The sequence below is a fragment of the Rhodococcus sp. NPDC058639 genome (assembly GCF_042717545.1).
In the GTDB taxonomy this organism is placed as follows: domain Bacteria; phylum Actinomycetota; class Actinomycetes; order Mycobacteriales; family Mycobacteriaceae; genus Rhodococcus.
The window spans coordinates 114,322-171,992 of record NZ_JBHXRF010000003.1; the positions used below are offsets into that span (position 1 = coordinate 114,322).

Below are 57,671 nucleotides of genomic sequence, written 5' to 3' on the forward strand. Positions count from 1 at the left end.
ATGCGCCGGCCGGGTCGTCGAGGGAGGGCCGATCACCGAAGTCGAGGTCGCGGCCGGTGAAGAATTCGCGCTGGGTTTCGATGATGTGACTCAGGACGTCGCGCGCGGTCCACCCCTCGCACGGTGACGGGCGGTCCCAGTCCTCGGCCTTCAACGCGCCCACGACCGCGCCGAGTCGCTGTTCTGCTTCACTGTGTCGGATCGCTGTTGTATTCATGGGTGCGACGCTATCGATCGCCCAGTGCGAGGTATTGATGAAATCCGACACCGGGAAATCCGACTCCGGAAACCCAGACGACGGTGAGCCGATCGAGCGTGCGCACCTGAAACACCCGAACGACACAACGCACACCATCTTCCGATACCCGGCAGCCCCCGATCTGGGCGACGTGGTCCGGCGCTACTGGATTCCCGTGTGGCGGGTGCCTCCGGGGCGGGACGCCCCCCAGCAAGTGCTTCGGTATCCCGTATGCCTGGTCGTGATCACCGAGGACTACGCCCGCTTCTACGGTGTCGAGTCCGGTTTGTCGACGACCGTCCTGACGGGTGAGGGCTGGGCCGCCGGTGTCATGCTCACCCCCGCGGCGGGTGCCCTGGTGGCCGGTGGGCCACTCCCCTCCTTCACCGACCGGATCGTGGAGGTGCCGGAGGTCCTCGGTGACGCGGGTGTCCACGTCGTCGAGCAGGTACGCGAGGTGATGCGCCGCGATCCGCGGTCCCCCGACGCACACCGCGCGGCGATGGGCATCTACGACGAGGCCTTCCGGCGCTACCTCCCGGTCGACGACGAGGGCCGGCTCGTCAACCGCGTCGTAGCGTTCGTGGAGGACAATCCGGACGTGCTGCGCGTGGAACAGGTACGCAACGAGTTCGGACTCTCCGAACGCGCGCTGCAGCGACTCGTCCACCGGCGCATCGGACTTACCCCGAAATGGCTGATCCAGCGGCGGCGACTACAGGAGGCCGCGGGCCGCCTGCGCGAGAAGTCCGGTTCGCTGTCCGAGGTCGCCGCAGTCCTCGGGTACGCCGACCAACCGCATTTCGTACGCGACTTCAAGAACGCCGTGGGCGTGACGCCCGGCGCGTTCGCCGATCGTTACGCTCCGGACCGTCCTCCGCAGGGATGACGGACATACCGAAGTCCCATTGCGTGCATCACCTACAGGGGCGCGGGTACGGTCGGCGAGATTTCCAGGCGTGCAATATGGCCGGCGCCGTCGAGCGATTTCCGCCGTACCGACGTAGTCGTGTCCGTCATCGGTGACGTGGGCGTCGCGGGCGAACAGTGGTGTCGCAGCGGTGCGGTCCTCACCGGCGGCAAGAGTGAGGTAGGCGCGCACGACATCCGGGCACTCGAGCATCACGGCATCGGTCATGGCGGTTCCTTCCGGATCGAGTCGCGACGACACTCGATTCCGTTCCCGCCGAGCCACATCTGGCTTCTCGCGGGGTAGTCGCGTAGAGAAGTCCTCATGGATCCGCACCGCACCGACGAGTTCGCGCTGCTTCCCGAGAACGCCACGGAACTGGGCCTCGAACTCCCCGTACCGCCGACCGTGCGGCGAGTGCGCACCGAACACGACGGCGGGCACACCAGTGCACTGCTGTGGGGCGACGCCTCTCCCCGCATCGTGTTCCTGCACGGCGGAGCCCAGAACGCACACACATGGGACTCGGTGATCCTCGCGCTCGGGGTGCCCGCGCTCGCCGTCGATCTCCCCGGTCACGGCCACTCCTCCTGGCGCGACGACGGCGACTACTCGCCGTGGCCGAACGCCGAAGCGGTGGCGCACGCGGTCCGCCGCTGGGTGCCTCGCCCGGAGGCCGTGGTCGGCATGTCGCTCGGGGGGTTGACCGCCCTCCGGCTCGGCTCCCTCGCACCCGAACTCGTGCGCCGCACGGTCCTCGTCGACGTCACCCCGGCATCGTTCCGGCGGCACCAGGGCATGACCGAGAATCAACGCGGGGCCGTCGCGCTCGCCGCGGGACCGGCAGTCTTCGACACGTTCGACGAGATCGTCGCCCTCACGGCGGCAGCGGCGCCACACCGGTCGCCGTCGTCGGTCCGGCGCGGCGTCGTCCACAACACGCGGCAGCGTGCCGACGGACGATGGGAGTGGCGCTACGACCGAATGCGCACCATGCGCGACTTCACCCCGTTGTGGGACGACCTCGCGGCACTAAACGGACCCGTCTCGCTGGTGCGCGGTGGCGCCTCGGCCTACGTCACCGAAGAGGACGTCGACGAGGCACGTCGACGCGTACCAGGACTGGATGTGCACGTCGTGCCGGGCTCCGGACATTCCGTACAGAGCGACGCGCCCCGGGAACTCGCGCGCATCCTGCGGGACATTCTCTGACCGTTCAGCCGAACGCGACCACATCGAGCCACGAATCCAGCAGCGCGGCATCGCCGAACACCTCGACCTCGGCGTCGGCGACTGCTCGTCGGCGATAAAGCACGAGCATCAGCTCGACCAACGGTCCCCGCACCGCCACCGCACTCTTCTCGTGCGCACGGCGCCAGATGAACTCGTCGCCAGTGAGGTCGACTACCCACTCCGCAAGCGAATCGGTCGCATGGAAATGGAGAGTGCTGTCGGGTCCGTGCAGCGCGCGACGCCGGTCGCTCATCCTCCGCGGCCACGTCACCACAGCAAGATCGAGCCACTCGTCGACGGCGTCGAGCGCGACATCGTGGCTGAGATCGAACCTCTCCCCCAGAGCCAGCGCGACATCAGCACGGTGCACCGCCGTCTCGTGGGTGAAGCGTCGTGCATAGAACTGCGGGGTCTGCGGGCCGACCGGCATCGGAGTCCAGACCGTCCGCTCGGGACCGGCCTCGCGCAGAGACGATTCCAGGTCGAGTGCGCCGGCAAGCAACCACGGCACCAACCGATCGGGATCTTCGTCGACGTACGAGGACAGCTCACGCATCGACGAGTCGTCCGGTGGCATCATCGCTCCGGTGCGCACCGCCTCGGCAGCCCAGCGGTGGCCGTATCCCACATGCCGAACCAGCTGTCCCACATTCCAGCCCGGACACGTCGGCACCGGGGTATTCATGTCCCGTCCCGGCAGCACCGAGCACAGCAACTCGGTCTGTGCGGTGATCTCCCCGCAGTACCTCGAATAGTCCAGCATCCCGACCCTCGTCCGTGTGCCCTTGCACGTACCGGTCCGAGAATCTCACGGTCCGCATCGATCGGGTCGCGACCCAGCCGAACGTCGACGAGTGCCGCAGACGCCAGCACAGTGCATTCATGACACCGTCTGGCATCGTCGAGGATGAAATGGAGCGGCAGACACCAGGCATCCCGCATGATTACGTTGTCAGATAACGATTTCCGTCCCGCGCGCGCGAAAGTCTCCCGCGCGGCAAGATGTGTTCACAGGAACCTGCCCGATCAGGAAGGACACTCATGAGCCGAGAGTCAGAGGTGCCGCTCGAGGCACTCTTCGGATCCAGCGGTATCGCGGCGCTCGCCACCCTGAAACACGACGGGCGGCCACAGCTCTCGAACATCGTCTACTCCTACGACCCCCGCGAGCGGACGTTCTCGGTCTCGATCACCGACACCCGCGCGAAGACCCGGAACATGCGGCGGGACCCGCGCGTGAGCGTGTTCGTCGACTCTCGGGACGGCTGGTCGTACGCCGTAGCCGAAGGACACGCCGAATTGTCCGATGTGGCAGCCGATCCCCACGACACCACCGTCGATGAGCTCGTCGCGCTGTACCGAGCGGTGCAGGGCGATCACCCCGACTGGGATGAGTTCCGGGATGCCATGGTCGACGAGGGACGTCTGCTGTTGCGGGTGCGGGTCGAACGGTTCTACGGCATCGCCCGCTGACGACGCTCCTCAGTGCCGTGCCGGGCCACGGGCTTTCGCGGCGCGGGCCGCATCGGCGAATGCCTGCATCGTCGGGAATTCGAGATCGTAGGCGTACTCGCCGGCGGGTGCCGGTGTCGCACCCCACCCCGGGCGGTCGTGGCGCCGGTTGATCCACACCGAGCGCAGGCCCCGCCGGGTGGCGGGGACATGATCGTGAAACAGCGACTGCGCCACGTGCAGGAGGCGCTCACGCGGAATCCCGAGTTCGGTGAGGGCGTCGTCGAGCGCCTCGAAGTGGTCGAGAGCAGGTTTGTACGCCTGCACGTCCTCGGCGGTGATGATCTTGTCGAACTCGACGCCGAGGCGCCCGTTGCTACCGGCGAAGCCGTCACGATGGACATTGGACAGGATGATCAGCGTGTAGTCCTCGGCCAGTGCCGCAAGGGCCTCGGCGGAATCCGGGAACGCCGGCCAGTCCGGAACGGATGCACCGAGCCGCGTCGCCCACTCGTCGGAGACTTCCGTGCCGAGTGCCGCGCCGGTACGGCGAAATGCCTCGGCGAGGATCGCGGAGTACAACGCCTCAGGAGTGTCGCGCTCGGCCTGCGCCTCGTTCTCGGCGTACGCGAGGAGCAATCCCTCGTCGGACAGTTCCAGTCCAGCTTCCTGCGCCCACGGGGCGAGGACGGCGGCGATGCCCGTCTCCCAGTCGATCAACGTGCCGTAGCAATCGAAACTCAACGCGTCGACCTCGGACAGATCCACGGCAGCTCTCCCATCATGCATGTCGCCGAAGTGTAGGAGCAGATGCCGTCCGCTTCACTCCGAAGCAGCCGCGACCGGTTGCCTGAGGATGGTGCGCAGCTTCTCCGGCGCGGTCCTGCGGAAGTCGCTGAGGTAGATCTCGTGGTGCTTACCGACCATGCGCAGCCCGTTGCCCGGGACGAACTCGTCGTGCAGTTCCGCGAGGACGTCGGCTTCGTCGTCGAACGACCCGACGTGGAGCGTCTGCACGCAGCGCCCCTCCTCGACGGATTCGAGGCGGATGTCGCCGAGTCGCACCGGCGTGCTCGTCGCGGCAACCTGGTCGACGGCGGCGGCGACCAGGTTGCGTTCGATCCATTCCGGAACCATGACCATCAACGTCCAGTTCCAGCGGGATTCATCCCGTGCAGAGGTGAACGACGCCATGTCCTCCGACCACCACAGCCCCTCCAGCGGCGGGACGACATAGTCGCGGCCCAGCTCACGCTTGCTCGCGAATTTCAGCTTGAACGCCACGGGGTAGAGCGTCTCGATCGCGTCGGCGAAGGCAGATGAGGTATTCGGGTCGCCGGCGCCGTCGACCATGAGGTACTGCATGTCCGGCACGTCCACGATGCGGAATTCACCGCGCGTCGCGCGGTAGGAGTCGAGTGTCTTCTTGAAGTCGATCTTGTCGGCCATCGGGTACCCGGACTCACACTGCGAGCCACTACCTTTCACCGGTCGCGCGGAGGAATCACTCCGGGAAGCCTACCCAGGACGACATCGTGCCGAGTCGATTCCGCGTGACCGGTCGCAGCCGCAGGCCCCTCATCCCGACGCCGCGAGAGAGATAGCCACCGTGGGCAGGACGAGCCACCCGGTCCCGGCGTCGGGCACGACGCGTTGTTCTCCCGATTCCCCCTCGTGGTTCTGTGCGGGTGGCACGGACGTCCGGCGTGCCCTCGCGCCGAACGGGCTTCGCCGTGACTTCTTGCGGGCCATGGGAGCTCCTCGTGACGGTGAGTCGGGAACCCGGCTGTTCTCCGCCGAGCGGTGCTGGGTGTCGAAGTGACGAGAGGTGTCAGGAAGCGATCAGCCGGCGGAACGAACTGCGGTGGAACACGATCGGTTCCACCTGCGCGTCGGTGAGCAGGTCGTTGATTCGAAGCACGACGATGGCGTGATCACCGGCCGGTACCTGCTGCTCGACCGTCAGATCCATGCGCACGCTCGTGCCCGACACGAACACGGCACCTCCCTCGCGGGTCTCGGTGTCGATCCCCACGAATCGGTCACCGTTCTTCGCGGCAAGTGCCCTCGCCGCGCCGTCGTGCTCTTCACTCAGCACGCTGACGCCCAGGTGCGGGAGCGACGACAGTTGTGGCCATGTTCTCGAGGTGTGCTGCACGCAGAAAGCGACGAGCGGCGGGTCGAGCGAGACCGGCACGAACGTGCTCGCGGCGAGCCCGACACGCTCGCCGTGCACCTCGGCACAAATCGCGACCACGCCCGACGGAATCTGCGCGAAGGCCCGACGGAGCGCGGTGCCGTCGAATGTGCTCGACGCCTCGGGTCGTTCGGCTTCGGGTCGTTCGGCTTCGGATCGTTCGGCCTCGGAGGGTTCGGCCCCGCCTGCCACGACGGCGATCGTCATACGGCCACCTTTCGGTTGTTCGGTCTGCTCCCGCGAGGACGACACGAGGCGTACGTCATCCTTCGCTGCGCAGACCGGCGGGAACACCGTTTCGCTCTGCTCGAGCAAAAGGCGGACCGACGTCGGCGGGGTCGTCTCACGGCCGGTCGGTAACCTTGACCGGATGAGTGTTGCGGATTCTCCCTCAGCGCCCACCGACGGACTCGCCGGATGGGCGCTCGACCTGATGGATCGACTGGGCGGTGTCGGAGCCGGCCTTGCGATCGCTCTCGAGAACTTTTTTCCTCCGCTTCCCAGCGAGGTCATCCTTCCGCTCGCCGGGTTCGCTGCGAGCCTCGGCAGCTTCACATTGTTCGGGGCGCTGTTCTGGACGACCCTCGGTTCGGTGCTGGGGGCGCTGGGGTTGTATTCGCTGGGACGGTGGGTCGGTGAGGACCGTCTGCGGAAAGTGATGCACAGACTTCCCCTGGTCGACGTGGAGGACCTCGACCGCACGACGGAGTGGTTCCGCAAGCACGGTCGCAAGGCCGTGTTCTTCGGCCGCATGGTGCCCATCTTCCGGAGCCTCATCTCGATTCCCGCAGGTGTGACGCGAATGCCGCTGTGGCAGTTCACTGCATTCACCACCGCGGGCAGCCTGGTGTGGAACACGATCTTCGTGTTCGCGGGTTATCAGCTCGGGGAGAACTGGCAGAAGGTCGAGCCGTACGCCGAGATCCTCCAGTACGTTGTCCTCGCGGTGGTCGTCGTGGTCGTCGGCTACGGGGTGCAGCGCCGGGTCCGCTCCCGTCGCGCCCAGAAGACCAGCGCCTGACCCACGGGAGGTCCCGATGTTCGGACGCGACGCCCACACGTGGTCTCTCATCCACGCCGAACGTGCCGCACTCGCCGCCGACCTGAGCAAGATCGACGACACGCAGTGGGCAACGCAGTCGCTGTGCGATCGCTGGACCGTCGAAGAAGCTCTCGCGCATCTCACCGCAGTCGCGAGCATCGGGCCGATGCGCTGGTACCGCAGCGTGCTGGGTGCACGGTTCGACTTCGACCTCCACAACGCCCGCCGGATGGACGAGCACCGAGGCGCCACGCCCGCGGAGACGCTCCACCGCTTCGACGACGTCGTGCCTGCGACGGCCGCGCCACCCGGACCGGCGGCCGCGTGGCTCGGCGAGGTGATCGTCCACTCCCAGGACATTCGGCTTCCGCTGGGACTGCCCTACACACCCTCACCCGAGCTGGTCCGTCCAGTGGCCGAGTTCTACGCGCGACGCAACTTCGCGGTCGACAGCCGGAGCACCGTGGACGGTCTGCGGGTCGAGGCCTCGGACAGCACGTTCGCTGCCGGTTCCGGTCCAGCGGTCACCGGCACGACTCTCGCATTGACGATGGTCATGGCCGGTCGCCCCGCCTACTGCGACCACCTCGACGGCCCGGGCGTCCCCACCCTCCGGGCTCGCCTGTCCGCGCCGGTGGCGGACTGACGTCGCTCAGCCCCAGATCACGATCGACGCGCACGCCGCGCCCACGATCAGGACGGTCACCGCGTCCCCGGCGCCGAGGCGTGGCCGGGTCCGGACGACGGGACGCGGACCCCGCACCGACAAGGCATCGCCGAGGTCGCGTACCTGCCGCATGGACACCGACGCCACCGCGCCCACCGTGTCGATCAGTTCGGGCCACCACCCCTTGGGATTGCGGATGCCGGGCCGCCCGCGCAACCGGCGGGCAGCGAACAACATCCGGAGCTCGCCACGGATCGTGGGGAGCATCCGCAGCGCGAGCGCGCACACCGTCACCCACTCGTCGACGGGGAGCCGCACCCACCGCAGCGGCGCCAGGAGCACGGGCAGCGCGTCAACCAGATCAGACAGGCTCGTCGTCCATCCCACCAGCGACGCCAATACCAGCAGGCACACCCCCAGCAGCAGTGCCCGCACGTAGCTCGTCAGTCCGCCACCAGCAACGTTGAGCGCGGCACCGAAGGCCAGGAAAGCGAACACCCACCACGGGATCGTGGGGACCACTCCTCGCGGAATACGGGCCACCAGCAGACCGGTCAGGAGGACCGCCGCAATAATCCCGAGCGCCGTCCACGAGGGAATGAAGCTCACGACGACCGACAGCGCGACGGCCGCCAGGATCTTCGTGCCCGCCCACACCCGGTGGAGTGCGGTGACGCGCGGTACGGGCCGCAACAGGATCAGCGGCCGGCGTTGATCTTTCGTTCCACGATCTTTCATTTCGTCACCGCGCCGATCTGCTCCACGATCCGTCCCGCCTCGAGCACTACGGTGCGTGAGCACACCTCTTCCATTCCGTGCAGGTCGTGGGAGATCACCACGATCGTGACGTGGTCGACCGCCCGCAGGTGAGCGAGGATCGACACCAGTTCGCGGCGCCCGGGCACGTCCAGGCCCGCAAGGGGTTCGTCGAGCACCAGGACGCGGGGAGTGCGGGCGAGCTGGGCTGCGAGCGCGACCCGCCGCATCTCACCACCGCTGAGCCGGTCGATCGGGCGGTCCACGAGATCGGGTCCGAGCCCTACCCTGTGCAGCACCGCCGCAACGTAGCGCCGGTCGGTGTGGGGCAGGCCCGCCACGTCCGAGATCTCCTCCGCGACCGTCGGACGCTGAAGTTGCAGCCTGGCCTGCTGGAAGACGAACCCGACGTCACCGTGCAGGTCCGCCGTCGGAGTGGCCTGCAGGAGACAGGTTCCGTGCGTGGGCCGGTACAGCCCCGCCATGATCCACGCGAGGGTGGATTTGCCCGAGCCGTTCGCACCCACCACCAGAACGCCCTCCCCGCGGCACACAGTGAGAGTCACGTCGCGCAGCGCGGTGTGGGCCCACGGTGTGCGGTCCGCGTAGGTGTAGGTGACGTCGCGAAGTTCGAGGACCGGTTGCGGAAACGTCGGCGCAGCGGCGATCACCGGCGCGAGACGAGGTTCCGCGACCGGGGCAGCCACGATCCGCCCTCCCGCGAGATGCACGACGCGATCGGCCGCAGCCGCCTCGTCGTCGAGATGCGTGACGAGCACAACGGTGGTGCCCTCCCTGGCCACCTCGGCGAGCAGGTCGATCAGCGCCGATCGGCTGGCCGCGTCGACCATCGCGGTGATCTCGTCGGCGATGAGCAGCGAGGGGCGGCGGCCGAGCGCACCGGCCAGTGCGAGCCGCTGGAGCTGGCCCCCCGAGAGATCTTCGGTGGGCCGGTCTCCCATACCGGCGAGCCCCACCCGCGCGAGCACCGCATCGGCGTCGACGTCGTCGACTCCCCAGCGCAGGTCTTCCTCGACCGTGCGGCCGAGCACTTGGCTTTCGGGATGCTGAAACACCGTCACGGTGCCACCGGGTTGCCCGAGGCCGACGGGGCCGGGCCGGTCGACGAGTCCGGCGGTGGGGTCGAGGCCCGCGAGGATGCGCGCGAGCGTCGATTTCCCGGACCCGTTCCTGCCGACCACCGCCACGAACTCACCCGGACCGATCGTGAGGTCGACGTCGGACAACGCGTCGACGCTCGCACCGGGATAGCGGTAGGTGACGAGGCGCAGGGCCACCGGGAGCGGGTTCGGCTCGCCGGAGCGGGCGCCGGCCGGCCACTCGGCCGACTGTGTACTCCACGTGCTGCGCACCGACACGAGCCGGAAGATCCCGAAACACAGCAGAGCGGTGCCGACGATGCCGGCCACCACGGCGCTGCCGATCCACACCCACCACAAACGCACCATCAGGTCGATGGTCTGCTCGAAGGTGCGGACGAAGTCGTCGCCGGCGCCTGCGGCTTCGACCGCTCGGGCCGTGCCCCGCATCGACGACGCGAGCGCATCGAGCAGCAGTACCCGGGTCTGCTCGAACAGAAGCAGCAAACCGATCACCCCAGCGGCAAGCAGCAGACCGATCGGCACGGCGCCCGCGAAGATGACGAACACCGCCGACTTGCCCCACCTTCGGTCGGCGAATCCGACGAGCGCCCCCACGGCTGCGAGAACGAACACGGTCGCCACCGCGAACGGTCCCGCCGCGATGAGGGCCACGACACCCGATGCGACGGTGGCCGCAACCACGGATCGCACCCGGCCGGCGGCTGCGAGAAATGCGATCGGCAATGCCACGAGCACCTGCGCCACCCCCACCGGAATAAATCCGGTGATCACGGTGAGCACGGCGGTCAGTGATCCGAACACCGCCGCAGCAGCTGCTTCGGGCGGTCGAAGAGGTCCCCTGGTCCGGGGAGCGATTACCGAGTGCACCGGTCCCAGTGTGCCAGCGCAGGCACTCCCCCGAACGATGACTTCCCGCGCCCGCACGAGTCGGTACGTGCACGGACGCAGAGAGTCCGCACGGGCCCCACCGACGGAAGGACCCCGCTCATGCCCTCCACCGCACATCCACTCGTCGAAGCCGAACGACGCGATCTCGTCTCCGTGCTCGAACAACTCACCGAGCAACAGTGGAGCGCTCCGTCCCTGTGCCGCGGATGGAGAGTGCGAGAGGTGGTCGCGCACACGACGATGCCGTATCGCTACGGCATACCGCGACTCTTGCTCGCCATGGTCAAGGCGCGCGGGAACTTCGATCGTGCCGCCGACGCGTGCGCCCGCGCCGACACGCAAGCGATGACCGACGCCGACCTGCTCGAGTGTCTGCGCAGCAACGTGGCGCATCCGTGGCAGCCGCCGCGCAGCGACTCCTCCGCCGCGCTGTGGCACGAAGTGATCCACGGACTCGACATCACCGTCGCCCTCGGAGTCGACCGGCGGGTGCCGGACGAGCGGATCGCGATGCTCCTGGGGTCGGTCTCACCGGAGAGTGTCCGCTACTTCGGAGCGGACCTCGACGGCATCCGCCTGTGCGCCGACGATCACGACTGGGAGTACGGATCGGGGGACACCGTCAGCGGCGACACACAGCATCTGCTGCTTGTGCTCACCGGACGCTCCCTTCCCCCTGGACTACTGAAAGGCGCACCCGCCGAACGGTTCACCACTTCGGTCTAATGCGGAGGAGTCATTTCGACCCGGACACCGACCAGACGCACCTCGCGTTCGTGATCGAACCGATCGAGCAGAGCGACGGCCGCGTCCCCGATCCGGTCGGCGTCGAAAGTCGGTCCGGGAAGCGGCGCGCTCGCCGTGTGCGTGGTGAAGGGCGCGTACCGGATCTTCAGGCCGACACGGACGCCCTCCCTGTTTTCGGCACGAATATCGTCCGTCGCCTGTGCGGCGAGCCGCCGGACGTGCTGCGCCAGTTCATCCCAGTCGGCGACATTGTGCTGGAACGTGGTTTCGCGACTGTGCGATCGGGCCACCCACGGCTCCCCGGTGACCGTCGCGGTGGCCGCTCCGCGACCGAGCCCGACCAGCCAGGGACCGATCTTCGGCCCGAACTTCTGCGCCATGACGTCGACCGGGGCCTCAGCGAGTTCGCGGACCGTGTGAATGCCCTGCGCGGCGAGTTTCTTGGCGGTGCGAGAACCGATACCCCACAGTGCCGCCGGGTCGCGCTCCCCCATCACCGCGAACCAGTTGTCGCGAGTGAGGCGGAAAACTCCGCGCGGCTTCCCGAAGCCGGTCGCGATCTTGGCGCGGAGGATGTTGTCGCCGATGCCGACCGAACAGTGCAGCCCCGTCGCATCCAGAACGCCGGCCTGGACGCTGCGCGCGAACGCCTCCGGGTCGTCGGTCTCGACGCCGAGGAACGCCTCGTCCCAGCCCAGCACGTCCACGACGACGTCGAAGCTGCGCAAGGTGCTCATCACCACGTCCGAGACCTCGTTGTACGCGTCCTTGTCGACCGGGAGAAAGATCGCATCCGGTAGCTTCTTCGCCGCCACGCGCAGCGGCATCCCGGATCCCACGCCGTACTCGCGCGCCTCGTACGACGCCGTGGACACCACACCCCGTTCCGTCGGGTCGCCGCGGCCACCCACCACAACCGGCTTCCCTGCCAATTCGGGACGACGCAGGACCTCGACGGCAGCGATGAACTGATCGAGGTCGACGTGGAGCACCCACGCCGTCACGGCGCCCGGCCGTCCTGGGTCATCGAACCGCACGTCACCGCATCACGGTAAGTCTCGGCGCTCCCCCGCCACGAGGGTTTCGGGACAAAGCCGGAGGCCGCTGTCGTGACCGTGGTCGCGAGCGCTCCCGTCGGAGATGTCCCTGCCACCTACGCCGGGTGTAACGAAAAACACATTCGGCGCGACATCCCTACCGAAGCTAAGCGGAACAAAGAAGGGCTCATCGTGGCACACGACCGGCTGCTGTTCATCGGCCATCCCGACGCCGGAGAAGTCGCGCAATGGAGTGCGTTGCGCGATCTCGCTCCCCAGCGGGGACTGGTCCCCACCCGCAAGTTCGAACCCGGTGAGGTCGTCTGGGCGGTAGCGCCCGGTGGTGTCCTCGACAGCACGACGTCGGGCATGCCGTCGCGGATGGTCGATGCGTTGCGTGCCGCCCACATCCCCTGCACGAATGCACTGGACGCGATCCGTCACGTGTACTGACCAAACGCTCGGCCGCGGCTCAGCCCACCTGCCCGGACGGCGTGGCCGCCGACAGCGGAGTGCCGAACTGCGTCCGCAGCCCGAACGCTTGGTCGATCACCCGCTCCCCCAGCCGCACGCGCTCGGCGAGGGTTCCGGTGAGCAGCACCCAGGACCGGCCGGTCGCCGTGAGCATGTCGACGAACCACTCCGTCATCTCCGCCCGGATGTCTTCCCCGTCGCGTATCCCGTCCTGCACGAACGGGACTCCTACGTGATCGGTGACGAGGTAGAGGGCATCCCGGTCGGGAACCTCCGTCCACGCGCGCCGGCTCTCCGGGCCGAGGTAGCGCCGCTCCCAGACGGTGGTCGCGACCGCGTCGGTGTCGCACACGAGCACCGGTGATCCGGTCCGTGCCGCCTCCTCCTCGAGGCGGGTCTGCTCCGCGGCGATGTGCGCGAAGTCGTCGCCGGTCCAAATGATGTCGTGCATCGTCGCGGCTGGATCAAGATCTTTCATTCGATCGAATGTGTCCACGGTGGCCTGTCGCCCGTACTCCGGCACCCACCGCGTCCGCTCCCACACCCCGCCCCGGCTGCGGTAGTGCTCCGCCAGGGCGCGGCTGACCGTCGTCGTGCCGGTGGATTCGGCACCGAGAACCACGATGCGTGTCGTCAGGCCCGCGCGGGCGGGCGCGTCGAGGTCCTCCCACCGTCCCGCGAGATCGGCGCGACACGCGGTTCCTGACGCCGGATACACGACGCGGTCGACGTCGACGCATACATGGTTCGACGAAAAGCGTTGCGCCAGTTCGTCACCGTACTTCTCACTGGAAACCACCGCGTCGACCGGGATGTCGGTGACCGTCCGCACCGCGGCGCGCATGCAGGCGACCTGCGCCGCCCAGACGGTGTCCGAGCCGAAGTCCATCGGTGCGTCGCACACGATTCCGGTGACGGTGACTCCGCGGTCGGCGCGGTGTGTCTCCCGCATCCACGCCACCCTCCGGTCCAGCGGGATCGACTCTGCGGCGGACGCCATGACGACCACGGTGACGCGGTCGGCGACGCGTGCCGCGCTGCGCACCAGATGGTGGTGCCCGATGTGCGGTGGGTAGAACTTGCCGATGACGAGTGCATGCCGGTACATCACGCCACCCGTGCGAACTCGGGCGTCCTCACGCGGGTGCTGCGCCAGGCGATCAGGCCGCGCACGCAGAGCAGCAGGAAACCGGTGTAGAGCAGCGCCGTCAGCGTGAGCCCTTTGTGCAGATAGAGCGGTATGTAAATAAGATCGGCGGCGATCCACAGCAACCACGACTCCCACCGCTTGGTGGCCTGACCCCACGTCGCGAGCAGCGAGAGGACGGTGGTGGCCGCATCCCAGAACGGCACGGTCGACGGGGTGGCGGTGTCGAGTAGAACGGTCAGCGCGGCGGTGCCGGCGATGCCCGCGCCGGCGAGCCACAGCCACTCGCGCCCGCTGGTGCCGGTCACGGGCAGCACCCCACCGTCGTGTCCCCGCACCCAGTTGGCCCAGCCCCACACCGCCAGCCCGATGTAGACGATCTGCAGTCCCGAATCCGCGTAGAGGCCGGCGGTGGCGAACAGCAAGATCCAGACGAGGTTGTTGACGATGCCGATGGGCCAGTTCAACGCGGACTGCCGGCCCACCAGGTACACGCACCACGCACCGGAGAGGAAACCGAGGACCTCCGCCCACGTGGTGGGAGCGCCGAGGGCGGTGAACGCCGTCGAGTTCAGGAATGTGAGCATGGCGATCCTTTCACTGGTGCCAGTGATTAGATCAGTATTGCGCTAAGTGCGCAACGGGTGCTCAGACCGTGGCGCCCTCCGTGACGTGGTGGCGTCCGAGCGGCAGCATCAGAGGCTTGCCCGACACCGGATCGGAGATCACGCGGCTGTCGAGCCCGAATACTGCCCGCACCGTCTCGGTCGTGAGAACGTCGGACGGATCACCCGCCGCATAGATATCGCCCTCGGCAATCGCCACGAGGTAATCCGCATACCGCGCAGCCAGGTTCAGGTCGTGCAGCACCATGACGATCGTCGTGCCACGAGACCGATTGAGATCGGTGAGCAAATCCAGCACCTCTATCTGGTGGCTCACGTCCAGGAAGGTGGTGGGCTCGTCGAGCAGCAGCACGTCGGTCTGCTGGGCGAGTGCCATCGCAATCCAGACTCGCTGCCGCTGCCCGCCGGAGAGTTCGTCGACGTGTCGCTCGGCCAACTCGGTCGTGTTGGTCGCGGCAAGGGCATCGGCCACCGCTGCGTCGTCCTCCCGGCTCCACCGCGACAGCACCCGCTGGTGCGGATGCCGGCCCCGCCCGACCAGGTCGGCGACGACGATGCCTTCCGGCGCGATCGGCGACTGCGGAAGCAACCCCAGCGTGCGCGCGAGTTGCTTTGCCGGCAGGCGGTGTACGTCTTTACCGTCGAGCAGCACGTGCCCCGAGCGCGGCGCGAGCAGGCGCGACATCGAGCGCAGCAGTGTCGATTTGCCGCAGGCGTTTGCCCCGACGATGCACGTGATCTGTGCCGGCGGCACCACGAGGTCGAGCGACTCGACGACAGTACGGCCGCCGTACCCGAGTTCGAGGTCTTCGACGACGAGGGTGTGGGCTGCGGTCACAGCGAACCTCCCGAGCGGTTGGAACGAATGATGAGGTAGACGAGATACGGCGCGCCGAGCACACCCGTCACGACACCGACGGGATAGCGGGTGCCGAACGCGTACTGCCCGCAGAAATCCGCGACGAGCACGAGCAGCGCACCGACCAGCGCCGCGGGAACGACGAGGGAGGTGCCCGGCCCGACGATGCGGGCGGCGATGGGCCCGGACAGGAACGCGACGAACGCGATCGGGCCGGCGGCCGCGGTGGCGAACGCGATGAGGCCCACGGCGGCGATGATGAGCACGATGCGGGTGCGTTCGACGCGGACACCGAGCGCCTGCGCCGTGTCGTCGCCGAGTTGGAGCATCGACAGGTTGCGCGTCTGGCCGAGCAGCACCGGTCCGAACACCGCCAGCGCGACGAGCACCGGGACGGTGGCTGTCCACGTCGTTCCGTTGAGGCTTCCGGTGAGCCAGCGCGTGGTCTCCTGCAGATCCCACGTCGCCGCCGTACTCAGCAGATACGAGGTGAGGCTGTCGAGCATGGCGGCGATGCCGATGCCGATGAGGATCAGCCGGGTGCCCGCCACGCCGTTCCGGAACGAAAGCGCGTAGATCAGCAACGCGACGGCCAGGCCCGCCACAATCGCGACCGCGGAGACCTGCGAACCGCCGAGCGAGAGCACGATGATGGCGAAGGCTGCGGCGGCGCTCGCACCGGAACTGATACCGATGATGTCGGGGCTGGCAAGAGGGTTGCGCAGCATCGTCTGGAAGGTCACGCCGCCGAGGCCGAAGCAGATTCCGGCGACCACCGCGAGCACGGTTCGGGGTAACCGGAGTGTGCCGACGGTGAAGGACGCACCGGGAACGTTCTCCCCCAGGATCACTCGCATCACGTCGGACGGCGGATAGAACGTCTTGCCGAACATCAGACTTGTTGCGAACGCGGCGGCCACGAGCACGACCAGCAGGGCGATGATGCCGCGTCTGCGCCGTCCCCGCCGAATGCGGTTCGCCGCAACGGTGTCGGTTCCGGAGGTGGAGGTATCGAGGATGGCGGTCACAGTTCGCGTATCTTCTGGCGTCGGACGATGTAGATGAAGAAGGGTGCCCCGATCAGGGCGGTGATGATGCCCACGTCGATCTCACTGGGCCGAGCCACGACCCGGCCGAGGATGTCGGCTGCGGTGAGCAGGGCGGCACCGGTCAGTGCGGAGAACGGCAGCAACCATCGGTTGTCGACGCCGATCAACATCCGGCACAGATGCGGCACGACGAGCCCGACGAAAGCGATGGGTCCTGCGATGGCGGTCGCGGCACCGCAGAGAAGTACCGCTCCCAGCGCCGCAATACCCCGCGCGATTGCGACTCGCTCACCGAGACCGGCGGCGACCTCGTCGCCCAAGGCCAGCGAGTTGAGGCTGCGCGCGGAGAGCAGCGAGACCGCGAATCCTGCGACGAGGAACGGCAGGGCCTGCGAGATGGCGTCGAAGGTCGCGCCGCCGACACCACCGATCTGCCACGACCGCACGCTGCCGGCGATGTCGTTTCGCGGCAGCACGACAGCGGTGATGAACGACGCGAAAGCTGCCGACGTGGCGGCTCCCGACAACGCGAGCTTGAGGGGTGTCGCACCGCCGCGCCCGAGAGAGCCGACGGTGTAGACGAATACGGCCGCGATGCCTGCACCGAGAATGGCGACCCAGATCGTGCTGGTCTGCGTCCACAGCCCGAAGTAGGCCATGCCGACGACCACCGCGAGCGAGGCACCCATGTTGACGCCGAGAATCCCCGGATCTGCCAGGGGGTTTCGGGTGACGCCCTGCATCACTGCGCCGGCGAGGCCGAGAGCGGCACCGACGAGGAGCGCGAGCACGGTGCGGGGAATGCGCTTGGCCACGGCGCCCTGCCCGATGTTGTCCGTCGACCCGCCGAGCGCGGCGAGGATGTCGGACCAGTCGACGTCCCGCGACCCGATGACGACGGACGCCACCGTCAGCGCGACGAGCACACCGGTCAGAACGAGTAGCCACAGCAGACGGCCGAACGTCGGGCGCCCCGTGGTGAGGGCGCCCGACGTCGAATCCGGTTGGGTTACAGTCACTCCGGCGAGCCGGCAGCAGCCTTCGCGAGCAGGTCGACGTAATCGCCGAGCACCCACGAGATAGCGAGCGGAGTCGGGTTCGCGGCCGTGCCCAGCGGGCCGGAGCCGTCGAGGAACACGATCGAGTTGTTGGCGACCGCCGGCATCTGCGAGAGCAGCGGGTCAGCCTTCAGTGCGTCTACCAGGGCCTGATCGCCGTAGGTGACGATGATCTCGACATCATCGAAGACGTCGACGCGCTCGGCACTGACCTTCTTGGAATACTCCTCGCCGGTCGACGCCTCGGCGACACTCTTCGGAGTGGACAGACCCAGGTCTTCGAAGAACGCGGAACGGGTGTCCTTGGCGGTGTAGAAGCTGACCTGGCTCAGGTCTGCGGTATCGACGTGCGTGAGGAACATCGTCGACTTGCCCTCGAGACCCGGATGCGAGGCCACCTCGTCGGCGATCTGCTGCTCGATATCGGCGATGAGGGCCTTGCCCTCTGCCTCCATGCCGAGGCCCATGCTGTTGTAGAGGATGGTGTCGCGCCACGACGTCGCCCACGGCGCCTCGGGGAATGCGACCACCGGGGCGATGGCGCTCAGGGTGTCGTAGGTTTCCTGCGTCAATCCCGAGTAGGCCGCGAGGATCACGTCCGGGTCGGTGTCGGACACGGCTTCGAAGTCGATGCCGTCGGTCTCGTCGAAGAGCACCGGGGTCTCGCCGCCGAGTTCCTCGAGCTTCTCCTCGACCCACGGCAGCATGCCGTTGTTGTCGTCGTCGCCGAAGTTCGCGGCGGCCATACCGACGGGGACGATGCCGAGGGCCAGCGGCACCTCGTGGTTGGCCCAGTTCACGGTCGCGACCCGGGTGGGCTTGTCCTCGATCGTGGTGGTGCCGAAGGCATGCTCGATCGTGACCGGGAATGCACCGGGTCCGGTCTCGGAGGCAGCGGTGTCCGCAGAATCCGACGAGTCGGAACCACAGGCCGTCATGCCCAGTGTGACCGCGACTGCCGCCGCGGCCACTGTCAGGAAGCGCTTGGAACGCATGGGGGATTACTCGCTCTCGTGCAAGGGGTGACCACACTCCCACAACCGCGGGATTAGGTGAGGTTTGCCTAAACCGTAATGTTTGTCCGGTCTCGGCGCAATCGCGCGGTCGGGACATCCGATGTCGCGTTCGGGACAGCTACCCCGTCAGGCGGAACGTGCCCGGTGTGGTTCCCATGATTCGACGGAACGCCGCGCCGAACGCACTCACCGATCGATAGCCCATCTTCTGAGCCACCTCGCCGAGTTCGAGACCGTTCCCGAGAAGGATCGCGGCGCGCTGTGCCCGAACCGCCGCCGTCCACCGTCCGAAACTCATCCCCGTCTCCGACCGGAACACGCGAGTGATGGTCCGGGCACTCACCCCCAGCGCCGTCGCCCAGTCCGCGAGCGTGCGCGGGTCGCCCGGGTCGGCATCGACCGCCTCGACGATCGGCCGCAGCAGCGGGGACGTCGGCATCTGCACCAGCAGTTCCTGGTCCGACGGGGCGAGCACGTCGATCACCATCTTCTCGGTCAGCGCTCGCGACTCGCTTCCGAGCGACTCGTGCGTCAAGCGGTCGAGCAGCAACCGGAGCAGCGGCGTCATCTCGACGGACACCGGCCGCTCGGACAGTGCGGGCGCCGCGTCGATGCCGAAGTGTGCCGTGCGGTACCACGTGCCCGCCGGCGTGATGCCGGAATGCAGCAGGCCGGCGGGCATCCACAACCCGATCCTCGGTGTCACCGTCCAGGTCCGTGCACCCACCGTGACACTCGACGCTCCGCGCTCGTTCCACAGCAGTTCGTGGGTGGGATGCGAGTGCGCCTCGAACCGCGTGTCGCGGGAGATGAACTCGTCCATGCCCGCGATCACGAACGGCACATCGATCGCTCCGGCCTCGTACACCGGCAGCGTCCTGGTCTCCATGGGCACCATTATGTCCGCATCACCCCTGCGCCCCAGCGGTCGTCGGGCCCGCGCAGGCACCTATGGTTGAGCGATGGAAACGCAGTTGGTCCGCTGGACCGAGGACGGCATCGAGCATTCGGCGGTGTGGCGGTCCACCAGCGGAGCGACGCCTCCGAAGAAGATCCGGGTGGCCGACGACTCGATGACAGCCGACGAGGCGTACCGCCTCGCGTGTGAGGGGACGGCGTTGCTGTGGCGCGGCGACTTCCACAACGCCCGCCAACTCGGCACCGCGGTCGCAGCCCGCACCGACCGTAAGATCCGCAAGACGTCCACCGATCCCGCGACCGCGTTCCACCTGCACCGACAGTCACAGTCGCGGCGCGCGAGCATCCTCGGAATGCTGCTGGTGCCGTTCGACTCGGACCAGACGATCCCGCTACGACGCGCCCCCGATGTGCGGGAGGCCGTGCGCGAGGCGTACGGACCGATCGATCAGCCCACCGTCACCACCTTGCGTGACCTGCTGGGCGCGATCGGCGCTTACGAGTGGCAGAAGAAGGGCGTCGAGATCCCCGCACTCGGCGCGCGTATCCATCCCGGATACGGCGTGTTCTCGCCGATTCGCGGTGAATACATCGATCTCGTCGCCGACACCCCGCTGCCCTCGCTGACGAAGGCGTTCGACATCGGCACCGGTACCGGCGTGCTGGCCGCCGTCCTCGCCCACCGCGGCGTCGAGAAGGTGATCGCGACCGAACTCGACCCGAAAGCAGTCGACTGCGCGCGGGCGAACCTCGACCGGCTCGGTTACGCCGACCGGGTGGAGGTCGTGCAGACGGATCTCTTCCCCGAGGGCCGGGCACCGCTGGTCGTGTGCAATCCGCCGTGGATCCCCGCCCGGGCGACGTCGCCGATCGAGTACGCGATCTACGACCCGGAAAGCCGGATGCTCCGTGGATTCCTCGACGGTCTGGCCGAGCACCTCGAGCCCTCGGGCGAGGGCTGGCTCATCCTGTCCGACATCGCCGAGCACCTCGGACTGCGGACCCGCGAGGAACTACTGACACTGATCGACGACGCCGGACTGGTCGTCCTCGGGCGTCGGGATGTGGCGCCACGGCACGGCAAGGTCGCCGACCGCTCGGACGCACTGCACACCGCGCGCAAGAAGGAAGTGACGTCGCTGTGGCGACTCGGCGTGCAGGACCGCCCTTAGCGCGTTCGACGATTCGGGCCGCCGCCCTGCGCCAGTTCCTTAGCCAGCGGCGTCGGAAATCTCGGCATCACCCGCACTCCCCCGAGCCAGTCGTCGAGCCGGGCGGCTTCCTGTTCCAGGAATGCCGACCCGTCCGCACCGATGTCCTCGAGCAGATGGAGAGTGACGGCGCCGCCGTCGTCCTGCCACCAGGTGCCGACGATCCGTCCGTCCCACCACGCGGTGGGTCCTGCGTTCCCGTTGGAGTCGAACAGGGCTTGCTTGTACGAACCGAGATACCAGTCGCGCTCGGCCCAGCCCATCGTGGTGGGGTCGAGCGAGGGAAGCAACGCACCCCACGGTTCGACGGATGGCGCTTCGTCCACATCGTCGGGCATCAGGTAACCGGTTCGTCCGCCGAGATCCACTTCCACCGCGTGTAATTCGGCGAGCGCCGCGCGCACCGCCTTCAGCGTCGAGCCGAGCCACCACTTGATGTCGGCTTCGGTGCCGGGACCGAAGCGCCGCAGCCACAACTCCACCAGGCCGCGCACGCCGTCGTCCTCACTGCACGGTTCGATCTCCGCGCCGAGCCACGACTCCGTGGTAGCCCAACTCGGCCGGGAGATTCTCCAAGCACCATTGTTGGAGGCGCGCACCACTTTTCCGGATGCCGACAATACCGTCAGCACGCGGGGAGCAAAGGCGATCTTCCCGGCCCACGACTTCCCGGTGCCGTAGTCGATGGCCATGTCGATATGGGGGATCTCCTTGCGCAGTTCGGTGGAGGTCGCTTCCCTGCCACCGGACAGCGCGTCGAGGACGTGCGCGCACGCCTCGGTCAGCCACTGCTCACCGTCCGTGTGCAGACCGGCGGCCTCGACGTCCTTGGCCACACTGCGTCGCTGCACCGCAGCGACCCGGTTGCTCGCGCCGGCTTGAGCAAGTGACAGAACGTGCCGCGGGAAGACGAAGACTGTCCGCCGCATCGCGAGATGCTTGACCAGCGAACGGTCCACGTAGAGCACGCGGTCGAGATCGGAGACCTCGAAATCGTCGACGCGCGCCCAGACCGACAGATAGACGGTCGCCGGGTCGGTGCCGTGCAGGCAGACCATGCTGGTTGCAGCCTCGACGGCATCCTTCGCGTGAAATCCCGGAGCGAGGCAGTGCCGTGCAGCCAGGCGCGCCCTGCGTTCGGTTGCGTCGATCGGTCGCAGCGTCATGGCGCCACCCTAGTGGCGCACACCGACTCCGGGCGCACGAACTTGGGTCGGATAGTGCCCGCCAGGCGGGCACTATCCGACCCAAGTTTCTTCACATCAGGACCAACTGCGCCGCGATCAGAACGTCGATCACTCCGCACCATTCGGCGAACGTCTTCGAAACCACCTGGGCCCGCCAGATATGCACGAAGTCCCACACCCCGTGCAGGAACCAGCCGGCCGCGATCACGTACACCCCGATGGTCGGATCGACGGCGAGACCAGCGAGCGCCACACCGCAGAAGAACACGACTCCCACTACTTGGAGGCGCATGTTCGGCGTCGAATCGATTTCACCGGTGAGCATCACCCACCCGAGCAGGACGAGGGAGGCACCGATGAGAAGGGTGGACGGCGCCACAATGCCGGTCACCTCGGTGACCGCGACCGTCCCCGCCACCAGCACCACGACCGGCCACGTGATCTTTCGGTTGCCGATCTTGGCCATGATCAGGTAGATCAGCGCGAGCATCGGCAGCGCCTCGCCGAGGAACTGGGCCGAACCACCCTTCTCTCCGAGCGCTGCCGCCACCACGTCGGGTCCGACGAGGGCGAGCGCAAGCAGGGCGGGCCAGCGGCGCAAAGTCCAGCGCACGGGTCCGGGCAGACCGTCGACCCAACGTGCGAGCCGACCTGACACCGGGGCACTGTTCGACGGGACTGCCGTGGGCGGGTGCTCTGCGGGTTCCGTGCTGTCGAGCATCGCGAACTCCGATCGTCGATACGCCTTGTCCGTGGCGGCTCTCTCGCAAGCCGGGATAAGTCGAACAGTAATGTACGAGTTATGCCTGCTACCGTAACTCGTACAGCCGTGTATGGGAAGAGGAAATATGCCGACGCAGACGCCACGTGTCACCAAGCGCGCCGACGCGGTACGCAACGTGGAGCGCATCCTCGACGCTGCCATCGCCTGCCTCACCGAGCGGCCCACGGCATCGATGGCGGACATCGCAAAACGAGCAGGTCTAGGCAGGGTCACCCTCTACGGCCACTTCGCGTCACGCGCCGAACTACTCGAAGCAGTCGTGAAGCGCGTGCTCGAGCAGGGTGATCGTGCCCTCAGTGCTGTCGACCTGTCAGGCAACCCCCGCGACGCGCTGCGTCGCCTGATCGAGAGCAGTTGGATCCAGACAAGTCAGGCGGCATCGATCATCGCTGCTGCCGAAGAGGAATTGCCCCCCGGGAGAATGCAGGAACTGCACACCGACCCGGCTGCGCGCGTCGAGGCACTCATCGAAGGCGGCCGCGACGAGGGTGTGTTCCGGACAGATATGCCCACATCCTGGCTTGTCACCGTGATCCACCAGATCCTGCACGGCGCCGCCACCGAGATCTCGATAGCACGCCTCGATCCCCACGACGCGTCGGAACGCATCACGACGACGATCCTTGCCGTCCTCGACGCTCCGTCGGCGCAGGAGACGAATAGCTCAGCGGGTCAACGAGGATCGGGACCCTCGACGAGCGGCAGCGACTCGTCGGCGGTCCAGGCGTTGAGCGAACCGTCGTAGACCGCGGCGTCCGGCCGACCGGCAACGGCGAGCGCAAGGGCGACGCCGGACGCGGCGATGCCGCCACCGCAGTACGTCACCGGGCGCACGTCCGGGTCCAGCGCACCCGCGTTCTCGAAGATCTCACGCAGTTCGGGTGCCGGCTTGAGGCGGCCGGTGGACGGATCCACAAGATCACCGAACGGGATGTTGATGCTGCCCGGGATGTGCCCGCGACGCGGATACGACGGGCTTTCACCCCGGTAGGTTGCCGGGTCCAGGGCATTGATGATGAGTGTGTGGCGGTCGTCGAGGGCGCCGAGAAGGTCCTGCGTCGACTCGAGCAATTCCGGGCGACGATGCGCGGTGAAGGTCGCGGCACGCGGAATCACCTGCTCTTCCGAGACGGGATACCCCGCAGCACGCCACGCGGGGAGACCACCGTCGAGGACCGCTGCGTCGTCGAATCCTTCGAGTCGCAACTGCCACCACAAACGGGCGGCCCAGATACCGCTCGACTGGTCGTAGACGACCACCCGACGCCCGTCCCCGATACCCACCGCACCCGCAGCAATCGCGAACCGGTCGGACGACACCGCAGTAAACGGTTGCGGCGCTTGATGATCGGAAAAGTCGGTGAAGAGATCGGCGTAGACCGCCCCCGGGATATGCGCCTCGGCATACGTGTCCAGACCGGGCTCGATGTGCACCGATCCGTCCGGCGGCATGCTGAGGTGGGTCGTGGCGTCGACGATGACGAGGTCTTCGTCGTCGAGGTGCTCGTGCAACCACTCGGGAGTGACGGACGGGGGGGTCGGGTCGCTCATGGAGCACTCCTTCTGCCGTCACACGGCAGTGCTGGTCTCGACCCCGGCGCGCGAGGTCCGAACCACCAAATCGTACTCGGCGAGGCCCCTAGACAGTCGCGTACGCGGCCGCGAGGTCGATGCGTAGCCAGCCGCCGTCGGGACCTGCGCGATCGAGGGGGTATCCCGCCGGTATCGCGGTGTCCCGAAGCACGCCGAGGCGCTCCTCGTCCGTGAGGTGGGGCGCGACGCTCCGCAGCAGCACCGCAGCGTCCGCGGGAATGTCGTTCACCATCGCCGGGTCCATCGGCTCGAACCCGAAGGTCATCCGTTCCCGATATTCGTCACGAGCCGCATCGAGTGAGCGATACGGGGCGTCGGACTCGATGTAGTCAGCCAGCGGTGTCCCCACCGACCGCTCGAGTTCCGACCGCAGTTCGGCTTTCGCCTCGTCGACGAGTCGCACGAACGCCGCGTCGTTCAGCCTGTCGGCGGCCGCGGCCTGGCCCATGATACGAGCGCCTATGACGTCGAGCGGGTAATGCACGCCCAGCACGATTCGACTGTTCCCCACCTCCGAGGCACGGGCGAGAATCTGCGGAGCAAGCTCGGGAAGCATGTCCGCCAGCAGGATTCCCTTCCAATAGGCCTGCGCAGTATGACCGGAAGGGTACGAACTGGTACCGAATACCTCGGCGTAGGGGTCGGCCGCGCCGCCGGTTCCGTCGCCGAAGTAGTAGTGGATCCGCTCGGGCGTGGCCTCGAACGGCCGCGGGTTGTTCCAGTGCTGCTTTTCCAGGAGCGTCGAATTGGCGATGCCACCGGCCCGGGCCAGGTCCCCTCCGAGCAAAGTCTCGGTCTTCGGTAAGCGTCCCTCGCCGAGCGCGACCCGGAACGCCTCGCCCAGGCCCGCACCCAACCCGTCCGACAACGACAGCAACCGGTCGTAGTGACTGTCGAACAACGCGCGCTGCTGCTGCATCGGCGACGCCGCGTTGTTGATCGCAACGGCGACGTCGAGGTTCTGCTGCACCACGTCGGGGCGGGCCTCACGAATCTCGGTGAACCCGTCCAGTACGGAGATGTAATTGACGCGCGCGGGGAGATCGGACGGGTAGGGACCGACCAGGTCCGGGAGAACGAAGGGCCCGGCGTAGGCGACAGGTGCCGTCGCCGCCATCATCGCCGCAACCGCCAGCGCCCCTGCATACCGGCTCAACTTCATCGAGTGCCCTTCCCCGGACGACGGTCCACGAAGTTAAGCCGCACGGGTGCCCATCACGCAAGAGGCAGCGACACCTGCGCATTCGTCGTGAGTTCGCTGCCCTCAGATTCTTCAGCGAGTCGCATCGCCACTCCGATGGCACCCGCCAAGGAACCCAGGAGGACGAGCAGGGTGAGTGCGGCGTTGCCGGGGTCGCGCGCCGACCCGCCCAATGCTTCGGTGTCGAGGGCGAGGGAGGTCACCGTGTCCTTCAATGCGCTGGTGAAGGTCACTGCAGTGCCGAGCCAGAGGAGCACGAGACGAGCCGGGGTGAACCGATTTCCTCTGAGCAGACCCGTCGCAGCCGCGGCACCTGCGGCAGCGGCCGACGCTCCTGCGACGAGGAACACTCGTTGCGCGGTCGTCAGGTTCGAAAACGCCGCACTACCCCACACCGCCCACACCAACTGCTGTCCGGTGAATATCACAGCGGCAGCGACGAATACGGCACCGAGGTGGTTCTGTAGTCGGCGGGTTCGTCCTCCGCCGTTGTCTGCGCCACCGTCGACGACGACATGCCACCTGTCCCGCGCGTAGAGAACGAATCCGGCGAGCAGGAGAACAGCCTGCGTCGCGAAGCCTCCGTACACGACAGCGAACACCCACCCTTCCATGGCGTCGTTGCCGCTGTACGCGTTTCCGCCGCCCGTGACGGCCTGGATGGCGCCGCCCAGAACCGACCCCACCGCGACGGGGACGAGCAGTCCGGTCGCGACCCACATCGGGAAAGCAAGGAGGACGGCGGGGATTCTCTTCCCCCACGGTGCAACCAACCCGACCGCGATGACAATCGCGGTCAGTTCCATACCCGCCGTTGCGATGTTGGCGACCCGCATGGTGTCGGCGAACGCTGCGTCGTCGACACCGATCGTCCAGCCGAAGATCCAGGCAATTTTCAGGAGCAGGTAGGGCAGGCACGACACGACGGTTGCGACGCATATCCAGCGCCGGAGCGGCGACACCCGGCCCGCGCCCCGGGATTGCGTAGTCAAATTCATGGCAGCATTCCGATCACCGTCTCGAGATGGCAAGCACTCGGGATGCAGCACCCGAATCCCTTCGCCCAGTCAACCGCCTGAACGCCACCCCGAACATCGGGGAAGACCCGGAAATCGACCCCCGAATCGGGCCGTGGGTCGTCGGGGGCCGCCCCCCACGGTCCAACCGCTCGGACATCGAGCGACGCCTGGGTATGCCACAGCCGAACCACGGTCCCGCCGATGCTTGGTGGACCAAGACATGGAGGACGCGCACGCGGACGATCACGCTTCCGGTCGCTACCGACTCTCGGCCACACCGTGAGTACCGGTGTCGCGATGCCCGCCGAGAAGTCGTGGTGGCGCAGCTTCCTCAGCAGCGGCGCCCATGCGCACCGGCCACGCCGTCGCGACGCGAGACAACCGCGGTCGCGTCCAGGGTCGTCTTACATCTCGCTCCCCCTGATCCGGTCATCCACGACGAGTGGGACATCCACCGAAACGACACCATCCATTCCGGCGAACAACGCGCCGAGGCGAATTCGACAGCGGTAGCCTTGGTCTTATTCGACATCTCCGGATGCCGCTGAACAGCATCTGAACACTCTCGCGGGTGATCCGCTCGGAGGCCGACGTGCGTGGATTCGGTATCGATCTCGGAACAGCCAATACTGTCGTCGGCACTCCCGAAGACGGCATAGTCCTGAACGAACCGTCGCTGTTGATGGTTCGGACGAGGGAACCCCACAAAGCGCTCACGATCGGCCATGAGGCGAGCGACCTCGTCGACCGCATTCCCTCCGGAATCACGGCGATTCACCCGATCCGTGACGGTGTCATCGTGGATCTCGGGACGGCTCGGACGTTCGTCAGTGCCGTTCTCGAGCGGGCCGCCCCGCGCCGCCGGTTCGGTACACGGCCGACGGGTGTCGTCGCGGTTCCCGCCGGCGCGACCCCGCTCGAGCGTCGCGCGATGCTCGAAGTCGGACACGAGGCGGGTCTGCGGAAGGTCGGTCTGGTACCGGAACCGGTGGCCGGCGCCCTCGGTTGCGGTCTCAACCCGCTCGAGCCGTCCACCCATCTCGTCGTCGACATCGGCGGTGGCACTTCGGAAGTCACTGCGCTCTGTTACGGCGGTGTCCTGTCGCACCGCAGTTGCCGAATTGCGGGAGACGACCTGAACAGGGCGATACTCCGCTACCTGCGCGCGGAACACGAACTCGTCGTCGGCGAATTCACCGCCGAGCGGGCCAAGGTGGGAGCACCCGAGACCGCCGAGGAACAGCCGCTCGTGGTGGAGGGCCGTGACGCCGCGACCGGCCGGGTCCGGCTGGTCACTCTCGAAACCGAGGAGATCATGGATGCGGTGCGGCCCACGATGACGAGCATCGTGCAGACGCTGTCCGCGTGCCTCGACGACCTTCCGGCGCGGGCTATCGGTGACGTGATGTCCGAAGGCATGCTGGCGATCGGCGGTGGGTCGATGTTGCGTGGTCTGCCGCAACTGCTCGAGGAAGCCTTCGGCCTTCCCGTGAAGGCCGCCGAGCGTCCTCTCACCTGCGTTGCGGAAGGCGCGACCGCCTGCATGGACCACCCCGAGGTGGTCGCTGCCTACAGCGCCTGATGTTCAGCGGGTCTGCGCGAGATAGCGCTCGAGCAGAGTCTTGACCACCGGACCCGATGTCGCCGAACCGAATCCACCGCCCCGCACGAGTGCCGTCACCACGACCTCGGGTGCATCGAAGGGCGCCACCGCGGAAAACCAGGCATTGAGGCCCTTGCCGGGGGCCGAGGGATCCTCCGCGGTACCGGTCTTCGCCCCGGCCGGGACCGGCAGGCTCGCGAGCTGGCCGGCGGTACCGGCGGTGGCCGATGCCCGCATCCCCGCTCGCACGGGTCCGAGTTCGTCCGCGAAGGACAGTCGATGCGGTGCCTCGGTCGGAACGGGCACACCCTCCGCCGGCCCGTAGGCCGTCGCGAGTTGGGGCGTCACCATCGCGCCGGAGGCGATGCCCGAGGTCCAGCGCGCCACCTGCAGCGGGGTCGAGCTGACGGTGCCCTGACCGATTCCCATCAACAGGGTCGACCCCGGATACCAGGCCCCACCGATGCTGCCGACGTTCTCCGGTGTACCGAGGAAACCCGCGGATTCGTTGGGCAGATCGATGCCCGTCTGCGAGCCGGCGCCCAGTTCACCCGCGGTCGTCGCTATGCGCTCGGGGCCGAGGAGGTCGGCGAGCTGGTAGAAGTAGACGTTGTCCGACCACTGGATGGCCCCCAGCAGACTGTTTCCCCCCATGGGTTGCCAGTTCGCAAAAGTGTGCCCTCCGTAGGCATAGGAGGCGCCGCCCGCGAGCACGGTGTCCGGCGACAGCACGTGGGACGCCGCATTCGCCGCGGCGGTAACGATCTTGAACGTCGAGCCCGGAGGCACGGCAGTCTGCGCGGCGTGGTTGAGCATCCGCCCCGGCCCCGTGCCCTCGGTTTGCGCCGCGAGCGCGACCGGGTCGACCGGTGGTTCGAAGACGTTGTTGTCGTAGCCGGGAACACTGGCCAGTGCCAGCACCCCGCCGGTGCGGGCATCCATCACGACTGCGGCACCGAGGTCGCCTCCGCTGGTGCGCATCGCCCGTGCGAGCGCATCGGTCGCGGCCTGTTGCAAGCCGAGATCGAGGTGCAACCGTAGGTCGTGACCGCGCACCGGGTCCACCCTCTCCCCTGTGCCGACCGGACGCCCGGACGGATCGACGTACATGCACTGCCGGCCGTCGGTGCCGCGGAGCAACGCGTCGTACTGCATCTCGAGTCCCGCCTTGCCCACCCGCGCTCCGAGCGGGAGGTTCGGCCAGAACCCCATGGCCTGCTCGTCCGCGGTCCCGACGTACCCGAGGACGGACGCCAGCGACTCCCCCTGCGGGTACTGCCGGCGTCCGGTCGGGTACACGAGTACCCAGGGCAGCTGGGCATCCACGATTCGCCGGGCCTGCTCGGCCCCGACGCGTCCGACCACGAGCTGCATCTCCCCTTCCGCGCTCGTCAGGTCGTCCGCGAGTTCGTCAGGCGTGATGGCGAGGAGTGCGGCGAGTTCGTCGCGTATCCCGGGGTCACCGTCGGCGAACATCCGCGGAACCACTGCAACGGAGTATTCGGCGACATTGACCGCGACCGGAACACCGTTTCGGTCGAGAATGTCACCTCGTTCGGCGGGCAGGCGGAGACAGCGCAGCATCTGCGTGTCGCTGGTGGCCCGCAGATCGCCGCCGTGCGCGGTCTGGAGTTGCCAGGCGAACATCGTCATCGCGACGAGCGACGCGGTCACCGCCACCGCGCTCGTCGACACTCCGCGAGGGAGCCGTCGCTTCCGGGATTCGGTGGCCCACAGCGACCGCGTCACGCCGTCGCGCCGCACCGCGAGCACCAGGCCGAGGGAGACGAATCCGACGATCGAGGCGGTGCCCCCGTAACTGAACAAGGGGATGGGCATGCCGGTGTGCGGCAGCAGCGACAGGCTCTGGGCGACCGAGACCACCGTGTGAATTCCGAACAGTCCGGCGACACCCGCCGCGACGAGTGCCGCTTCCCTGGTCCGTGCGCGTCGGGCAGCGAGTACAGCGCGCCACACGATGACCACGACGGCCAGCACGACAGCCAAGCCGGCGACCAGACCCCATCCGTACACCAAGCTCGCGAAGGCCAGGTCGTGCTCGGATTCGGGCAAGTAGGTGGCCCGGAGGCCGTAGTCCGGTTCCCGGCCGAGGCCCCACCATCCCGCGCTGCCGATCGCGATGTCCGCCTGCCAGGCAGCCCAGCCCGAACCCTGCGGATCCGCGTCGCGCGAGAGGAAGACGTTGATCCGATCGAGTTGGTACGGGCGGAGGAACAGCAACGCCAGCGGTAGCGAGGCGACGCCGAGCGCGAACAGCGGGAGAAGCGACCGCATCGGCACCCGGGCCAGGATCAGCATGAGCACCACGGTGAAGACGAGGACAACGGCCGTCGACAGGTCGGGTTGCAGCGCGACCAGCGCGATCGGCACGGACGCAACCGCCAGGACCGCTAAGAACCTGCGGACCGTGTAGTCATGAGCCAGTATCGATGCGGGCACCAGAACCAGGGCGAGCTTGGCGATCTCGGAGGGCTGCAGGGTGAACACGCCGAGATTCAGCCAGCGCTGCGCGCCCATCGTCGCGATCCCGATCAGCGGCACGGCCACGAGCAGGACAACCGAGGCAATGTAGAGGATCCAGCCGAAACGGCTCAGGGTGGCGACCCGCATTCGCGAGGTCGCCCACATGGCGCCGAGGCCCACGGCCGCGAGAACCGCGTGACGCACCGCCGGTGCCGTCATTCCCGTCGACCACATGTTGAGCACGCCGAGAGCGACCAGGACGACTGCCGCAGCGACGAGCCAGGGATCGGATCGGCGCCTATCCGCCTGCACCAGAGCCCCCCGGCGGGCAGGTTACGTTCTCGGCGGGCACGTACAGCGGCTCCGACGCGGCGGCAGCGGGAGCCGTGCTGATCGCGGCGACTGCCAGCGCAGAGCCCGGCGGCAGGTCGACGCGACCGACGCCGTAGGCCTCCTGCGCGCCGGGAGGTACCGGCACCGTGACCTCGCCGCCCGGACCGACAACACCCGTACACCTGTCGTAGACGGTCAGATTCCAGGTCACCGCAGCGATATTCGCTGCGGGATCGACCCCGACATCCACCCGCAGGTTGCACGATCGCCCGGGCTCACAGGCACCGTTGGCAAAGCTCGCGACCATCCGGGTGATCGGTCCGGCTTCACCCGGAAGATCGACGGGGACGGGGCCCGGCTCGGTGGACCCCGGCTCGGCCGGAGGGGATACGGCGTCGGGCGCCGGGGGCGGCGGCGAAACCGGACTGATCTGATCGTCCATCGACGACTCCCCGGGGTCGAGGAGGGTGTTCCATCCCTGCCTCAGCTCCGACCATGCTTTCGGAGCCACCCACACCATCCCGGCGAGTACGAGGAGGGCGAGCAGCGCGAGTAGACCTCGGCGCCACGACGGTCGTCTTCTCCTGCGATGCCAGATTCTCCCTGTGGGTGGCTGCCAGCCGGTCGAGGCGAGAGAGGATCCGGCAGTCGGGGGCAGCTGATCCGGCACGTCTGGCCGTTCCTGCCCCCGACCTTCCGGACGGGCGCGTCCCAGCACCGCCGAGACGAGCGCCGCAAGCTGACGTCGCGTCACCTCCACCTCGCCCGGAGCGAATTCTGTTGCGACAGTGGTGCGCACGAGCTGCGCGAGGACGACCGGGTCCGACGCTTCGGCGATCGATTCGTCCAGCCGATCCGCAAATTCCGCGCTGCGACAGTTCGTCGCGATCTCTCGAAGCAGGACCGCGACCGCATCACGGATCTCGTCCCAAGATCCCGCGTTCCCGCCGCGCTCGATCGTGAGGTGCCCGCTCTCGGACACCGTCACGGCGTTTGCTCGAAGACTCTTCGGAGAACGCCCCGGCTCGTGTGCCGACTCGACCTGATCGACCACATCGGTGACGAGCACGGCCGCCTGCGCGGGTGTCAGTTTCGCGATCGCGAGCAGCCTCGCCAGGGAGACGCCGACGCCACCTGGATCATCGTCGGTTCGTGTCGGCGGTCCGGACCGAGCCTGGTCGGGCTCGCCATCCGTCGCGTGGATCCCCACGAGTGCCTCGATCATCGCGCATCCTGAAACTGCTAGTCCCCCAGCATCTTCAAGCGTCGAGAAGCGGGGCGGACGGTGGATCCTGCAAGCACCTTTCCCACTTGCCTGCTATTGGTTACCGCTCCATTCTGTGCCATTCTCCCCTCGGTTGCGGCGGCTTTCGACCGAAACTCTGCGGCCCGTCCGGGGCATCCTCGAACGGATCACCTCGTCCGTTACCTTGCCTTCATGAAGATGCTCCGGACCGTCTCGATCGTCTCGGTGTTGTGCACGGTTGCGGTCCTGATCTACGTGGTGCCTCAGCTGGTCGTGTCAGGAGTGGTCGAAGTCGGCGGCCGTGGTCTCGAACTGCTGGTGGTGCTGCCGACATTGGTCGGATTGCCCTGTTCTCTCGCCGGAGCGATCGTCGGGACCGCCTGCGTTCTCCGGCGACGCACTCGCGGGCCGGCGGCGGTTCTCATGGCACTCGGACAGGTGACCACGGTGGCTCTGGCCGCGACCATCGTGGTGTGGGCTTTCGGGTTCGCCTCGACCGGGTGGGAGCTCGTCGCGCTGCCGACAGCCTTGATGGTGGGCCAGGTGATGGTGGCGGCGGGGCTGTTGGTGGCACGCACGAGTCGGAGTCCGTCGCCGACGTGAACGAGATCCTACTCGAGAGTGCTGTCTGCGAGCGCCATGCGCACTCGGTCGAGCTCGTCATGCGTCAGAGCCATAGCGAAACGCTTCTTCTTTCCCCAGCTCGACGGATGGTCCAGGTAGACGAATACGCGGCGGCTGCCATCCTGATCGAGCTCCGCGTACCTGCTGTTCCCGTCGAGGCCCAGGTCGAACAGACGCGAGACCTCACTGGCGGCGTGCACACCGATCACCGCAACGACTCGCGCTTCCGTCGCAGCCGCCAACACGTTGGGAAGGTGCTTCGTCGCACACGTATGACGTGCCTCCTCCACACCGATCTCATTCGTGCTCTTGCAGTGCACGACCTCCGTGAGCGCATAGTCGACCCCGGGAGTGGCCCCGGGAATCAGCTCGAACGCCCGTTGCCTTACCGCTGCCCAAAAACGGACCGCGCCGGACCATCCGCCCTCCGGCAACGGACTGTAGATGCCGTCACGGATCTGCCCGTGCCCTCCGTCGAACCGGTCGTTGAAGTATCGAACGGATCCGGCGATATCGTCTCCCCAGCGCGGATACGCCTCGCGCGGGTCGATCGAAGGATTGCTACTGACGAAGATCAGACGAGCTCTGTCGAGATGCCCTGTCCACGGTTCGGGCACCTGGTGCTCGGACAGAGGCACATCCTGCACGGAAACGACCTTCGAGCACGGCAAGTCCTCACCGGCCTTGCATCGAGCCAGGATCTCGCAATGAATGATCGATTCCAGCACGCGGTTGTCGGCGTTCAAGGTGCCCCTCTGCCCGTATTGATTCGACCGCCGGCAGAACAGTCGACCAGCGGACAATACTCCATAGCTGACACCTTTCCCGGTCGAGCGAGAGTGCATCTGCCCCTGTGAGTCCCGAGAAATTCACGCACCTGACGGGGTCAAGGCAACAATTGTCGGCACTACCCGCTCTAATGGGGCGCATGAGCGATACGCCCAATTCGGACACCGCAACCCCCGCCGCGACGATCCGGAAGGTTGCCCCCGAACCTCTCCAGGAACACTGGGCGGACATCGACGGTGTTCTTTATCCTCCGAAACAGGCGTACCACTTGGTCACAGGGCAGCCGCGCTCCGAGTTCAATACCCACCATGCGCTGGCTCAGCTCCGCAAGTTCGGCTTCGCCACAAGCACCTATACGCCGCGGGCCGTCTCGAACACAGATCCCTCGACTGACGAACCCGTGAGCACTCCTGACGGAATCGACCATGTCGAGCCCGCTCCCACAACGACACCGGGCACCTGGCGCGCATCCGACGGATCTGCTGTGTCCTTCCGCGATGCGATCGCTGAGTGGGGAAGGGTCGCGCACGACGTCCTGCTGGAGACCGCTATCCGCTACAACGACTTCGTCACCTACAAGGAGCTGGCCGAGAAGGTCCAGGAAGTCTCCGGAATCCGAACGAAGTCCCAGATGCGCAATTGGATCGGCAGGGTACTGGCAGTTGTCGTCGAAGAATGCGCACGCCGGGGCGAGCCGCCGCTCACCGCTCTGTGCGTCACCCAGAACCAGACTGTCGGCGACGGGTATCGATTCGTCCTCGAAACAGCAGGTGAGCCCATCCCGAACGACCTCGATCATCACGCCGCCGAAGCCCGCCTCAGCTGCTACCGCGCTTTCAGCACCGATCTGCCTTCGAACGGAGGCACTCCTACGCTCCCGCCACAGGTCACCGTGTCACGCGAAGCGGCAGCGCGTAAGGCTGCGGCAGCTCGTCCCGAGAAGATCGAACTGTGCCCGGAACATCACACTGCCCTTCCCCGTAGCGGACGCTGCGACTACTGCGCGTAATGGAATCCAGGATGAGCGATCTCCAGCAGGGCACCGGTCGACCCCTCGACGCGGTGGACCTCGCGGCCCGAGTGGTTCAACTGGTGGAAACCGGACGTAGAGAGTCGACGTACAAGCTCGCGACCTTGATGGCGCTGATCGACATCTGCGTCGAGCACTCGCCGGCCCCCGACGGAACCCTCACGGTACCTATCGACGAGATCTCTCATCGGTTCGTCGGGTACTACTGGACGCAGGTTCGGGTGTTCCACCAACACGGTCGGCTCGCACAGTCACGCCAAGGACGATCGATTCCGGACAAGATCGCCGACGCGAAAGGGGTACTGTTGCGCGACGGTTTTCGCACAGCGGAGGCAGCACGCGAAGTCGATCACCCTGCTTACCACTCACTGGTTCGGGCGCTCCGGACAACTATTGCCCAACAACCGCTTACCCACCTTCAAACGGTGCCGCGCAGTCGTCCTCGCGACGACTTCCTGTTCGATGCCAGCGAGTTCCACAAGAAGATGACGGTTGTCGAGATCGATCAAATCGGCGTCATCACTCTACGGCCAGGCGTGCCCGAGGGACTGCGGCGGACATCGACTTTGCTCCGAACCTTCTTGCGGTCGCGCTGGGCCCAAGATGTCATCGGTTTCAACCGAGCGGAACTCGATGCGGAAGATCTCGACGGATTCCTGTTCGGCTCCGACCGCACCGCTCTACGCGCACTCGCCGAGCCGCTCCGAGAACTGCAGAACAATCGGTGTTTCTACTGCGACGGCCGCATAATGGCCGAGGTCCACGTCGACCACGTCCTCCCGTGGTCGCTTCTCCCGATCGATGGCGTCGCCAATCTCGTTGCCACCGATCCACGATGCAACCTCGGAAAATCTGCCAGCATGCCCGTGCTCGAACACATGTCGCGCGCTCTGAAGCGGGAGTCTTTGCCCGCTATCGCTTCGGTATCGCGGATACCGTTGTTGTACAAGCGCACCGAGTCGGCTGCGCGCGGAGCGTACGCTGCGCTGCCAACGGGATCAGTACTGTGGCGGGGAGTCGGGAGCTACGAAAAACACGACCCGTCCCACACAAACGAGTGGTGACTATCGGGACCAATGATCCGCGAGCAGCGGCGTTATTCGGGCTCGCATTCCATCACATGGCCGGGACCTCTGGCATTCGACCACAGAGCCTTTTATCGACCCTGCTTCGCACTTCGTGACATTTATCCGATACGACCACGTCGCGTGAAACTCCCGTTATGTGGAGTCTTACTATTCGCCCGTGACGATTCGTGGTGTCGATGAATGGGCAGACGGCTGGAATTTCCGTGCTCCTGTGAGCTTTGCGGATGTGCGACGGTCCGCACTGCCGGCCGACGGACCGAAACGGAGCGGTTGGTACCTGCTCGGCTTCAGCGACAACACGTACTACCTCGGAGAATCAGTCGACCTCCGCTCGCGGATGGGTGGGCATGCGGCGAAGTGGGGTAACGAGATTGCGAGTGTTCGCCTCCTGCCGAAAGCAGCATCGAAGCAGCAGCTTCGCGTCGTTGAGCGCACGCTGATTCGTGAACTGAGGACACAGAAGACTCCGTTGCGCAATGTCGTACATTCCGATGTCACGACCGGTCGCGACGCACTCGACGAGCTGTTCGGCGACGAAATGCAGAAGCAGTGGATCCGCGACCCGCGCGGAGTCAATGCTCGCGACACCACTCCCCTCAAGAATCTTTCCGAGCAGGAGGTGCGGTATTCCACGGCTGCCCGCCGCTTCAGCGACCTCCCCGAAGCGCCCGCGCTGACCGCGCTGCTGCGCACTTTCCTAGAAGCGTGTGTGCCGTCGCCGCGGGCTACAGAATTCCAGTACTGGTCGGTGAGCACCGGAACATACGGGGGCAGCAAGTTCCCTCGCCGGTTCTGCATCAGCGTCGGAATGATGGAAGTGTTCGTCGCCCACGGCGTCAAGGACTCCCCCGGCGCGGTCCAGGGGATCTTGAACGTGCGCGAAAGCACGCTGTTGTCGCGAGTGGGGTCGCTGCACTCCCTACGACGCAGGCATCCCGGAGTTCGCATCGAAGTGCGCGATTACGTAGATGCCGGCGGCGACCTGCTCTGCCTCAAGCCGAAAGATCTGAACGCAATCGAAGGACTGCTAGCCGATCCCGACGTCACGGCCGCAGCTGCACAGCTCGTTCTCGACCTCATGCGTAAGCACTTCTGTGTCTACACGCGGTATCACTGCCCGCAGCTGGTGCAGTTGGTCTATCCCGAATATCGAAGGTCGGCAGAGGATTCGAAAGAGGATGCCACTACACAGTTGGATTCTTCCATCCCGTACGTCGAGTCCGTGAGCATCGACATAGAGCCCGAGACGAACATCGACGTCGAGGAACTCGGCGACGTGGACCTGTACTGGATTGTTGGGTGCGGGCCACGCGCATCAGGGAGAAACCAGGTCGACGACTTCATCGCGAAGGGCGAATGGCGTATGGATCCCGACCCACGGTACGAAGCGAAAGTCGCAGACATGCTCCCCGGTGAACCCATCGCCGTTCGCACGCGCCGGAATACCACCGCCGACGGCCTTCCGTTCGATCGCCGAGGTCACCGCGTGTCCGTGATGGATTTTTACCTCCGCGGAACGATCACCGAGAATCCGGGTGACGGTTGCTCGGTGCGAGTGTCCTGGGAGCCCCTACTCCCGATTCCTCGCGAGTACTACCTCTACACAAGTCAAGACACCGTTTGGGCGCTCGCGCGAGGCGTCCTCAGTTTGGCGGACGACCTGATCGGCTTCGTTTTCGACGACAGCAAGCAAGACGTCGACTACGTCCGCAACCTGCCGTTCTGGGCAGAACGTTTCGGCGACCGCTAACAGACTCGCCGCTGCGGATCCGGTGTCGAGTCACGCACCCGACCTGTACGTCCATCCGCCTCGTCCCAATGTCGGAATTTCAGGGTATGTTCTCGGTCCGTCGGGCCGAATCGGAGGAGAGCAAGCGGATGATGAACGAGTTGGCACGGACGATGGGTGCGGCCGTTGTGCCGGCAAGCGACGAGCCCGGCACCGACGTCGCACTGTGTGTAGAGCCCGAAGGTTTGCTCGTGTGTGGTGATCCGAGCGCCGTTGCCAGGTATGTGACCGAACTTCGCGGGCTCGTGTCGGATGCGATTGAGACCGCCGACGTCTCTCCCGTGGTCGCAGCGCACGCTGGTGCGATTGCGGCGGCGGGTGTGGCGATGTCGTCACACGCCGGTGAGTTCGTACGGCTCTCCTCCAAAACCGTCGAGGCATTGAAGACGGCGCGCGCACTCCCCGTCGGCAACGGCTTCTTCCGCGGAACGTTGGTCGACAGCGCAGGAAAATTCTCGCATCAGATGCAGTGGCAGAAGGTGTCCATGGCGCCTGGACGAATGGCGTCTGTCCAATTGTTGGCGGTCCAAGTTGCACTCGCCAGTGCCATCGCGTCCGTGGAAAAATCAGTTGCCCGTGTCGAGGGCAAGGTCGAACGAGTCCTTATGCTCGCCGAGGCTTCCCGTGCCGGTGATGTCCGCGGCCACTACCTCGTGCTGAGTCGACTCACTGCGCAACTCGATGAACGCCAGATCCTCACGAATACCGACTGGGAATCCGTGGCGAGCCTCGGTCCGAAGCTTGTCGTCACCATCGAGCGCCTACGCGAACACGCCAAACGCACCCTCGCAGGCTTCGATCCGACCAAGCCCGTCCACGAACGTGCCGACTACCTCAGAAATGCGCTCGAGGACAACCGACTCGGCGAGACCCTCCATCTGCTGGTGGTGAGCGAGCAGTCGCTGTACCTGTGGCAGCGTCTGCGGATCGCGCGAGTTCAGGCGACCGAACCCGATCACCTCCAGCTCGTGCTCGACGATGCCCGCGGACTGCTCGCCGAAAACGCCGAGCAGGACGGCATGCTCTTGCACCACGCGCGCGAGCATCTGTCCGAGTACTCCCGCATGGATCGGCTCGACGGGTTCCGCTGGGGCGCCACCCATAATCTCTCGCACGACATCGTCCAGCTCCGCAACGACCTCGATGGGTTCGCCGAGGCACGCGGTCGGCAGGTCACCGCGTGGGTGGAGGCCGAGAAGCCCACTATCGCCGATGCCTTCGCAGAAGTTGGTAGCCGAGCCCTGTGGGTCGGAGAGGCGGCCGCAGCGGGAGCCGGCCGAGCGCTCGGCGCCGGACTCGCCGGCGCGGGAGCGGGATTGGGGTTCGTGGGACGAGGCGTCGGCCAGCTGGTCGGTGGATCTCGTCCCGAGACCGAAAACAAAGTCCGGATCGAGCAATGGGCGACGGTCGAAGAGGCTTCCACCGCAGTTGGGTCGTTGTACGAGCACGTGAAAGACGGCCGACTGCGTGCCGGCGAAACCCTTTGCTATCGCGACGCCCCGGCAGGTCTCGTTCACACCGCGACGGTGACCGGTGACGGACGAATCCGTTTCGAGGACAAAGAGTACGACGACCCGTCGGCTCCCCTGATCGAGAAGTGTGGTCGCAGCCGGAACGGATGGCGAGATTGGAGGCTGACCGACGGGCGGTCGCTGCGAGATCTGCAGTGAAGCACGATCGCTCTGAGGCGATAATCGCGGTGCTGATCGCTAATACTCTGGTCACAAGCACCTTTCGACGTGTCCCGTGCGCGCTCACTAGCGCGAGGTCGAGGTCTCAGCCCGGCCCATAGCATCACCGCGTGTGACGAGGACGAGGCGTAGGTGCTCGATCCTTTCGTAAGCCGTTGTTATGTTCATCGCCGTGACGCAGCAGCTTGACCAACGCGCTTTTGATATCTATGAAGTGGACGTCGATATCCAAGGGATCTTGTCCAACGAACCGGTGCGCCGCGACGTAGCGGTCGGGCGGGACACTCCGGTTCCGAGGGAGGGCGGGGTATATGCATGGTGGTTCGATGAGCTACCAGGCGAAGTGGAGGCTTCCGGCTGTATCCAGCGTGACGGCCTGACACTTCTGTATGTAGGCATCAGCCCTAAAGCTCCGCCGAAGACCGGAACTCTTGTCAGCAGCCAGACACTTCGCTCCAGGATCACGACGCACTATGCCGGCAACGCGGAGGGTTCGACGCTGCGTCTGAGCCTCGGGTGTCTCTTGGCGACCACGCTCGGGTTCGAACTCCGTCGATTCGGTTCCGGCACTCGGATGCACTTCGGCGAAGGCGAACGGGAACTGTCTCGGTGGATGCACGACCATGCTCGTGTGTCCTGGATTGCGGACGATACGCCCTGGGAACTCGAGTCACGGTTGTTCGGGAAGTTGGTGTTGCCGCTCAATATTTCCGGTAACGCTAACTGCCGTTTTGCGGCGCGAATGAGTGAGATCCGAAGGGACGCGCGTACGCGTGCTCGGGCGCTCCCCGTACTGGCAAATCCGGGCGTCGGTGGGCGGTACCCATAGCCGGACGCGCCAAAGGTTGACGGAGCTATGACGGTCGGCCCGGTGACGAGACAAGACCACGCGATTCCTAGTCTCCCTGGGCTACCGTTCGCTTCGCACACACCCCGCAAACCGACCGGTCATTCGCGTTCAGGGTGTACTGCGATCCTGTCGTCCCATATCCGTAATGTCTGGGTTCGTCGGAACGACAACACGATGAACAGGTAATCAGCGGAGTGGGAAACGAGGGCGGGCATATTGGCAACACTTGCGATCGACAAGGGCTTCCTCCTCGACTTCTCGAAGCTCGAGTCGACAGTCCAAGCTCGCGTCACAGAGGTGTTCGAGAAGTTCGACTCCGCCACACACTCGGGTCTCCATCTCGAGAAGATCAAGAACGCACGCAATCCCCTTTTCCGGTCGATCCGCATCACGCAGTTCTGGCGCGGTATCGTGCTGGCCCCCAAGAATGGGGACACCTACACTCTCCTGAAAGTCCTACCCCACGACGATGCGTATGTGTGGGCGGAGCGTCGCGACGTCTCCGTCAACCAAGCGACCGGCGGCATCGAAGTCCGCGATGACGCCGCACTTGACGAGCAGCTGGCTCATCTCGATCACAAATCCGAGAATGTCTCTGCCATCTATTTGTTCGAGCACGTCAAGGACAACGAACTTGCCCGGCTCGGACTGGACGAGAAGGCAATACGCTTCGCGCGGCTGCTGACTGAGGACTCCCAGCTCGACGCAGCCCAACCCTACTTCCCCACTATCCAGTGGCAGGTCCTCTACGGCCTCGCTGCCGGCATGACTCCCGACGAGGTGTGGTCAGATCTCGGAGCTGAAATCCTCGACGGACCCGTGGACACCGACGACCTCGACGCCGCAATCAAACGCAGCTCCGACCGCGTGCTTCTCGTCGACGGTCCTGCGGAGATGATGGCGGTCTTCGCCCACCCCTTCGCTTTATGGCGGATCTATCTGCACCCCGCGCAACGGGCCGCGGTGGATGCAACCTATCGGGGGCCGGCGCGGGTGACGGGCGGGCCGGGAACCGGTAAGACCGTCGTCGCGCTGCATCGTGCACGCCGGTTGGCTGAACGGGGCGCAGGACAAGTCCTCGTGACAACCTTCACCTCGACCTTGTCCGATTCGCTCGGGGAAGGCATCGAACTGCTCACTGAGGGTTCCGACGTCACGTCCCGCATCGACGTCCAGCACGTCGACCGTCTCGCTCATCGTGTTTTCCGCGATGTGCACGGTAGCCCCCACATGGTCAGTTCCGCGGACGAGAAGAAGCTCTGGCGAAGCATCATCGACGACCTGGGTATCGATTTCACCGAAGTATTTCTCGGCGAAGAGTGGCGCCAGGTGGTGCTCGCGCAACGTGTCAGTTCTGCAACTGAGTACCTCGCTGCCAAGCGAACAGGTAGAGGGCGGCGACTCGGTGCCACTCAGAAAGCACAGGTGTGGCAGGCAGTCTGGGAATTCGAAGAAGCACTGAAGACGCGTGCGCTGCACACGCACGAAACCGTGCGTCGAGAAGCGACGAAGATTCTCGAACAACGCGACTACAAGCCCTACCGCCACATTGTTGTCGACGAAGCTCAGGACCTGAGCCCCGATCAGTGGCGGTTCCTGCGTGCTGCCGTGCCGGAAGCGTCAGACGACCTATTCCTCGCCGGTGACACCCATCAGCGCATCTACAACAACCATGTCAGTCTGCGCGAGCTCGGCATCAAGGTAACGGGAAGATCCAGCCGGCTGTCTATCAACTACCGCACCACTGCAGAGATTCTGCGGTGGAGTCTCGGCGTGATACAGGGATGTCGCATCGACGACATGAACGACCACTTCGACTCGATTGCCGGCTGTCGCTCGGACATTCACGGCGATCACCCCGCCGTTCGAGGCTTCGGAACGCGAGACGTCGAGTTCGCTTTCATTGCCGACAAAGTTCAGGAGTGGATCGACAGCGGAATCGCGCCGTCGGAGATCGGGATCGCTGTACGGTCCAAAAAAATTGGGGAGTCCCTTGCGGGTGTTCTCACGAAACAGGGCATCCCGAATTCCGACTTGTCCGACTCGCGCAACAGCACCGACGGTGTCTCGATCGGAACGATGCACCGCATGAAAGGTCTCGAGTTTCGTTGCCTGGCTGTCGGTGCCGCGACAAGTAAACAGCTTCCCGCTCCATATGCCGTTACCCCGGTGAGCGAGGACGAACACAGCCACGAGCGGGACCTACAACGCGAACGCTCTCTCCTGTTCGTCGCGTGTACTCGTGCGCGAGAGCAACTGTCGGTGACTTGGCATGGCGAACCCAGCCCGTTCCTCACCCCGCTTATCTGACTTCCCGCTCTACAGTTCTGTTTCCCGAGAGGTTTCGAATGCCCAAGTTGTCCACCCTGCTCGACGAGATCGATTCGGGCACCGTTCTGCTCCCCGAGTTCCAACGCGGCTACGTTTGGAATCGTGATCAGGTCCGAGGCCTGATGCGCTCGCTCTACCGGAGTTATCCCGTGGGCGGCTTGTTGATGTGGGAGACCGCGACCAATGAGATCGCTGTACGTGGCGAGATCACCAGTGGTGGTGTTCGGCAGCTTCTGCTCGACGGGCAGCAGCGCGTCACTTCTCTGTACGGCGTGGTGCGTGGCACACCTCCCCCATTCTTCGAAGGCGATCCCTCTGCGTTCACGGGTTTGTACTTCAACGTCGAGTCGGAAGTCTTCGAGTTCTATCGCCCGATGGTCATGGCAGAGGACCCGTGTTGGGTGAGTGTCACTCAATTGTTCCGCGAGGGTCTGAAGCCCTTCTTCACCGCCTTTACCAACCACGCCGAGAAGGCCAGTACCTACCTCGACCGCCTGAACACGTTGTCGCAGATTTTGCAGCGTGAGTTCAACGTCGAGAAGATCACCGGTTTGGACAAGTCCGTCGATGAGGTGGTCGACATCTTCAACCGAGTGAACTCCGGTGGCACCAAACTCTCGAAGGGCGACCTTGCGCTCGCGTCGTTGTGCGCACAGTGGCCGCCCGCGCGCCAGGAGATGCGCGACCACCTCGCCGTATGGAAGAAGGCCGGCTTCGACTTCACGTTGGACTGGTTGCTTCGAAACGCCACGGCGGTAGCGCGAGGCCGCGCACTGTTCACCGCGCTGAGCAACGTGAAGGCCGACGAGTTCGAACGCGCCCTCGCCTCCTCCGTCGCCCACATCGGCACGTTCCTCGACGCAGCATCCGGCCGTCTCGGTCTCGACCACGACAGAGTTCTCATGGGCCGCTACGCGATTCCAGTCGTGTCCCGCCTACTCGAACTGAACGGCGGAAAGTTCACCGACGCAGCCCAACGCGACAAGGTCCTGTACTGGTATGTCCACTCCGCTCTGTGGGGCCGGTTCGGTGGATCGACCGAGACCTACCTGCAGCAGGACTACGACACCATTCGCGACTCCGGAGTCGACGGACTGATAGCTACGCTCGAACGCATTCGCGGTGGACGCCTCGAGATTCTTCCCCACGATTTCGACGGTTCGACCCGCGGATCCCGCTTCTACCCCTTGCTCTACCTGCTAACACGAGTCAAAGGCGCCCGCGACTTCGGCAGCGGGCTGGAACTGCGTGCAGAGCTGCTCGGAAAACTCACCAGCCTGCAGGTCCACCACATCTTCCCGAAGGCCCTGCTGCGCGATCGATACGACCGCAACGAGATCAATGCGATCGCGAACTTCTGCTTCCTCACCCAAGCCACCAACCTGGAGATCGGCAAGAGTGCGCCGGAGAAGTACTTTGCGGAAGTCGAAGCAAAGAATCCCGGTGTACTCGCGTCTCAGTGGATTCCGACCGATCCGGCACTGTGGACGGTCGACCGCTACCCGGACTTCCTCGCAGCACGGCGTGAACTGCTCGCAGAGGCAGCCCAATCATTCTTGGAAGAGCTCCGGTCCGGTTCGCAAAGCGCAGAAGAGTCGCTGCAGCCGCTCGCCGTCACGGAAACAGAGCCCGATGACCCGAGAACTCTGCAGATTCAGGCAATGATCGCGGAGCTTCGCGACCTCGGATTCGCGGAACCGGAGGTCGACACCGAAATCACCGATCCCGCGAACGGGCGCTTCCTGTCCATGGCAGAAGCGTTCTGGCCCGACGGCCTGCAGCACGGCGTCGGCGATCCTGTCATCCTCGAACTCGATCCCGATGAAGCCGACCTGCCGCGTCTCGAGGAACTCGGCTACAAGGTGTTCACATCCGTGGACGCTCTGCTCGGTTTCGTCAACAACCTCAACGAGGCCGCTGCCGGCGTCCCGGAGTCGACCGAACCGGAAGAGTTGCTCGAGGAAGCTAGCGACAAAACGAGCGAACTCGAGTCGGAGTTCGGTTCCCGCATCCGCGAGCTCTATGACCGTGCTCGACGCGAAGCCGGCTACAACGCCACCCACTTCATCAGCATGGTCGCGAACATCGGTCCTCTGGCTACAGCAAAGAAGCTCCTTGCCTCGAGGACCATCTCGGACGGCTTCTCCGAGCTGTGGGAACGAGGACGCATCGACCTCACAGTGGAGGCGCTCGTCATCGAGCCCACTTTCGAAACACTGTTCACCGACTCGGAGCTCGATGTCGCCCGGCATCGACTCACACAGTTCGGATACACGGCCAACAAATCCGCCTCGAAGGCATCTCCCTCGACCCGTACGTCGCAAAAGCCGGCCACGACGGAAAACACGAACCTGACGCCGACCTCGGAAAAACCCGAGTGGAACGGGCAGGACTGGTACGTCTGCCTGGGCGAAGTCAACGATTCCCGAAACTGGGACGACGCGCGCAAGTACGGGTTCGTGTCAGCCGGCGGAGGCCGTTGGTATTCCGACACCCTCAAGAACCTCCAGGTCGGAGATCGCGTCTTCGTCTACGTCCCGAAGGTCGGCTACGTAGGTGCCGGAACAGTCGCCGGCTCCGCCGCTCCGGCGGACCGAGCGACACTCGAGGTCGACGGCAAGCAGGTCAGTTTCCGCAGTCTCGACCTGGTCGGTCCGTACACGCACGAGATCGACAACCCGGACCCTGACGAGGACTACCAGGAGTGGATCGTTCCCGTCGTTTGGGAACGGACGGTCGACCGCGAGTCTGCACTGCGCGAGGCCGGTTTGTTCGCAAACCAGAATTCTGCCTGCAGGCTCCGCGACGAGCACACCCTGAACCGAGTGACAGAGTTCTTCGGCGTCACCGACCTCGACCGATCTGCCCCTTCGGCAGACAACCGATGAGCTAGGGGTGTGCGAGGGACCTGCCCTCGCACACCCCCTTTCACTCATCAGATGCCACTCGAGCTATCGAGGCGGCGCAGCGCGTCCACCGCGTCCAGCGCCTTTTCTTACCCGGCGCTGAGAAAACGCTTGTAACTTGTCGCCAGGAGTTCTCTATCAGGGCGTTCATTGCGAGCCGGCGGAACCACCATGAGCTTCTGGCCGTGCCGCTCCTTGAGACCGTGCTCGAGCATCGGGCCATCGATCTCGTCGAGAAGATCTTTCCGGATCTCTACGACCAAATCCGGCGTAATGCCAAGGATGTTCACGTCGTATGCGGCGTGGTGGATCTTGCACAGAGCAAGCCCGTTGGTCACCGACGCAATACCCGCGTCGTGCGAGTCGGGCACGATATGCGCAGCATCGAGCAGCTCGCTATGTCCGAGAGCGCAGACCGCGCATCGCGTTTCATATGCACGCATGACAGTGGCACGAAAGACAGGCTGATGGAGCCGGCGTTTCGTCTCGGCCACTACATAACGCCGAAGCTGCGCCTCCGCTTGCGAATCGGGACGGTGGAGATCGCGAGCGACTTCTGTGGCGATGACGAACTGATGTTCGCCAGGTTCTTCCCCCAAGATGAACACCGGATAGATGGGCTGGAACAAACTCGGCCCCACGCCGTAGAACCAGATCAGCGGAACGCCCTCATTCATGGCAGCGCGTAATCCCCTGTTGTCCATGTTGTTCGGGTCGGTCGTCGACCATTTGTAGCGTAGAAGCCCATCCGAGCCGACCTGATCCTCGTACGGACGCTTCGCACCGGGCGCGCGGTACGTCGTGCTGATGGACAAAGCAGAAGAAAGCTCCTTGGGTTTCCGAATCCCGCGCGTCGGGTCCATCAGCCGGAACATCTTCCCATCGATCGTGAAGTCGAGTAAGTCCTGGCGACTGATCGGATCGAGTCCGTCGTTTGTTCGCACGGTCAACCAGGCCATTGCCTCACGACGAAGCCGGAGGTCGAACCCGTCACCGCGCCACAAACTGTCACTCACAGATCCTCCTGATGCCGCCCGAGACCACACCGACGCCATCATCATGGGATGGTCGATCGGTCCTTATTGAACCATTACCTACTCGAACGACTTGCTCACGGACTCCCGCAGCGTCCGCATCGAGGTGTCGTCCACCTTCCACAGTTCCCACCCGTCGAACGGACCTTCATCACCAAGCCTGAACGCGGACACGACGGCCGCCGCCGCGGCATCGGGGTCCGGGTACGTCGCACCCAAGAGAGTGCGAACCAGCGCGACCGTCACATCCATCTTCTTGCTATCGGGATCGAACAATGCCTTCACTCGGTGACCATCACAGTCGAGGTAGACGCGAATCCTCTTGCCACTGAGCGCACTGATGACTCGTGTAGATCGAGCCCGGACCGGCCCCGACTCGGCGACACGGGACAGGGTGGTCGGAGCGTCCGAGGCGTCCCTCGGACTCGAAACACGCGCCCCACTCGGACGAGGTGAACCATCGCGCGTCTCGACACTGTCCTCCTTGTTCCACACTTGCGTTCGCGGACGGGCCGTGTGCTTGGTCGCGGCGCGTCGAGAAGCTGCCGGTGCCGGGTTCGATTTCAAGCGGAGACCCGAGGGACCGGAAGACTGCACAGGGTCAGGTAATGCCTCCGACATGACGGCTTCCCACAGCGTGCCGAGACGCTGGGCGCCGAGGTGGTGAAGGGGTGTCCCCTTCACGGCTTTCTGCAATGCCTTTATCCCGGAGTTCGCCGGCAATCGTCGAGTCAGATCGTTCAGAGTTCGGATGCGCTCCAGTTGTACAGCAGCGGCCGCACCCTCGGTCCCGCCTGCAGCCACCCACAGCGACCCGACCGAGTTCCATATGACGCCGTCATGGGTTTGCACAACGTCCGGGACTTCACCGAGCGAGTCGGCCAGCTCGGCTTGACTGGCGATTCCTTCGAACGCGTCGAGCGCGGCACGGAGCTGATCACCGATGCTCATCGGCTCTGTTACCACTTCGGGATTCCCGCCCAAAAGCAGGTTGAGCGCCGAGAATCGGTCGTTGCTTCCCGCCGAGAAGCGCACGACGTCGTTGTGTACAACTGAATCAGTGGCAGCGGCTCCCGCTGAGACACTGATCCGTAACGAGCCAAAACTGGATTCGGTCGCAGACTTGAAGTCGGTGCCGACGACGTCGCCGCGCAGCGCGCGGATCGGCCGCGCTGTCGGCTCTGACAAACAACCGCTGGGGATTCCCTCACGCACGATCCAGACGTAATCGTCCTCGAGGACGACCTGGCCGTCGAACCCTTCGAACCACTGCGCCATTACACGGCCTCCATCCGCACCATCACGTCCGACAGCAGCTCACCCGCGACGGTGTCTCCCAGGTACTCGATGGCCGTCCTCTCTATTCGACTCACCTGACTCGAAGAGACACCGAGCCGTGCTCCGACCTCCGCCTGGCGCTTCGGTCGCTCACCACCGAGGCCGAAACGCATGACGAGCACGGAGACCTGCCGAGGTTCGAGGATCGACAAGCATGCCAAGACCGTGTCGAAATCATCGACAGTTCCCCGTTCACCCACCTCGAGCAGGACACGACCAATCTCGGCGTCTTCGCTACCTGTGACTACGTCTTCGGGCGCGTCATCGTCAACCAACCGCTGCGCGATTGCGACGACGTCTTCGGCCGTTGGCGAATCAACTCGCGACTCCGAGGGACGTGGAGGCTCAGCGAGTGGCAACAGAGTGTCCTGGCCCTGGGGTGCGGCTTGCATCCATTCACGAAGCAGCGCAGGTGCATCGCCAGGACCGACCGTCACCACTTCGGAGGCAATTCCCGTGAGTTGTTCCAGGAAGGTTCCGTGAGCCCCGTTCCTGGGATCTTCAGAACTGTTCTCCGCGAACATCACCAGGAACGAAGCCGGTCGACCGTCGGATTTCGGGCGAATGACGCGCCCCATACGCTGAATCATCTGTCGCCGGCTCTTACTGCTGGCGAGAATGATTCCGACGTCCGCCTCGGGAACATCGACACCTTCGTCGAGAACCTTCGGGGCGACGAGCGTGGTTACCGTACCGTTCTTGAACTCGGTGAGGAGCCGCGCTCGGTCCGCACGTTTCAGGTCGCTCGTGAACGGTGCGGCGAGCACACCCTCTTCGAGAAGCACCTCAGCGGCGGCGCGCGACGAATCCTTCGTCTCCGAGAAGGTGAGTGCCTGCCCGGTCTCTTTGAGCACGGTACCGAGACCCCTCAGAGCCTCGAGCTTTCCGCGGCACTCGGCGAGCAGCGAGCGACGCTTCGAGAACGCATAGAGATACTTCCGGGCGGCCCATGTCGAACCCTCGGCGCTCTCCCCTCCACTGAGCAGCTGAACGTCGCGCATGAACTCACCGAAGGGCTCCCCCGCGCATCCGAACTTCTCCGTGAGATCACCCCGGAGCTTGCGTGCCAGCTCGTCGTATTCCTGGTATTCGGCCGCCTCGAACTCGTCGAACGGCACCGCGACGAGCATGACTCGCACGGGCGCGAGGATGCCATCGGCATGACCACGCTCGTAATCGCAGCCGTTGATGACCGTGCGGAAGTAGGGCATCAAGTGCCGTTCGACGCCGTCGTCGGACCGCTCGAACGTGGCGGTGAGACCGATCCGTTCCGTGAAGTCGTCGGTGAGCAGTCGGGAAAACGTCAGCGCGCCGTATCGGTGCACTTCGTCCGCGACCAGCAGCGTCGGCCCGACCGGACGCGGCGCCGATCTACTGATCGCCGACTGCACCGTGCTGACGATAATCCGCTTGCCGTCGAAACTGTCCATGTACCCGCCGCCACGTCGACCGACGGGGATACCCGGGAGAACGCGCCGAATTGATCGATGCCATTGGTCCAACAGTTCGATCCCGGGCACGACGATCAAGACGTCCAGGCCGCGCGCGACTGCGTCCGCGGCCGCCGCGATACCGAGCGTTGTCTTTCCGGAGCCCGTGACGGCTTCCACCACGGCACTTCGGTCGGCCGCCACCCAGGCATCGAAGGCTTCGCGTTGCCAGGCACGAAGAGGCGTCCCGGCGAGGGTAACCGTCGTCATCGGCCCGCCTTGGTCCACGTGACTCCTGTACCGGTGGAGTTCTTGCGCAACCGACCCTCTGCTTCCAGATCTTCGAGAACGACGAGAAGGCGCTCATCGTCGAGTCGGGTCAGCTTCCGTGCCCGTTCCAACGACAAAGCAGCGAATCCGGCGGCCGTAACCAACACGTCGGCGACAGAATCGAGGTGTGCCGGCGGTAGATCCGCAAGGGTGACTGCCTCCTGGGCCGCGGGGTGCACCGGGGGAGCGGCGTCGATGAGAGGCGACACCTCGTCTGCCAATCCGTATACACGCGGGCCACGTTCGGGCATCCACTTCGCGCGACCCTGGGCAATCAGCTCCCCCATGATCGCTTCGATCCGGTCTCTCGGTTCGTTCAACCGGTATTCGAGGTCTGCCAGCGAAACCGGATCGGCGGCGAGGCGTTCCAAGATGCGCGAGCCGAGGCTCGGAGGAAGTATCGAGGTAGCCGCCGCGGGCATTACTTCCCAGCCACGTACGAATGTCGGTGTGGCAGAGGGTTCGGGAACTGCTACGCCTGGATCGGACGCTGTCACGTTCTCGACGCCGTGCGACAGCTCGGGGTCTTCAACCGGGGAGAGACCACCGATCAGGTGATAGTGGGTCAGCTTCCCGAACTCGTTGACTTCCTCGACGCGTCCGTCGTGCTGAAGGCGATCAACCTCTGTCTGGACCCTCCGCCAGTCTTCGCCGAGACGCTGCGCAAGCGTACGTACGGGGAGGGGTTCGCGCTCCAGTTCTTCGAGGATGGCGGCTCGTAGTGTGCGCACCGGTCCGCTCTCGACGGCCGGATCGACCACCGGTACCGGTGTCTGGGCGGGTGACACGAGTGCCGGCGTCGCGGTTTCCTCCAGCGGAAGATGTTCGACCTCACCCGTGCAGGCGGGCGGCTCTGCACGTTCCTCTGAGTGTTCGATAACAGGAACCGAAGCATGCTCGACGACGGTGGGCACCGGACGAATGACCGGCTGCTCCGCCACATCCACTACGTCATCGATCGGCGAGTCGTCCTCCACGAGCTCTACCGGAGTCCAGCTCTCCTGCAGGGACTTTACGACGTCGTTCACACCGACAACGTGCGGCTTGATGCCGCGCCTGTCGAGCTCCTCCCAGAGACCCATCATCGATCCCACCGGATCGAGGTAGTACTCCGACTCGCGGATACGCCAGAACTGCCATCCGCAGCGTTGCAGTTCTCGTTCCCGCTCGAGGTCCGCACGCTGCTGTTCGGGACTCGTGTGCCAGTGGTCGCCGTCGCACTCGACCGCCAATTTTCCGGCCGCGCCCGTGACTACGAGATCGATCCGTCGACCGTTCACCGCGACCTGCGAATTCACGTGATAACCACGCGCCACGATGTCGAGGAACACGCGCTGTTCGAAGAGACTGTCGAACGCTTGATGGCGTTCGTCGCGTTTCACGCCTTCGGGCATCGGTTCTGCCGGCGCAGGAGAAGTCGATTGCATGTAGGTGAGCAGCGAATGCCGCAGGTCGGATGAGCGCAGCGATTCCAGGCTCCGTGAGTGGAACAGCCACATCTGATCCTGGGCACGCGACGCAGCAACGTTGAAGCGGCGCTGGTACTCGGTCTTCGTCATCGCGGCGATGTTCTGTTCCGGCGCCACGACCATCGACAAGAAGACGACGTGACGTTCGTCCCCCTGGAAATCCGGTGGCGTACCTACTCGCAATCGGCGCTGTTCCCATTGCTCCGGTGTCAGCCGGTCGAGCAATTCGTTCGTGATGATGTCGACCTGCGCTTGTCCCTGAAGCACCACGACACCGAAGGTCTTGCCGTCGTACGCTTCATCCGACAGACACCGTTTGACCGCGTCGGCAATAGCGCGAGCTTCGATTCGATTGGAGAGGGTCGCATTCCGCCCGGTCACCACTCCGCCTTCGACGAAGGTGGTGCGCAGGGGCGGCAGCCGATCGGCACCGAACTGGCGCACGGGCACCAACGGTGCGTCGGAGTAGAACTGACCGCTGGACCAGTTGATGATCTCGGGCATGCACCGGAAGTGTTCCCGCAGGCGGATAACGCTTCCGAACCTCGAGCGGAGCAGCGAGAAGACACTGGATCGAGGTGTGAAACTGTCGCGCAGGTACTTCGGCACGTCGGGCAGATAGGAGTCGAGCCGAGTGAACACCCCTTCGAGAGCACCTGACGACACATCACTGGGTGCACACTGCTTGTCGTCACCCACGACGATCACCCGGGGCGCGAGCCACAACAGGAACAAGCTGCTGATATCGGCCTGGCTCGCCTCGTCGACGATCACAACGTCAAACGAATTCTGTTCGGCCGGAATGGATGACAATACTTGCTGGAGCGGCATGACCCACGCCGGAACCGCGCGTTGCGCCACCTGCATCGCTTCACGTGCGCCCGCTCGGAACCGCTCGGCGTACTTGCCGGTCCCCTTACCGATACTGGACACGTGGTCGCGATACGTCTGCAGTGCTTGCACCTGCTCAGCCGTCGTTCGCCCGAGACAAGCACTCCATGCTCGTTCGGCAGCCAATCGCGCGGTCAACTGGGCGATGTCGTTCTCGGTCGCGTCGAGTTCGTGCTGGAGCTGCTTGTCGTCGTCTACGCCTCGGGAGTTCTGCCGGGCCCACTCGTGTGCGCGACGCCACGCCCAGGCCTGCTCGATGTAGGTCAGGCGCACCGACCACTCCGACGACGAAGGGTTCTCGGCGATCGCCTGTGCCAGCGCGGGCGCCTTTTCAGTCAAGCGCGTTTGCAGCGATTCGAGATGGAGTTCCTCCTGATATTCGCGGTGCGCGGCTTCCCAGGAATCGATCGCCGTGCGGATCCTGCCGAATTCGGCGGATTCGATAGCCCGGGCGAGCAGGTGCCCTTCCGGGGGAACCCCGTGGGTCAGCTCGGCTCGAATACGCGACGCAGTGTCCGTCAGCCAGATACGGTTTGCCTCCGCATAAGCAGCTGCGGCAATTGCCTGCGCCGCGGTCGCCACCGATCTGGCCTGGTCCAGGCTCGCGATACGCGGTGCTCCGGGGCTCACCTGCCGCAGCGCGAGCTCGACTTCCTTGGTTCGTGCTGCGAGCACTTCGATCAGGTCGCGTGCCCGCGCGGCCCGCGCGGCTGCACCGATAATCTGGCTACGAGATCCGGTGGTCTCCATATCGATGCCCAGATCGCGGAGGATCAGCGCCACGGACTGGATGGCATCGAGCGCACGAAGATGCTCCGCAACCGCACGGGCGCGTTGTGCGGTAGTGGCTTCGAGGCCGTCGACGGTGGCGACTGAGCCCAGTGCTTCCACCGCGGTCTGCTCGTTGCTCCTGCGGAAACGTCCGAGTCCGCTTCGCCACACCTCACCGCCCTCGAGTGCCGTTGCGAGCGCGTCGTACGCGTGCAGCGCAGATCGTCCGAGCGCCGGAGCGTCGACGACAGTCGTTGTCCCCAGGAACATGTCCGCGTTGTACGCGGTGGTGACCAGCTCGCGGATGTGGCTGGTCTTTTCCCACAGGTAGTCGATCCCACCGGACAGCACCGCATCTGCGAGGTTCCGGTACGCAGGTTCGAGCCCGTCGACATCGCTCAGAGCCTGCTGCAAGTACTCACATTGTTCACGGACCCGTTCGAGCGTCTCCGGGGCTGCACCCTCCAGGGTCCGAACCAGTCCGGTGGAGGGAAGGTCATCCGACCCGGTTCCGTTTCGAATCGCTTCGCATGCAAGTTCGAAGTCAGGCAGTGCCGGCGGGCCTAGATCCGGAAAACACTGCCGTCGGCGCTCCGCACGTCCGGGTCTTGACCGTTCGGTCAGCGCGAGCAGTGTCTGGAGTTCTTCCTGGGCCAGCGGTGGATTATCCGCGTGGAGTGGGCCCTGCAGCCAATCGTGGTTGGCGCTCTGTGCCGAAACCTTCTGCACGATCTGCGCAGGTGTTCCTGCATAGCCTGCCGCGACATCGTTGTGCGAGAGCGTTTCCGCGGCACGGCACCGTCGGATCCGTTCCGTCAGTACGGCTCGGCGACTCAGCGCGGCGTCACGCTGCTGTGCCACCTGGTCGATAAGCGCTGCGGTCCGCCGAACGTCGAACTGTGCCTTGCGGGTGGCGATTTCGCTGACACTTCGGTTCAGCTCGGCAGATCCTCCACGACCCGTGTCGGTCACCGAAACGCACAGGTCCTGTAGTTCGGCGGGCAACTTGTCTCGGAGCACACGGAGCGCCTGCGCTTTTACGCTGGTGACCAGTACACGCTGGCCGCGCGCCAGCAGCGCCGACACCAGGTTTGCAATCGTGTGAGTCTTTCCCGTACCGGGCGGGCCCTCGACCACTACACCGCTGTCGCCGGCGAGGCGATCTATGATATCTCGCTGTTCCTGATTGGCAGGAAGCGGAAACAGCGGGTCGTCGGCAAGCAGCGAAGATGTCGACGTGCCTGCCCGGTCCAACCACGCGACCCGGTCAGCGGGTTCGATCGCCTCCACGAGTTGCGCCAAGCCCAGGGGGACTCCCGCGGTCTCGTCTGCAGCGGCTGCGGTCATGCGGTCGTAGTACTCGATCAGCGCGTACGCGCCTCTTTTACGCAGGACCAATGCGGGAGACGGCGTCAGCAACCGGTCTTTGGACGGCGCGTCGTCGGGTCGGTCGACGACGTCGACGCGGGTCGTCAAGGCACGGTCCGACCAATCCTTGAGGAAAATCTTGGCGGCAGGGTCGACGGGCGAGCACACACGGGCAGCCAACGATTCGTGCAGGCTTCGAGTACCGGTCGAATCGAAAACCTCCAGCCCCGTCAGCAACTGCGTGTCTTCGAGGCTGGGCGCTGATTCCGGATCCAGTCGCACCAGCAGATCACCCGATGCTGCGTCCCGCTCGACCAGCGCTGACTGCGTGATCAGGTGCGTGCGTACCCGTTCTCCCGCAATGTCGGGCGGGAGCTCGAGTAGTCCCGACGCGGCCACGAGTTCCAGTGATTCCGGCTGCGCTTCGAGTTCCAGCATCGCGCGCTGCAGGAACACGTAGAGATCCCAGGCGGGCCGGCGCTGCCGATCGAGCTCGGCCCAGGCACGCCACTTATCCAACCATCGTTCGAACTCACTCGTCCCCGACGCATCGGGGTGGAGCGTCGGTTCGGCACTCGAGTCCGCGATCGACCCCAGAACGGAGGAAGCGATGGCGGTGGGCGGGCGAGGTGGGTCCTCGAGATGCACACGGTGTGCTCGGATCACGACATCACCCGCGGACGCATCCGTGTTGAGAGCAACCTCCAGGTTGCCCTGGTCGAGTGCCATCACGCCTCGGTGCCTTTCGAGGACTCGAACAGGAGCACTTCGTGCTTTGACGAGCTCGGACAAGAACGCCAGCAATCGCTGGACACGATCCTTCAGTTCAGGATCGTTCTCCCTCGAATCCACAACCACCCCATTTGCGCGATGAAGTCACTCCGTAGGCGAACGGAGGAAATGCCGACCACCATAAACAGCACCTACGACAGAACTGTCGGGTTGCCACCAGTGTGCTTCTCCGCCCTTACCTCCCGACCCGTCCCGATCCATTTCGGGGTACATCTCTCCAGCTCCGAGATTGTTACATCTGCTCAGCGCACGGCCGCGCGTCCACCCCCTTATTCCGTGCATAAACCGGCCCGAGAGCAGAGGAATAACCGGAACTTCCGAAGACTCGGTTGCACCTGCTATGTTGTGCCCCGACAGTCTGTCGGGGGCTGGAGCAGGTGACGTACGGCACGTTGTTGCCTTTGCGTGGCATGCCCAGAAGTGCCCCCGCAGAAGGAGTTCAATCAAGCAGCGTGGACTAACCATTCCGCAGAGCCCGGAGATTCGTCTCCCGGAGTGCTCACAAGTAGATCGAGGGCATCCACCCCGTCTACTCGCTCATTTCTTCTGATATCTTCGCCCACCCCGGCGACACCTGTGGTGCATTTCGGGCCCGGGCGTCGTCCTGACAGACCTCCCCGCAGGAACTCGAAAGGATTGACATGAGCGTCTCGCTTGCCAAGGGCGGCAACGTATCTCTGTCCAAGGCCACCGATAACCTCACCACCATCACGGTGGGGCTCGGCTGGGACGAGCGCACCACCACGGGTGCGCCGTACGACCTCGATGCGTCGGCGCTGATCACCGGTCCGGCCTTCAAGGTTCTCTCGGATAAGCATTTCGTCTTCTACGGGAACCTTTCCTCGCCCGACGGCACGGTCGAGCACACGGGTGACAACCTGACCGGCGACGGGGACGGTGACGACGAATCCATCCACGTCGACCTCGCTGCGCTCCCCCCGTCGGTGACCAACATCTTCTTCGCCGTGTCGATCTACGACGCGGACGTCCGCGGCCAGTCCTTCGGTCATGTCCGCAACGCGTACATCCGAATCGTCGACCGTGTCACGGGGATCGAACTCGCTCGTTACGACTTGTCGGAAGATGCCTCCACCGAGACCGCGATGATCTTCGGTGAGGTCTACCGCCACAACACCGAGTGGAAGTTCCGCGCTGTGGGACAGGGTTATGCGTCCGGACTTCGAGGAATCGCCCTCGACTACGGCGTCAACGTCGCCTGAGTTCATCAGTTTCGATTGCATGAAGCGATCGGGACGCTCGACATCGGGCGTCCCGGCGCTGAAGCGTCCATAGAGAAAGGCCACGTCCGTGGTTCTGCGCATATTCGGCGCATCATTCGCCGTTACCGTTGTCGCCCTGGTCGTCGCTTTCCTCTACGGCGGCCCTCAGGCTCTCCTGCTCGCAGCCATCCTCGGCGTCCTCGAGGTCTCACTGTCGTTCGACAATGCGGTCATCAACGCAACCGTGCTGCGGCGAATGAGTGAGTTCTGGCAGAAGATCTTCCTCACGATCGGCATACTGATCGCCGTCTTCGGTATGCGGCTCGTGTTCCCGCTCCTCATCGTCTGGGTCGCCTCGGGGCTGGGCCCCGTCGCGGCTCTCGACTTGGCGCTGAATCCGCCGGCCGACGGCGCGGCCTACTTCCCAGACGGTCGGGCGAGCTACGAAACCCTGATCACGGACGCGCACCCGCAGATCGCTTCGTTCGGCGGCATGTTCCTGCTGATGTTGTTCCTGGGCTTCGTCTTCGAGAAGAAGGACATCACCTGGTTGTCCTGGATTGAGCGTCCGCTGGAACGTATCGGTAAGCTCGACCAGCTCTCGGTGGTCGTTGCATCCGGGCTCCTCGTTCTCACTGCGCTTTTCCTCGCACCCGACGGCAAGTCATCCACGGTGATGATCGCCGGCACGCTCGGCATGATCACCTACATTCTGGTCAACGGCCTCGGCGAATTGTTCAACGTCGACGAGGAGGGCGAAGAATCGTCGAGTGGTCCCAGCGACCTCGCGAAGGCAACGGGTAAGGCGGGCTTCTTCCTGTTCCTCTACCTCGAAGTGCTCGACGCATCGTTCTCGTTCGACGGAGTCATCGGTGCATTCGCCGTGACGTCCGATCCGATCATCATCGCTCTCGGCCTCGGTTTCATCGGCGCCATGTTCGTTCGTTCGATCACGGTGTACCTCGTCCGGAAGGGCACACTCGCCGAGTACGTCTACCTGGAACACGGCGCTCACTGGGCGATCGGCGCGCTGGCGCTCATCCTGCTGTACTCGATCGGCAACCACGTCAGCGAGATCGTCACCGGTCTCACCGGCGTGTTCTTGATCCTCGCGGCCTTGGCCACCAGCATCATCCGGAACAAGAACAACCCCGAGGACGCAGGCCTTGACGCGGAGGCGGACGAAGATCCCCAACCCGAGTCGCTCACTGTCAACGCCTGATCCGTTGGACGTGTGGCCAGCCGGAACCCCGGCTGGCCACATCTCTCCGCCGAAAGGAGTCGGCCGTCGGGCCGGACACGCCATGCCTGAACTTCCCCCCGGAGCGAATACCGTAATCCACGACGGCACCGTCACATTGTCCGTGTCCGGCGCACGCCAGGGCTCGGTAGACCTCATGGCCTTCCAGTTGGCGGAAGATCAACGTGTACGAAACGACGACGACTTCATCTTCTTCAACCAGCCCAAATCGCCCGAAGGCGCTGTTCGGCTGATCGGTGCCGATCGAATCTCGTTGGACCTGTCCCTCATTCCCGCACGCATTCACACACTGTCGATTGCGGTGGCTCTGGATGAGAGCGTGAGCGGCACTCTGGCGGCAGTCCCCGCCCTCGGCGTCACCGTCGAACAACCGACCGGCCTGGTCGTCCAGGCACCTGCAAGCGGGTTGAGTTCCGAGCGGGCAGCGATCCTGATGGAGGTCTATCGCCGCAACGGGACATGGAAGGTGCGAAACGTCTCGCAGGGATGGAATACCGGGCTCTCTGCTCTCGCGACGAATTACGGCGTCGACGTGAGCCAACCGGCACCCCCGACACCGACTCCATCCCC

50 protein-coding genes (2 of these 50 only partly in view) are annotated in these 57,671 nt (G+C 65.3%); 22 read left to right on the forward strand and 28 right to left on the reverse strand.

The features are described from left to right. Positions 1 to 217, reverse strand: partial view of a TIGR03086 family metal-binding protein gene (locus ACFWU2_RS06390; protein WP_378602678.1) — the start only. The gene continues 341 nt to the left of window position 1, outside the view; 217 of the gene's 558 nt are visible here — the first part of the coding sequence; it begins with the start codon at positions 215 to 217; the stop codon falls past the left edge of the window. Positions 218 to 254: 37 nt separating this feature from the next. Here ACFWU2_RS06390 and ACFWU2_RS06395 point away from each other — a divergent pair, with 37 nt between their 5' ends. From ACFWU2_RS06395 to ACFWU2_RS06405, 3 genes are all read left to right on the forward strand, one after another. After that, complete coding sequence (locus ACFWU2_RS06395) at positions 255 to 1,127, forward strand: helix-turn-helix domain-containing protein (RefSeq protein WP_378602681.1); 873 nt, start codon at positions 255 to 257, stop codon at positions 1,125 to 1,127. A 120-nt stretch (positions 1,128 to 1,247) separates the two neighbouring features. Further along, the gene (locus ACFWU2_RS06400; protein ID WP_378602686.1) at positions 1,248 to 1,454 is read left to right on the forward strand and encodes a hypothetical protein; all 207 of its coding nucleotides are present in this window, start codon (positions 1,248 to 1,250) and stop codon (positions 1,452 to 1,454) included. A gap of 18 nt (positions 1,455 to 1,472) precedes the next feature. Further along, positions 1,473 to 2,360 (forward strand): alpha/beta fold hydrolase, encoded by an 888-nt coding sequence (locus tag ACFWU2_RS06405; RefSeq protein WP_378602689.1) that lies wholly within the window; start codon positions 1,473 to 1,475, stop codon positions 2,358 to 2,360. 4 nt (positions 2,361 to 2,364) lie between these two features. On the opposite strand, the gene ACFWU2_RS06410 is transcribed toward ACFWU2_RS06405, so the two are convergent. Next, positions 2,365 to 3,144: a maleylpyruvate isomerase family mycothiol-dependent enzyme gene (locus tag ACFWU2_RS06410; RefSeq protein WP_378602692.1), complete on the reverse strand. Its 780-nt coding sequence runs from the start codon at positions 3,142 to 3,144 to the stop codon at positions 2,365 to 2,367. Positions 3,145 to 3,422: 278 nt separating this feature from the next. Between ACFWU2_RS06410 and ACFWU2_RS06415 the strand changes: the two genes are divergently transcribed. Beyond that, positions 3,423 to 3,854 (forward strand): PPOX class F420-dependent oxidoreductase, encoded by a 432-nt coding sequence (locus ACFWU2_RS06415; protein ID WP_378602695.1) that lies wholly within the window; start codon positions 3,423 to 3,425, stop codon positions 3,852 to 3,854. A gap of 9 nt (positions 3,855 to 3,863) precedes the next feature. Here the strand turns inward: ACFWU2_RS06415 and ACFWU2_RS06420 are convergent, their stop codons facing one another. From ACFWU2_RS06420 to ACFWU2_RS06435, 4 genes are all read right to left on the reverse strand, one after another. Next, complete coding sequence (locus ACFWU2_RS06420; RefSeq protein WP_378602698.1) at positions 3,864 to 4,622, reverse strand: haloacid dehalogenase type II; 759 nt, start codon at positions 4,620 to 4,622, stop codon at positions 3,864 to 3,866. A 33-nt stretch (positions 4,623 to 4,655) separates the two neighbouring features. Continuing rightward, positions 4,656 to 5,282 carry a GyrI-like domain-containing protein gene (locus ACFWU2_RS06425; RefSeq protein WP_378602701.1) on the reverse strand — a complete coding sequence of 209 codons (627 nt, stop codon included), beginning with the start codon at positions 5,280 to 5,282 and terminating at the stop codon, positions 4,656 to 4,658. A gap of 129 nt (positions 5,283 to 5,411) precedes the next feature. Further along, complete coding sequence (locus tag ACFWU2_RS06430) at positions 5,412 to 5,585, reverse strand: hypothetical protein (protein ID WP_378602704.1); 174 nt, start codon at positions 5,583 to 5,585, stop codon at positions 5,412 to 5,414. A 79-nt stretch (positions 5,586 to 5,664) separates the two neighbouring features. After that, positions 5,665 to 6,237 carry a flavin reductase family protein gene (locus tag ACFWU2_RS06435; protein ID WP_378602707.1) on the reverse strand — a complete coding sequence of 191 codons (573 nt, stop codon included), beginning with the start codon at positions 6,235 to 6,237 and terminating at the stop codon, positions 5,665 to 5,667. Between the two features lie 163 nt (positions 6,238 to 6,400). Here ACFWU2_RS06435 and ACFWU2_RS06440 point away from each other — a divergent pair, with 163 nt between their 5' ends. Next, positions 6,401 to 7,051: a DedA family protein gene (locus tag ACFWU2_RS06440; protein WP_378602710.1), complete on the forward strand. Its 651-nt coding sequence runs from the start codon at positions 6,401 to 6,403 to the stop codon at positions 7,049 to 7,051. 16 nt (positions 7,052 to 7,067) lie between these two features. Next, entirely contained in the window at positions 7,068 to 7,718 is a 651-nt protein-coding gene (locus ACFWU2_RS06445) for a maleylpyruvate isomerase family mycothiol-dependent enzyme (RefSeq protein ID WP_378602713.1), read from the forward strand. A 6-nt stretch (positions 7,719 to 7,724) separates the two neighbouring features. Here ACFWU2_RS06445 and ACFWU2_RS06450 read toward each other — a convergent pair whose 3' ends face one another. Continuing rightward, positions 7,725 to 8,477 (reverse strand): energy-coupling factor transporter transmembrane component T family protein, encoded by a 753-nt coding sequence (locus ACFWU2_RS06450; RefSeq protein ID WP_378602716.1) that lies wholly within the window; start codon positions 8,475 to 8,477, stop codon positions 7,725 to 7,727. After that, a complete protein-coding gene (locus tag ACFWU2_RS06455) occupies positions 8,474 to 10,420 on the reverse strand; it encodes a DUF2232 domain-containing protein (protein ID WP_378602719.1) in 1,947 nt (648 codons plus the stop codon). The genes ACFWU2_RS06450 and ACFWU2_RS06455 overlap by 4 nt, the downstream gene beginning before the upstream one ends. A 186-nt stretch (positions 10,421 to 10,606) precedes the next feature. Here ACFWU2_RS06455 and ACFWU2_RS06460 point away from each other — a divergent pair, with 186 nt between their 5' ends. Next, on the forward strand, positions 10,607 to 11,233 hold the full coding sequence (locus tag ACFWU2_RS06460) for a maleylpyruvate isomerase family mycothiol-dependent enzyme (RefSeq protein ID WP_378602722.1): 627 nt from the start codon (positions 10,607 to 10,609) through the stop codon (positions 11,231 to 11,233). Here ACFWU2_RS06460 and ACFWU2_RS06465 read toward each other — a convergent pair. Next, a complete protein-coding gene (locus ACFWU2_RS06465) occupies positions 11,230 to 12,258 on the reverse strand; it encodes a DNA polymerase IV (protein WP_378602725.1) in 1,029 nt (342 codons plus the stop codon). The genes ACFWU2_RS06460 and ACFWU2_RS06465 overlap by 4 nt on opposite strands. A 225-nt stretch (positions 12,259 to 12,483) precedes the next feature. Between ACFWU2_RS06465 and ACFWU2_RS06470 the strand changes: the two genes are divergently transcribed. Continuing rightward, entirely contained in the window at positions 12,484 to 12,744 is a 261-nt protein-coding gene (locus ACFWU2_RS06470) for a hypothetical protein (RefSeq protein ID WP_378602728.1), read from the forward strand. A 19-nt stretch (positions 12,745 to 12,763) separates the two neighbouring features. Here ACFWU2_RS06470 and ACFWU2_RS06475 read toward each other — a convergent pair whose 3' ends face one another. The 7 genes from ACFWU2_RS06475 to ACFWU2_RS06505 form a co-directional block, all read right to left on the reverse strand. Beyond that, positions 12,764 to 13,873 carry an AAA family ATPase gene (locus ACFWU2_RS06475; protein ID WP_378602731.1) on the reverse strand — a complete coding sequence of 370 codons (1,110 nt, stop codon included), beginning with the start codon at positions 13,871 to 13,873 and terminating at the stop codon, positions 12,764 to 12,766. Continuing rightward, positions 13,873 to 14,499, reverse strand: coding sequence for a nicotinamide riboside transporter PnuC (pnuC, locus tag ACFWU2_RS06480; RefSeq protein ID WP_378602734.1), 627 nt, complete (start codon positions 14,497 to 14,499; stop codon positions 13,873 to 13,875). Before pnuC ends, ACFWU2_RS06475 begins: the two co-directional genes overlap by 1 nt. A gap of 61 nt (positions 14,500 to 14,560) precedes the next feature. Then, entirely contained in the window at positions 14,561 to 15,376 is an 816-nt protein-coding gene (locus ACFWU2_RS06485; protein ID WP_378602737.1) for an ABC transporter ATP-binding protein, read from the reverse strand. Continuing rightward, on the reverse strand, positions 15,373 to 16,425 hold the full coding sequence (locus ACFWU2_RS06490) for a FecCD family ABC transporter permease (protein WP_378602740.1): 1,053 nt from the start codon (positions 16,423 to 16,425) through the stop codon (positions 15,373 to 15,375). Before ACFWU2_RS06490 ends, ACFWU2_RS06485 begins: the two co-directional genes overlap by 4 nt. Then, positions 16,422 to 17,465: a FecCD family ABC transporter permease gene (locus ACFWU2_RS06495; protein WP_378602743.1), complete on the reverse strand. Its 1,044-nt coding sequence runs from the start codon at positions 17,463 to 17,465 to the stop codon at positions 16,422 to 16,424. The genes ACFWU2_RS06490 and ACFWU2_RS06495 overlap by 4 nt, the downstream gene beginning before the upstream one ends. Beyond that, the gene (locus tag ACFWU2_RS06500; protein WP_378602746.1) at positions 17,462 to 18,499 is read right to left on the reverse strand and encodes an iron-siderophore ABC transporter substrate-binding protein; all 1,038 of its coding nucleotides are present in this window, start codon (positions 18,497 to 18,499) and stop codon (positions 17,462 to 17,464) included. The genes ACFWU2_RS06495 and ACFWU2_RS06500 overlap by 4 nt, the downstream gene beginning before the upstream one ends. Positions 18,500 to 18,638: 139 nt before the next feature. Continuing rightward, positions 18,639 to 19,409 carry an AraC family transcriptional regulator gene (locus tag ACFWU2_RS06505; protein WP_378602748.1) on the reverse strand — a complete coding sequence of 257 codons (771 nt, stop codon included), beginning with the start codon at positions 19,407 to 19,409 and terminating at the stop codon, positions 18,639 to 18,641. 73 nt (positions 19,410 to 19,482) lie between these two features. Between ACFWU2_RS06505 and ACFWU2_RS06510 the strand changes: the two genes are divergently transcribed. After that, the gene (locus ACFWU2_RS06510; RefSeq protein WP_378602751.1) at positions 19,483 to 20,610 is read left to right on the forward strand and encodes a methyltransferase; all 1,128 of its coding nucleotides are present in this window, start codon (positions 19,483 to 19,485) and stop codon (positions 20,608 to 20,610) included. On the opposite strand, the gene ACFWU2_RS06515 is transcribed toward ACFWU2_RS06510, so the two are convergent. Together ACFWU2_RS06515 and ACFWU2_RS06520 are read right to left on the reverse strand one after the other, a co-directional pair. Further along, positions 20,607 to 21,815 (reverse strand): winged helix DNA-binding domain-containing protein, encoded by a 1,209-nt coding sequence (locus tag ACFWU2_RS06515; protein WP_378602754.1) that lies wholly within the window; start codon positions 21,813 to 21,815, stop codon positions 20,607 to 20,609. The genes ACFWU2_RS06510 and ACFWU2_RS06515 overlap by 4 nt on opposite strands. 91 nt (positions 21,816 to 21,906) lie before the next feature. Next, the gene (locus ACFWU2_RS06520; protein WP_378602757.1) at positions 21,907 to 22,494 is read right to left on the reverse strand and encodes a hypothetical protein; all 588 of its coding nucleotides are present in this window, start codon (positions 22,492 to 22,494) and stop codon (positions 21,907 to 21,909) included. A 190-nt stretch (positions 22,495 to 22,684) separates the two neighbouring features. On the opposite strand from ACFWU2_RS06520, the gene ACFWU2_RS06525 reads away from it, so the two are divergent. Continuing rightward, complete coding sequence (locus ACFWU2_RS06525) at positions 22,685 to 23,365, forward strand: TetR/AcrR family transcriptional regulator (RefSeq protein ID WP_378602760.1); 681 nt, start codon at positions 22,685 to 22,687, stop codon at positions 23,363 to 23,365. Here ACFWU2_RS06525 and ACFWU2_RS06530 read toward each other — a convergent pair. The 3 genes from ACFWU2_RS06530 to ACFWU2_RS06540 all read right to left on the reverse strand — a co-directional run bounded on the left by ACFWU2_RS06530 (position 23,293) and on the right by ACFWU2_RS06540 (position 26,412). Beyond that, a complete protein-coding gene (locus ACFWU2_RS06530) occupies positions 23,293 to 24,171 on the reverse strand; it encodes a sulfurtransferase (RefSeq protein ID WP_378602763.1) in 879 nt (292 codons plus the stop codon). The two genes, ACFWU2_RS06525 and ACFWU2_RS06530, sit on opposite strands and share 73 nt — an antisense overlap. Positions 24,172 to 24,259: 88 nt before the next feature. Then, positions 24,260 to 25,375 carry a phosphatase PAP2 family protein gene (locus ACFWU2_RS06535; protein ID WP_378602766.1) on the reverse strand — a complete coding sequence of 372 codons (1,116 nt, stop codon included), beginning with the start codon at positions 25,373 to 25,375 and terminating at the stop codon, positions 24,260 to 24,262. Positions 25,376 to 25,428: 53 nt separating this feature from the next. Beyond that, positions 25,429 to 26,412: a hypothetical protein gene (locus ACFWU2_RS06540; protein WP_378602769.1), complete on the reverse strand. Its 984-nt coding sequence runs from the start codon at positions 26,410 to 26,412 to the stop codon at positions 25,429 to 25,431. A 613-nt stretch (positions 26,413 to 27,025) separates the two neighbouring features. Between ACFWU2_RS06540 and ACFWU2_RS06545 the strand changes: the two genes are divergently transcribed. Further along, positions 27,026 to 28,015 (forward strand): rod shape-determining protein, encoded by a 990-nt coding sequence (locus ACFWU2_RS06545; protein WP_378603742.1) that lies wholly within the window; start codon positions 27,026 to 27,028, stop codon positions 28,013 to 28,015. Between the two features lie 3 nt (positions 28,016 to 28,018). On the opposite strand, the gene ACFWU2_RS06550 is transcribed toward ACFWU2_RS06545, so the two are convergent. Both ACFWU2_RS06550 and ACFWU2_RS06555 read right to left on the reverse strand, forming a co-directional pair. After that, on the reverse strand, positions 28,019 to 30,832 hold the full coding sequence (locus ACFWU2_RS06550) for an FtsW/RodA/SpoVE family cell cycle protein (protein ID WP_378602772.1): 2,814 nt from the start codon (positions 30,830 to 30,832) through the stop codon (positions 28,019 to 28,021). Further along, positions 30,819 to 32,078 (reverse strand): hypothetical protein, encoded by a 1,260-nt coding sequence (locus tag ACFWU2_RS06555; protein ID WP_378602775.1) that lies wholly within the window; start codon positions 32,076 to 32,078, stop codon positions 30,819 to 30,821. Before ACFWU2_RS06555 ends, ACFWU2_RS06550 begins: the two co-directional genes overlap by 14 nt. 213 nt (positions 32,079 to 32,291) lie before the next feature. Here ACFWU2_RS06555 and ACFWU2_RS06560 point away from each other — a divergent pair, with 213 nt between their 5' ends. Continuing rightward, positions 32,292 to 32,702, forward strand: coding sequence for a hypothetical protein (locus tag ACFWU2_RS06560; protein ID WP_378602778.1), 411 nt, complete (start codon positions 32,292 to 32,294; stop codon positions 32,700 to 32,702). A gap of 8 nt (positions 32,703 to 32,710) precedes the next feature. Here ACFWU2_RS06560 and ACFWU2_RS06565 read toward each other — a convergent pair whose 3' ends face one another. Then, on the reverse strand, positions 32,711 to 33,370 hold the full coding sequence (locus tag ACFWU2_RS06565; RefSeq protein WP_378602781.1) for a hypothetical protein: 660 nt from the start codon (positions 33,368 to 33,370) through the stop codon (positions 32,711 to 32,713). 281 nt (positions 33,371 to 33,651) lie between these two features. Between ACFWU2_RS06565 and ACFWU2_RS06570 the strand changes: the two genes are divergently transcribed. The 7 genes from ACFWU2_RS06570 (at position 33,652) to ACFWU2_RS06600 (ending at position 45,179) form a co-directional block, all read left to right on the forward strand. Beyond that, entirely contained in the window at positions 33,652 to 34,521 is an 870-nt protein-coding gene (locus ACFWU2_RS06570) for a hypothetical protein (protein WP_378602784.1), read from the forward strand. An 11-nt stretch (positions 34,522 to 34,532) separates the two neighbouring features. Further along, complete coding sequence (locus tag ACFWU2_RS06575) at positions 34,533 to 35,606, forward strand: HNH endonuclease domain-containing protein (protein ID WP_378602787.1); 1,074 nt, start codon at positions 34,533 to 34,535, stop codon at positions 35,604 to 35,606. A 181-nt stretch (positions 35,607 to 35,787) separates the two neighbouring features. After that, the gene (locus tag ACFWU2_RS06580; RefSeq protein ID WP_378602794.1) at positions 35,788 to 37,380 is read left to right on the forward strand and encodes a hypothetical protein; all 1,593 of its coding nucleotides are present in this window, start codon (positions 35,788 to 35,790) and stop codon (positions 37,378 to 37,380) included. Between the two features lie 128 nt (positions 37,381 to 37,508). Continuing rightward, positions 37,509 to 39,089: a hypothetical protein gene (locus tag ACFWU2_RS06585; protein WP_378602797.1), complete on the forward strand. Its 1,581-nt coding sequence runs from the start codon at positions 37,509 to 37,511 to the stop codon at positions 39,087 to 39,089. A 193-nt stretch (positions 39,090 to 39,282) separates the two neighbouring features. Continuing rightward, positions 39,283 to 39,939, forward strand: coding sequence for a GIY-YIG nuclease family protein (locus ACFWU2_RS06590; protein WP_378602800.1), 657 nt, complete (start codon positions 39,283 to 39,285; stop codon positions 39,937 to 39,939). A gap of 432 nt (positions 39,940 to 40,371) precedes the next feature. Next, positions 40,372 to 42,270, forward strand: a complete 1,899-nt coding sequence (locus tag ACFWU2_RS06595) for a UvrD-helicase domain-containing protein (protein ID WP_378602803.1) — start codon at positions 40,372 to 40,374, stop codon at positions 42,268 to 42,270. A gap of 38 nt (positions 42,271 to 42,308) precedes the next feature. Beyond that, positions 42,309 to 45,179: a DUF262 domain-containing protein gene (locus ACFWU2_RS06600; protein WP_378602806.1), complete on the forward strand. Its 2,871-nt coding sequence runs from the start codon at positions 42,309 to 42,311 to the stop codon at positions 45,177 to 45,179. A gap of 107 nt (positions 45,180 to 45,286) precedes the next feature. Here ACFWU2_RS06600 and ACFWU2_RS06605 read toward each other — a convergent pair whose 3' ends face one another. From ACFWU2_RS06605 to ACFWU2_RS06620, 4 genes are all read right to left on the reverse strand, one after another. Next, positions 45,287 to 46,213 (reverse strand): HNH endonuclease, encoded by a 927-nt coding sequence (locus tag ACFWU2_RS06605; RefSeq protein WP_378602809.1) that lies wholly within the window; start codon positions 46,211 to 46,213, stop codon positions 45,287 to 45,289. A gap of 78 nt (positions 46,214 to 46,291) precedes the next feature. Further along, positions 46,292 to 47,509, reverse strand: coding sequence for a hypothetical protein (locus ACFWU2_RS06610; RefSeq protein ID WP_378602812.1), 1,218 nt, complete (start codon positions 47,507 to 47,509; stop codon positions 46,292 to 46,294). Further along, entirely contained in the window at positions 47,509 to 49,269 is a 1,761-nt protein-coding gene (locus ACFWU2_RS06615; protein WP_378602815.1) for a helicase-related protein, read from the reverse strand. Before ACFWU2_RS06615 ends, ACFWU2_RS06610 begins: the two co-directional genes overlap by 1 nt. After that, the gene (locus tag ACFWU2_RS06620; RefSeq protein ID WP_378602819.1) at positions 49,266 to 54,557 is read right to left on the reverse strand and encodes an AAA domain-containing protein; all 5,292 of its coding nucleotides are present in this window, start codon (positions 54,555 to 54,557) and stop codon (positions 49,266 to 49,268) included. The genes ACFWU2_RS06615 and ACFWU2_RS06620 overlap by 4 nt, the downstream gene beginning before the upstream one ends. A 704-nt stretch (positions 54,558 to 55,261) precedes the next feature. Here ACFWU2_RS06620 and ACFWU2_RS06625 point away from each other — a divergent pair. From ACFWU2_RS06625 to ACFWU2_RS06635, 3 genes are all read left to right on the forward strand, one after another. Continuing rightward, positions 55,262 to 55,840 carry a TerD family protein gene (locus ACFWU2_RS06625; protein ID WP_378602822.1) on the forward strand — a complete coding sequence of 193 codons (579 nt, stop codon included), beginning with the start codon at positions 55,262 to 55,264 and terminating at the stop codon, positions 55,838 to 55,840. 88 nt (positions 55,841 to 55,928) lie between these two features. Then, on the forward strand, positions 55,929 to 57,062 hold the full coding sequence (locus tag ACFWU2_RS06630; RefSeq protein WP_378602825.1) for a DUF475 domain-containing protein: 1,134 nt from the start codon (positions 55,929 to 55,931) through the stop codon (positions 57,060 to 57,062). Between the two features lie 82 nt (positions 57,063 to 57,144). Further along, a protein-coding gene (locus ACFWU2_RS06635) for a TerD family protein (protein ID WP_378603745.1) crosses the window boundary here: on the forward strand, positions 57,145 to 57,671 show its 5' portion. Its footprint extends 712 nt past the window's final position; only the first 527 of its 1,239 coding nucleotides appear in the window; its start codon is at positions 57,145 to 57,147; its stop codon lies beyond the right edge, outside the window.

Bases quoted from the DNA above. Each gene is read 5' to 3' on its own strand.
- ACFWU2_RS06395 (WP_378602681.1), top strand. From the start codon at position 255: ATGAAATCCGACACCGGGAAATCCGACTCCGGAAACCCAGACGACGGT.
- ACFWU2_RS06405 (WP_378602689.1), top strand. From the start codon at position 1,473: ATGGATCCGCACCGCACCGACGAGTTCGCGCTGCTTCCCGAGAACGCC.
- ACFWU2_RS06410 (WP_378602692.1), bottom strand. From the start codon at position 3,144: ATGCTGGACTATTCGAGGTACTGCGGGGAGATCACCGCACAGACCGAG.
- ACFWU2_RS06415 (WP_378602695.1), top strand. From the start codon at position 3,423: ATGAGCCGAGAGTCAGAGGTGCCGCTCGAGGCACTCTTCGGATCCAGC.
- ACFWU2_RS06420 (WP_378602698.1), bottom strand. From the start codon at position 4,622: ATGCATGATGGGAGAGCTGCCGTGGATCTGTCCGAGGTCGACGCGTTG.
- ACFWU2_RS06425 (WP_378602701.1), bottom strand. From the start codon at position 5,282: ATGGCCGACAAGATCGACTTCAAGAAGACACTCGACTCCTACCGCGCG.
- ACFWU2_RS06430 (WP_378602704.1), bottom strand. From the start codon at position 5,585: ATGGCCCGCAAGAAGTCACGGCGAAGCCCGTTCGGCGCGAGGGCACGC.
- ACFWU2_RS06435 (WP_378602707.1), bottom strand. From the start codon at position 6,237: ATGACGATCGCCGTCGTGGCAGGCGGGGCCGAACCCTCCGAGGCCGAA.
- ACFWU2_RS06440 (WP_378602710.1), top strand. From the start codon at position 6,401: ATGAGTGTTGCGGATTCTCCCTCAGCGCCCACCGACGGACTCGCCGGA.
- ACFWU2_RS06445 (WP_378602713.1), top strand. From the start codon at position 7,068: ATGTTCGGACGCGACGCCCACACGTGGTCTCTCATCCACGCCGAACGT.
- ACFWU2_RS06450 (WP_378602716.1), bottom strand. From the start codon at position 8,477: ATGAAAGATCGTGGAACGAAAGATCAACGCCGGCCGCTGATCCTGTTG.
- ACFWU2_RS06460 (WP_378602722.1), top strand. From the start codon at position 10,607: ATGCCCTCCACCGCACATCCACTCGTCGAAGCCGAACGACGCGATCTC.
- ACFWU2_RS06475 (WP_378602731.1), bottom strand. From the start codon at position 13,873: ATGTACCGGCATGCACTCGTCATCGGCAAGTTCTACCCACCGCACATC.
- pnuC (WP_378602734.1), bottom strand. From the start codon at position 14,499: ATGCTCACATTCCTGAACTCGACGGCGTTCACCGCCCTCGGCGCTCCC.
- ACFWU2_RS06500 (WP_378602746.1), bottom strand. From the start codon at position 18,499: ATGCGTTCCAAGCGCTTCCTGACAGTGGCCGCGGCGGCAGTCGCGGTC.
- ACFWU2_RS06505 (WP_378602748.1), bottom strand. From the start codon at position 19,409: ATGGAGACCAGGACGCTGCCGGTGTACGAGGCCGGAGCGATCGATGTG.
- ACFWU2_RS06510 (WP_378602751.1), top strand. From the start codon at position 19,483: ATGGAAACGCAGTTGGTCCGCTGGACCGAGGACGGCATCGAGCATTCG.
- ACFWU2_RS06515 (WP_378602754.1), bottom strand. From the start codon at position 21,815: ATGACGCTGCGACCGATCGACGCAACCGAACGCAGGGCGCGCCTGGCT.
- ACFWU2_RS06525 (WP_378602760.1), top strand. From the start codon at position 22,685: ATGCCGACGCAGACGCCACGTGTCACCAAGCGCGCCGACGCGGTACGC.
- ACFWU2_RS06530 (WP_378602763.1), bottom strand. From the start codon at position 24,171: ATGAGCGACCCGACCCCCCCGTCCGTCACTCCCGAGTGGTTGCACGAG.
- ACFWU2_RS06535 (WP_378602766.1), bottom strand. From the start codon at position 25,375: ATGAAGTTGAGCCGGTATGCAGGGGCGCTGGCGGTTGCGGCGATGATG.
- ACFWU2_RS06540 (WP_378602769.1), bottom strand. From the start codon at position 26,412: ATGAATTTGACTACGCAATCCCGGGGCGCGGGCCGGGTGTCGCCGCTC.
- ACFWU2_RS06555 (WP_378602775.1), bottom strand. From the start codon at position 32,078: ATGATCGAGGCACTCGTGGGGATCCACGCGACGGATGGCGAGCCCGAC.
- ACFWU2_RS06560 (WP_378602778.1), top strand. From the start codon at position 32,292: ATGAAGATGCTCCGGACCGTCTCGATCGTCTCGGTGTTGTGCACGGTT.
- ACFWU2_RS06570 (WP_378602784.1), top strand. From the start codon at position 33,652: ATGAGCGATACGCCCAATTCGGACACCGCAACCCCCGCCGCGACGATC.
- ACFWU2_RS06575 (WP_378602787.1), top strand. From the start codon at position 34,533: ATGAGCGATCTCCAGCAGGGCACCGGTCGACCCCTCGACGCGGTGGAC.
- ACFWU2_RS06585 (WP_378602797.1), top strand. From the start codon at position 37,509: ATGATGAACGAGTTGGCACGGACGATGGGTGCGGCCGTTGTGCCGGCA.
- ACFWU2_RS06600 (WP_378602806.1), top strand. From the start codon at position 42,309: ATGCCCAAGTTGTCCACCCTGCTCGACGAGATCGATTCGGGCACCGTT.
- ACFWU2_RS06610 (WP_378602812.1), bottom strand. From the start codon at position 47,509: ATGGCGCAGTGGTTCGAAGGGTTCGACGGCCAGGTCGTCCTCGAGGAC.
- ACFWU2_RS06615 (WP_378602815.1), bottom strand. From the start codon at position 49,269: ATGACGACGGTTACCCTCGCCGGGACGCCTCTTCGTGCCTGGCAACGC.
- ACFWU2_RS06620 (WP_378602819.1), bottom strand. From the start codon at position 54,557: ATGGCACTCGACCAGGGCAACCTGGAGGTTGCTCTCAACACGGATGCG.
- ACFWU2_RS06625 (WP_378602822.1), top strand. From the start codon at position 55,262: ATGAGCGTCTCGCTTGCCAAGGGCGGCAACGTATCTCTGTCCAAGGCC.